The sequence below is a fragment of the Pseudomonas cremoris genome, assembly GCF_014230465.1.
Genome location: NZ_JAAXCY010000005.1, coordinates 342,642 through 396,907, shown reverse-complemented (window position 1 = coordinate 396,907; position 54,266 = coordinate 342,642). Strand labels below are relative to the sequence as shown.

General features: G+C 56.8%; 64 protein-coding genes, 1 tRNA gene and 7 pseudogenes (2 of these 72 cut by a window edge). 27 read left to right on the top strand and 45 right to left on the bottom strand.

The genetic code is table 11. The annotated features are described in order from the left end of the window. Together HF257_RS15030 and HF257_RS15025 are read right to left on the bottom strand one after the other, a co-directional pair. Positions 1–143: the beginning of an NAD(P)/FAD-dependent oxidoreductase gene (locus HF257_RS15030; protein ID WP_185712094.1), read on the bottom strand. 1,267 nt of this gene lie to the left of the window's left edge; only the first 143 of its 1,410 coding nucleotides appear in the window; its start codon is at positions 141–143; its stop codon lies beyond the left edge, outside the window. Positions 144–727: 584 nt separating this feature from the next. Further along, a complete protein-coding gene (locus tag HF257_RS15025; protein ID WP_185706800.1) occupies positions 728–1,786 on the bottom strand; it encodes an NAD(P)/FAD-dependent oxidoreductase in 1,059 nt (352 codons plus the stop codon). A gap of 173 nt (positions 1,787–1,959) precedes the next feature. On the opposite strand from HF257_RS15025, the gene HF257_RS15020 reads away from it, so the two are divergent. Then, positions 1,960–2,427, top strand: a complete 468-nt coding sequence (locus tag HF257_RS15020; protein ID WP_185706798.1) for a hypothetical protein — start codon at positions 1,960–1,962, stop codon at positions 2,425–2,427. Positions 2,428–2,903: 476 nt separating this feature from the next. Continuing rightward, a complete protein-coding gene (locus tag HF257_RS15015; protein WP_185706796.1) occupies positions 2,904–3,377 on the top strand; it encodes a hypothetical protein in 474 nt (157 codons plus the stop codon). A gap of 265 nt (positions 3,378–3,642) precedes the next feature. Here HF257_RS15015 and HF257_RS33310 read toward each other — a convergent pair whose 3' ends face one another. From HF257_RS33310 to HF257_RS15000, 3 genes are all read right to left on the bottom strand, one after another. Next, the gene (locus HF257_RS33310; RefSeq protein ID WP_233081338.1) at positions 3,643–4,149 is read right to left on the bottom strand and encodes a hypothetical protein; all 507 of its coding nucleotides are present in this window, start codon (positions 4,147–4,149) and stop codon (positions 3,643–3,645) included. Positions 4,150–4,397: 248 nt separating this feature from the next. Continuing rightward, the gene (locus HF257_RS15005) at positions 4,398–5,726 is read right to left on the bottom strand and encodes a serine hydrolase domain-containing protein (RefSeq protein ID WP_456300217.1); all 1,329 of its coding nucleotides are present in this window, start codon (positions 5,724–5,726) and stop codon (positions 4,398–4,400) included. A 151-nt stretch (positions 5,727–5,877) separates the two neighbouring features. Continuing rightward, the gene (locus HF257_RS15000) at positions 5,878–6,252 is read right to left on the bottom strand and encodes a hypothetical protein (protein WP_185706794.1); all 375 of its coding nucleotides are present in this window, start codon (positions 6,250–6,252) and stop codon (positions 5,878–5,880) included. Positions 6,253–6,390: 138 nt separating this feature from the next. Here HF257_RS15000 and HF257_RS14995 point away from each other — a divergent pair, with 138 nt between their 5' ends. From HF257_RS14995 to HF257_RS14985, 3 genes and pseudogenes are all read left to right on the top strand, one after another. Beyond that, a complete protein-coding gene (locus tag HF257_RS14995; protein WP_185706792.1) occupies positions 6,391–6,747 on the top strand; it encodes a GNAT family N-acetyltransferase in 357 nt (118 codons plus the stop codon). A gap of 73 nt (positions 6,748–6,820) precedes the next feature. Next, on the top strand, positions 6,821–8,815 hold the full coding sequence (locus HF257_RS14990; RefSeq protein WP_185706790.1) for a flavin monoamine oxidase family protein: 1,995 nt from the start codon (positions 6,821–6,823) through the stop codon (positions 8,813–8,815). After that, positions 8,803–9,420, top strand: a pseudogene (locus tag HF257_RS14985) (hypothetical protein); the annotation flags it as partial. The gene HF257_RS14990 and the pseudogene HF257_RS14985, both read left to right, overlap by 13 nt. Positions 9,421–9,424: 4 nt before the next feature. On the opposite strand, the pseudogene HF257_RS14980 reads toward HF257_RS14985, so the two are convergent. Further along, positions 9,425–9,727 (bottom strand): annotated as a pseudogene (locus tag HF257_RS14980) (ADP-ribosylglycohydrolase family protein); the annotation flags it as partial. A gap of 1 nt (position 9,728) precedes the next feature. On the opposite strand from HF257_RS14980, the pseudogene HF257_RS14975 reads away from it, so the two are divergent. Beyond that, positions 9,729–9,950, top strand: a pseudogene (locus HF257_RS14975) (GNAT family N-acetyltransferase); the annotation flags it as partial. Positions 9,951–10,396: 446 nt separating this feature from the next. Here the strand turns inward: HF257_RS14975 and HF257_RS33580 are convergent. The 3 genes and pseudogenes from HF257_RS33580 to HF257_RS14960 form a co-directional block, all read right to left on the bottom strand. Continuing rightward, a pseudogene (locus HF257_RS33580) lies at positions 10,397–10,765 on the bottom strand (RES family NAD+ phosphorylase); the annotation flags it as partial. Positions 10,766–10,838: 73 nt separating this feature from the next. Then, positions 10,839–11,111, bottom strand: a complete 273-nt coding sequence (locus tag HF257_RS14965) for a hypothetical protein (protein ID WP_185706785.1) — start codon at positions 11,109–11,111, stop codon at positions 10,839–10,841. 690 nt (positions 11,112–11,801) lie between these two features. Further along, positions 11,802–11,969, bottom strand: a pseudogene (locus HF257_RS14960) (LysE family translocator); the annotation flags it as partial. A gap of 134 nt (positions 11,970–12,103) precedes the next feature. Here HF257_RS14960 and HF257_RS33575 point away from each other — a divergent pair. From HF257_RS33575 to HF257_RS14940, 4 genes are all read left to right on the top strand, one after another. After that, the gene (locus tag HF257_RS33575) at positions 12,104–12,505 is read left to right on the top strand and encodes a hypothetical protein (protein WP_185706783.1); all 402 of its coding nucleotides are present in this window, start codon (positions 12,104–12,106) and stop codon (positions 12,503–12,505) included. A gap of 337 nt (positions 12,506–12,842) precedes the next feature. Beyond that, a complete protein-coding gene (locus HF257_RS14950; RefSeq protein WP_185706781.1) occupies positions 12,843–13,052 on the top strand; it encodes a hypothetical protein in 210 nt (69 codons plus the stop codon). A gap of 93 nt (positions 13,053–13,145) precedes the next feature. Then, entirely contained in the window at positions 13,146–13,508 is a 363-nt protein-coding gene (locus HF257_RS14945; RefSeq protein ID WP_185706779.1) for a hypothetical protein, read from the top strand. Between the two features lie 28 nt (positions 13,509–13,536). Beyond that, on the top strand, positions 13,537–14,229 hold the full coding sequence (locus tag HF257_RS14940) for an SOS response-associated peptidase family protein (protein WP_185706777.1): 693 nt from the start codon (positions 13,537–13,539) through the stop codon (positions 14,227–14,229). 640 nt (positions 14,230–14,869) lie between these two features. Here HF257_RS14940 and HF257_RS14935 read toward each other — a convergent pair. The 7 genes and pseudogenes from HF257_RS14935 to HF257_RS14905 all read right to left on the bottom strand — a co-directional run bounded on the left by HF257_RS14935 (position 14,870) and on the right by HF257_RS14905 (position 18,903). Beyond that, positions 14,870–15,418 (bottom strand): ImmA/IrrE family metallo-endopeptidase, encoded by a 549-nt coding sequence (locus HF257_RS14935; RefSeq protein WP_185706775.1) that lies wholly within the window; start codon positions 15,416–15,418, stop codon positions 14,870–14,872. Between the two features lies 1 nt (position 15,419). Continuing rightward, positions 15,420–15,794 (bottom strand): helix-turn-helix domain-containing protein, encoded by a 375-nt coding sequence (locus tag HF257_RS14930; RefSeq protein ID WP_158235477.1) that lies wholly within the window; start codon positions 15,792–15,794, stop codon positions 15,420–15,422. A 193-nt stretch (positions 15,795–15,987) separates the two neighbouring features. Further along, positions 15,988–16,494, bottom strand: a complete 507-nt coding sequence (locus HF257_RS14925; RefSeq protein ID WP_185706773.1) for a lysis system i-spanin subunit Rz — start codon at positions 16,492–16,494, stop codon at positions 15,988–15,990. Then, a complete protein-coding gene (locus HF257_RS14920; RefSeq protein ID WP_185706772.1) occupies positions 16,491–17,000 on the bottom strand; it encodes a glycoside hydrolase family 24 protein in 510 nt (169 codons plus the stop codon). Before HF257_RS14920 ends, HF257_RS14925 begins: the two co-directional genes overlap by 4 nt. A gap of 76 nt (positions 17,001–17,076) precedes the next feature. Further along, positions 17,077–17,442 (bottom strand): annotated as a pseudogene (locus HF257_RS14915) (phage late control D family protein); the annotation flags it as partial. Positions 17,443–18,014: 572 nt separating this feature from the next. Beyond that, positions 18,015–18,203, bottom strand: a pseudogene (locus HF257_RS33300) (phage major tail tube protein); the annotation flags it as partial. 115 nt (positions 18,204–18,318) lie between these two features. Beyond that, the gene (locus tag HF257_RS14905) at positions 18,319–18,903 is read right to left on the bottom strand and encodes a terminase small subunit (protein ID WP_185706769.1); all 585 of its coding nucleotides are present in this window, start codon (positions 18,901–18,903) and stop codon (positions 18,319–18,321) included. 542 nt (positions 18,904–19,445) lie between these two features. Between HF257_RS14905 and HF257_RS14900 the strand changes: the two genes are divergently transcribed. Next, a complete protein-coding gene (locus HF257_RS14900; protein WP_185706767.1) occupies positions 19,446–19,673 on the top strand; it encodes a hypothetical protein in 228 nt (75 codons plus the stop codon). Positions 19,674–19,962: 289 nt separating this feature from the next. Here the strand turns inward: HF257_RS14900 and HF257_RS14895 are convergent, their stop codons facing one another. The 11 genes from HF257_RS14895 to HF257_RS14845 form a co-directional block, all read right to left on the bottom strand. After that, the gene (locus HF257_RS14895; protein WP_185706765.1) at positions 19,963–20,286 is read right to left on the bottom strand and encodes a phage holin, lambda family; all 324 of its coding nucleotides are present in this window, start codon (positions 20,284–20,286) and stop codon (positions 19,963–19,965) included. Positions 20,287–20,442: 156 nt separating this feature from the next. Continuing rightward, entirely contained in the window at positions 20,443–20,925 is a 483-nt protein-coding gene (gene gvpU, locus HF257_RS14890) for a gas vesicle accessory protein GvpU (protein ID WP_185706763.1), read from the bottom strand. A gap of 93 nt (positions 20,926–21,018) precedes the next feature. Continuing rightward, positions 21,019–21,381 carry a hypothetical protein gene (locus HF257_RS14885; RefSeq protein WP_185706761.1) on the bottom strand — a complete coding sequence of 121 codons (363 nt, stop codon included), beginning with the start codon at positions 21,379–21,381 and terminating at the stop codon, positions 21,019–21,021. 214 nt (positions 21,382–21,595) lie between these two features. Then, entirely contained in the window at positions 21,596–22,159 is a 564-nt protein-coding gene (locus HF257_RS14880) for a hypothetical protein (RefSeq protein WP_185706759.1), read from the bottom strand. 3 nt (positions 22,160–22,162) lie between these two features. Further along, positions 22,163–22,483, bottom strand: a complete 321-nt coding sequence (locus HF257_RS14875) for a hypothetical protein (RefSeq protein WP_185706757.1) — start codon at positions 22,481–22,483, stop codon at positions 22,163–22,165. A 5-nt stretch (positions 22,484–22,488) separates the two neighbouring features. Then, on the bottom strand, positions 22,489–23,784 hold the full coding sequence (locus tag HF257_RS14870; RefSeq protein WP_185706755.1) for a tyrosine-type recombinase/integrase: 1,296 nt from the start codon (positions 23,782–23,784) through the stop codon (positions 22,489–22,491). Further along, complete coding sequence (locus tag HF257_RS14865; RefSeq protein WP_021492509.1) at positions 23,781–23,990, bottom strand: hypothetical protein; 210 nt, start codon at positions 23,988–23,990, stop codon at positions 23,781–23,783. The genes HF257_RS14870 and HF257_RS14865 overlap by 4 nt, the downstream gene beginning before the upstream one ends. Next, positions 23,990–25,357: a replicative DNA helicase gene (gene dnaB / locus HF257_RS14860; protein ID WP_185706753.1), complete on the bottom strand. Its 1,368-nt coding sequence runs from the start codon at positions 25,355–25,357 to the stop codon at positions 23,990–23,992. The genes HF257_RS14865 and dnaB overlap by 1 nt, the downstream gene beginning before the upstream one ends. Then, the gene (locus tag HF257_RS14855; protein ID WP_233081334.1) at positions 25,350–26,057 is read right to left on the bottom strand and encodes a helix-turn-helix domain-containing protein; all 708 of its coding nucleotides are present in this window, start codon (positions 26,055–26,057) and stop codon (positions 25,350–25,352) included. Before HF257_RS14855 ends, dnaB begins: the two co-directional genes overlap by 8 nt. Next, entirely contained in the window at positions 26,054–26,278 is a 225-nt protein-coding gene (locus HF257_RS14850) for a hypothetical protein (protein WP_185706751.1), read from the bottom strand. Before HF257_RS14850 ends, HF257_RS14855 begins: the two co-directional genes overlap by 4 nt. A gap of 138 nt (positions 26,279–26,416) precedes the next feature. Continuing rightward, the gene (locus HF257_RS14845; RefSeq protein ID WP_185706749.1) at positions 26,417–26,653 is read right to left on the bottom strand and encodes a helix-turn-helix domain-containing protein; all 237 of its coding nucleotides are present in this window, start codon (positions 26,651–26,653) and stop codon (positions 26,417–26,419) included. Positions 26,654–26,852: 199 nt separating this feature from the next. Here HF257_RS14845 and HF257_RS14840 point away from each other — a divergent pair, with 199 nt between their 5' ends. Beyond that, positions 26,853–27,503, top strand: a complete 651-nt coding sequence (locus HF257_RS14840) for a S24 family peptidase (RefSeq protein WP_185707176.1) — start codon at positions 26,853–26,855, stop codon at positions 27,501–27,503. A gap of 546 nt (positions 27,504–28,049) precedes the next feature. On the opposite strand, the gene HF257_RS14835 is transcribed toward HF257_RS14840, so the two are convergent. Next, positions 28,050–28,280: a hypothetical protein gene (locus tag HF257_RS14835; protein WP_185706747.1), complete on the bottom strand. Its 231-nt coding sequence runs from the start codon at positions 28,278–28,280 to the stop codon at positions 28,050–28,052. 122 nt (positions 28,281–28,402) lie between these two features. Here HF257_RS14835 and HF257_RS14830 point away from each other — a divergent pair, with 122 nt between their 5' ends. Both HF257_RS14830 and HF257_RS14825 read left to right on the top strand, forming a co-directional pair. After that, entirely contained in the window at positions 28,403–28,786 is a 384-nt protein-coding gene (locus tag HF257_RS14830) for a LuxR C-terminal-related transcriptional regulator (protein WP_185706745.1), read from the top strand. 22 nt (positions 28,787–28,808) lie between these two features. After that, complete coding sequence (locus HF257_RS14825) at positions 28,809–29,093, top strand: hypothetical protein (RefSeq protein WP_185706743.1); 285 nt, start codon at positions 28,809–28,811, stop codon at positions 29,091–29,093. A gap of 19 nt (positions 29,094–29,112) precedes the next feature. Here the strand turns inward: HF257_RS14825 and HF257_RS14820 are convergent, their stop codons facing one another. From HF257_RS14820 to HF257_RS14810, 3 genes are all read right to left on the bottom strand, one after another. Next, positions 29,113–29,808, bottom strand: coding sequence for a hypothetical protein (locus tag HF257_RS14820; protein WP_185706741.1), 696 nt, complete (start codon positions 29,806–29,808; stop codon positions 29,113–29,115). Between the two features lie 121 nt (positions 29,809–29,929). Further along, positions 29,930–30,742: a hypothetical protein gene (locus tag HF257_RS14815; RefSeq protein WP_185706739.1), complete on the bottom strand. Its 813-nt coding sequence runs from the start codon at positions 30,740–30,742 to the stop codon at positions 29,930–29,932. Positions 30,743–30,984: 242 nt separating this feature from the next. Continuing rightward, positions 30,985–31,641, bottom strand: a complete 657-nt coding sequence (locus tag HF257_RS14810; RefSeq protein WP_185706737.1) for a hypothetical protein — start codon at positions 31,639–31,641, stop codon at positions 30,985–30,987. Between the two features lie 51 nt (positions 31,642–31,692). Here HF257_RS14810 and dcm point away from each other — a divergent pair, with 51 nt between their 5' ends. From dcm to HF257_RS14790, 4 genes are all read left to right on the top strand, one after another. Further along, positions 31,693–33,084 carry a DNA (cytosine-5-)-methyltransferase gene (gene dcm / locus HF257_RS14805; RefSeq protein WP_185706735.1) on the top strand — a complete coding sequence of 464 codons (1,392 nt, stop codon included), beginning with the start codon at positions 31,693–31,695 and terminating at the stop codon, positions 33,082–33,084. Positions 33,085–33,143: 59 nt separating this feature from the next. Next, positions 33,144–34,085 (top strand): GAF domain-containing protein, encoded by a 942-nt coding sequence (locus HF257_RS14800; protein WP_185706733.1) that lies wholly within the window; start codon positions 33,144–33,146, stop codon positions 34,083–34,085. 371 nt (positions 34,086–34,456) lie between these two features. Then, positions 34,457–34,699 carry a DUF4224 domain-containing protein gene (locus HF257_RS14795; RefSeq protein WP_185706731.1) on the top strand — a complete coding sequence of 81 codons (243 nt, stop codon included), beginning with the start codon at positions 34,457–34,459 and terminating at the stop codon, positions 34,697–34,699. A gap of 1 nt (position 34,700) precedes the next feature. Beyond that, positions 34,701–35,750, top strand: coding sequence for a tyrosine-type recombinase/integrase (locus tag HF257_RS14790; protein WP_185706729.1), 1,050 nt, complete (start codon positions 34,701–34,703; stop codon positions 35,748–35,750). A gap of 116 nt (positions 35,751–35,866) precedes the next feature. Here HF257_RS14790 and HF257_RS14785 read toward each other — a convergent pair. Next, positions 35,867–35,957, bottom strand: a tRNA-Ser gene (locus tag HF257_RS14785). A gap of 152 nt (positions 35,958–36,109) precedes the next feature. Between HF257_RS14785 and HF257_RS14780 the strand changes: the two genes are divergently transcribed. Next, positions 36,110–36,781, top strand: a complete 672-nt coding sequence (locus HF257_RS14780) for a Bax inhibitor-1/YccA family protein (RefSeq protein ID WP_185706727.1) — start codon at positions 36,110–36,112, stop codon at positions 36,779–36,781. A gap of 69 nt (positions 36,782–36,850) precedes the next feature. Here the strand turns inward: HF257_RS14780 and murB are convergent, their stop codons facing one another. The 8 genes from murB to HF257_RS14740 form a co-directional block, all read right to left on the bottom strand. Beyond that, positions 36,851–37,870 (bottom strand): UDP-N-acetylmuramate dehydrogenase, encoded by a 1,020-nt coding sequence (gene murB / locus HF257_RS14775; protein WP_185706725.1) that lies wholly within the window; start codon positions 37,868–37,870, stop codon positions 36,851–36,853. Then, positions 37,867–38,331, bottom strand: a complete 465-nt coding sequence (locus HF257_RS14770) for a low molecular weight protein-tyrosine-phosphatase (RefSeq protein ID WP_185706723.1) — start codon at positions 38,329–38,331, stop codon at positions 37,867–37,869. Before HF257_RS14770 ends, murB begins: the two co-directional genes overlap by 4 nt. After that, positions 38,331–39,095, bottom strand: a complete 765-nt coding sequence (kdsB, locus tag HF257_RS14765; RefSeq protein ID WP_185706721.1) for a 3-deoxy-manno-octulosonate cytidylyltransferase — start codon at positions 39,093–39,095, stop codon at positions 38,331–38,333. The genes HF257_RS14770 and kdsB overlap by 1 nt, the downstream gene beginning before the upstream one ends. Then, positions 39,092–39,277, bottom strand: a complete 186-nt coding sequence (locus HF257_RS14760) for a Trm112 family protein (protein ID WP_105522807.1) — start codon at positions 39,275–39,277, stop codon at positions 39,092–39,094. The genes kdsB and HF257_RS14760 overlap by 4 nt, the downstream gene beginning before the upstream one ends. A gap of 24 nt (positions 39,278–39,301) precedes the next feature. Then, positions 39,302–40,312 carry a tetraacyldisaccharide 4'-kinase gene (gene lpxK, locus HF257_RS14755; protein ID WP_185706719.1) on the bottom strand — a complete coding sequence of 337 codons (1,011 nt, stop codon included), beginning with the start codon at positions 40,310–40,312 and terminating at the stop codon, positions 39,302–39,304. Beyond that, positions 40,312–40,740, bottom strand: coding sequence for an ExbD/TolR family protein (locus tag HF257_RS14750; protein ID WP_185706717.1), 429 nt, complete (start codon positions 40,738–40,740; stop codon positions 40,312–40,314). Before HF257_RS14750 ends, lpxK begins: the two co-directional genes overlap by 1 nt. Then, positions 40,737–41,372 (bottom strand): MotA/TolQ/ExbB proton channel family protein, encoded by a 636-nt coding sequence (locus tag HF257_RS14745; protein WP_185706715.1) that lies wholly within the window; start codon positions 41,370–41,372, stop codon positions 40,737–40,739. Before HF257_RS14745 ends, HF257_RS14750 begins: the two co-directional genes overlap by 4 nt. 98 nt (positions 41,373–41,470) lie before the next feature. Then, positions 41,471–43,696: a DNA internalization-related competence protein ComEC/Rec2 gene (locus tag HF257_RS14740; protein WP_185706713.1), complete on the bottom strand. Its 2,226-nt coding sequence runs from the start codon at positions 43,694–43,696 to the stop codon at positions 41,471–41,473. A 135-nt stretch (positions 43,697–43,831) separates the two neighbouring features. Between HF257_RS14740 and HF257_RS14735 the strand changes: the two genes are divergently transcribed. Then, entirely contained in the window at positions 43,832–44,347 is a 516-nt protein-coding gene (locus HF257_RS14735; RefSeq protein WP_185706711.1) for a DUF2062 domain-containing protein, read from the top strand. Positions 44,348–44,350: 3 nt separating this feature from the next. On the opposite strand, the gene HF257_RS14730 is transcribed toward HF257_RS14735, so the two are convergent. Then, complete coding sequence (locus tag HF257_RS14730; RefSeq protein ID WP_185706709.1) at positions 44,351–45,721, bottom strand: HAMP domain-containing sensor histidine kinase; 1,371 nt, start codon at positions 45,719–45,721, stop codon at positions 44,351–44,353. After that, entirely contained in the window at positions 45,708–46,436 is a 729-nt protein-coding gene (locus tag HF257_RS14725) for a response regulator transcription factor (RefSeq protein ID WP_185706707.1), read from the bottom strand. The genes HF257_RS14730 and HF257_RS14725 overlap by 14 nt, the downstream gene beginning before the upstream one ends. 206 nt (positions 46,437–46,642) lie before the next feature. Here HF257_RS14725 and HF257_RS14720 point away from each other — a divergent pair, with 206 nt between their 5' ends. The 4 genes from HF257_RS14720 to HF257_RS14705 all read left to right on the top strand — a co-directional run bounded on the left by HF257_RS14720 (position 46,643) and on the right by HF257_RS14705 (position 51,324). After that, the gene (locus HF257_RS14720) at positions 46,643–49,396 is read left to right on the top strand and encodes a response regulator (RefSeq protein ID WP_185706705.1); all 2,754 of its coding nucleotides are present in this window, start codon (positions 46,643–46,645) and stop codon (positions 49,394–49,396) included. A gap of 25 nt (positions 49,397–49,421) precedes the next feature. Continuing rightward, a complete protein-coding gene (locus HF257_RS14715; protein WP_185706703.1) occupies positions 49,422–50,411 on the top strand; it encodes a 2-hydroxyacid dehydrogenase in 990 nt (329 codons plus the stop codon). A 71-nt stretch (positions 50,412–50,482) separates the two neighbouring features. Further along, complete coding sequence (locus HF257_RS14710; protein WP_185706701.1) at positions 50,483–50,923, top strand: hypothetical protein; 441 nt, start codon at positions 50,483–50,485, stop codon at positions 50,921–50,923. Beyond that, a complete protein-coding gene (locus HF257_RS14705; protein ID WP_185706699.1) occupies positions 50,920–51,324 on the top strand; it encodes an META domain-containing protein in 405 nt (134 codons plus the stop codon). Before HF257_RS14710 ends, HF257_RS14705 begins: the two co-directional genes overlap by 4 nt. A gap of 143 nt (positions 51,325–51,467) precedes the next feature. Here the strand turns inward: HF257_RS14705 and HF257_RS14700 are convergent, their stop codons facing one another. Beyond that, on the bottom strand, positions 51,468–51,929 hold the full coding sequence (locus HF257_RS14700) for a TlpA family protein disulfide reductase (protein WP_105698572.1): 462 nt from the start codon (positions 51,927–51,929) through the stop codon (positions 51,468–51,470). Between the two features lie 115 nt (positions 51,930–52,044). Between HF257_RS14700 and arsC the strand changes: the two genes are divergently transcribed. Genes arsC through HF257_RS14685 form a run of 3 tightly spaced genes read left to right on the top strand, consistent with a single transcriptional unit; the run spans position 52,045 to position 53,400 of the window. Continuing rightward, positions 52,045–52,398: an arsenate reductase (glutaredoxin) gene (arsC, locus tag HF257_RS14695; RefSeq protein WP_185706697.1), complete on the top strand. Its 354-nt coding sequence runs from the start codon at positions 52,045–52,047 to the stop codon at positions 52,396–52,398. Then, entirely contained in the window at positions 52,395–53,009 is a 615-nt protein-coding gene (gene wrbA, locus HF257_RS14690; protein WP_185706695.1) for an NAD(P)H:quinone oxidoreductase, read from the top strand. The genes arsC and wrbA overlap by 4 nt, the downstream gene beginning before the upstream one ends. Then, positions 52,993–53,400 carry a DUF2069 domain-containing protein gene (locus tag HF257_RS14685; protein ID WP_185706693.1) on the top strand — a complete coding sequence of 136 codons (408 nt, stop codon included), beginning with the start codon at positions 52,993–52,995 and terminating at the stop codon, positions 53,398–53,400. The genes wrbA and HF257_RS14685 overlap by 17 nt, the downstream gene beginning before the upstream one ends. Before the next feature lie 125 nt (positions 53,401–53,525). On the opposite strand, the gene HF257_RS14680 is transcribed toward HF257_RS14685, so the two are convergent. Both HF257_RS14680 and ttcA read right to left on the bottom strand, forming a co-directional pair. Beyond that, complete coding sequence (locus HF257_RS14680) at positions 53,526–54,197, bottom strand: DNA-3-methyladenine glycosylase I (protein ID WP_185706691.1); 672 nt, start codon at positions 54,195–54,197, stop codon at positions 53,526–53,528. A gap of 67 nt (positions 54,198–54,264) precedes the next feature. Then, positions 54,265–54,266 carry a 2-nt sliver of a tRNA 2-thiocytidine(32) synthetase TtcA gene (gene ttcA, locus HF257_RS14675; protein ID WP_185706689.1) on the bottom strand. Its footprint extends 823 nt past the window's final position, so only 2 of the gene's 825 nt are visible here; its start codon lies off the right edge, out of view; only part of the stop codon is in view: it crosses the right edge, with 2 bases visible at positions 54,265–54,266.

Genomic DNA, 54,266 nt, shown 5'->3' with positions numbered 1-54,266 from the left:
GACAAGATATCCGGGCTTTTTTCCAACAAGAGAACGCGCGCGCCTTCGAGCGTAAAGCGCCTCGCCATTGCACAGCCCACCACACCGGCGCCGATGACGACGACGTCATAGGTGTCAGTGTTGTAGGGAGTTGAATTCGTCATGGGTTTGCCTATCCGGATGAAGACTTTATGACCGAATGAGTGTGCAGTGCGTATGCCAGTGACCGATTTGGCGTGGGGATGACCGACTTGGCAAGAGTATCCGGGCAGCTCATCAGAAATACGCATGGACGCGCAGGAGGATGCTGGAAGCAGGATCAATGAAATGGAGACAATCTATATGACCGAATAAAAGGGCGTGCCTTCTACTCGGTCAGTGTCCACGCTTGTGGGCAGGGTGTGGGATCGGTCAAAAATGCCTGAAAGTGCTACATCTCGACACAAAGGTGCACCGCAGGGTTACCGATGCACACTCGTCGGGCACAATCACGCTGTGAGCGTGGGATGAAGCCTAATTCGTTTTAGTCGACTGTGTGAATATCCAGCCAAAGACGACGATCATCACAATCGGCATGATCAGTTTGGAGGCAGGAACGGAGCCCGCGTAAACCTGAAACCCGGTGAAAAGCAACTGCAAAACGTTGCCGATCACACAGACAAGAAACACCCAGCGCAAATACCTTGGAAACATCGGTCCATCCTTAGGAAAAAACGCGATGGTAGTTGGGGCAGAGATTGAAAACCAGCTATTCGCGGTTGAATCGGTCTGGGCGACAGGGGTCAAGGGCGCACGATGCCTTGCCATCAATGATCTCCTCACTGGCAAGACGCCCCACAATCGCTGCCAACGTAACGCCGGGATGCATGACGCACACGTAGACGCCGCTTACTTTTGGCAGGTACCCGATGATAGGAATGCCATCGGCCGGTATGGGCCTGATCCCGACACACGCCAACTCAGGCTCGATGGAAACGACGCCCTGAAGTTCGTTCTGGATTGCCACGGCGGTTCGCAACGCTATTGCCTCTGGCTGGTTCTCCAGAGCGTCGTCCAGGTAGTCTTCTGCCGCCAGTAACGTGCCCTGCGCACTTTGCCGTACTTCCATTTCAGCGTTGGAGATAAGCGTGTGCACCAAGTTGGGTTGCGAGGTGTAACGGATAAAAATGGCGGGCGATGCCTCTATTGGAAGAGCGACCTCAAGCCTATCCGTCAACCTCGTGATGCCTGTTCCGGCAGCCAGTACCACAACATCCGCACCGATCACACCCGTAGCGGTTTCGACTCCGATCACCGCTGTGCCTTGAGTTGCAAAACCCAGGACCGGCATACGGGTGAAGATCTTCGCGCCTTTATCCCGCGCACCTGCGATCAACGCGTGGGTGGCAGCCACGGCATCCAACGCGCCTTGCTCGGCCTCATACACGGCATGTTCTGGCGGATGTTTGAGGTTAGGCTCAAGCTCAAGAATTCGCGATTGAGGCACACGGTTTGTCGAGGCGGACAGCACTGCATCTGAAACCAAGCCGTAGGACAGCGCACCTGTCCACTGGATTTCCAGCCCGGGCAGCTGCGCCTCGAGCCGGCGGTACGCCTCGATTGCAGAGCCGCGCAACTGGGCAATCGGGTCGTGTTGGGGGGGTGAAGTATTGATCCATGCGAACGACGTCCCCGTCACGCCTGACGCTATGTCGTTAGCCTCGACCACAGTGACATTCGCGCCTTTGCTTGCCAGGTGGTAAGCCAGGGACGCGCCCACGATGCCCGCGCCGATCACTACGACTCGTTTGTTCGTTCCATTTCCCATATCAAGCTCCGTTCCGTCGGGTGTTACCCTCTTTGACGCTTGCGACCGTGGCTGACGTCTTACCGGGGCAGTGCCTTGGTGGCTCTGGCTGAGCGGATTCTCATGAACCATTTTGATCTCCGCATGGACTAATCGCAGCCAGGCGACCCACTTTTTAACTGAAAATGGACTTTATGAAAAAAACATTTCTCTCCTTTTTTATGAGCGTGCTTCTCTCTGCTTGCGCAACAGCTCCCGCTGTCCCTGTGCCCAATGGTTTGTGGTACGCAGATAATGAAGACCCTGTCTCGAGATATCACGTTTATGTTTACTTCAAAGACGCTAGTCGCTTCATATGGTGGCGTACTACCGAAGCGCAAGCAGTCGTCTTCAAGCGATGGGGCTATTACACCCATGACCACCCCGGCGTTGACAACCCAGTGATCTTCACGCGTACAGGGGATTCGCTAAAAGGCGAGCAACGCCTTGTGAATAAAAACAGCGAAGGCGTTTTGCAACTCACGACGATACAAACATTTACCGGACACTTCAGCGGCGACAGTCTGGAAATGGAGCAAACAGGCAACTCCGTTTGGGCCGATGGAACGCCAGTGCCTCTAGAGACGGTGCGATGGTCGATGAAGCGGCTCAGTCCTCAATAGCGATGGGTGTGCATGGGGCCACGCGGGCGATCTAAAGCTTGGTAAGCTAGCGCGCTAACTCATTTGGAGTTCGCGCGCAAACACATAAAAAAGGATTTTAAATGCGACTTTCCCCCCTTCTACTCGCGCTTGCTCTTGCGGGTTGCGCCAACAGTTCTCCTCAGTTATCCGAGGGCGCAAGCGCCAGATTAAATGCGCCCATGCCAACGTCTGAAGCGCAGCGTGTTTGGGAATGCGCAGGTTCCAGCAGTGCTATCAAAGGTCTGGCGTTTGTCCTTAAGTTACAGGGCAGGCCAATAGATTCAGGCGGGGAAATTTGGGCGACCCGGGAACGGGCGAAGCGGTTGGCGTGTAGCCAGGCAGAGATGGATGCGCCTGACATGGGAAATTTTTCAAGTCCGCCAGTATCGGCACGTCCGAAGTGAGTTATTTTTCTTCGGGTTACTCGCTCAATTGATCATTTGGACCTCCTGCGAATGCCGCCAATCGTTTACGCCAATGAGTTCGACATCTGCGTATCAATGTCCGATCTAGTTTCATGGACTGAGGACGAGCACTTCCCAAATGCAGATTTAAAAGCTGCATTGAACGGCGCTGGAGTCGAGCTCGACGTTGCAAAACTGCATGACTTTTACTTCGATAGCACGCCGATAGGTGCGGGCGATGTGCATGTCTATTCGTCCGCCGCGAACGAAAGCACTGTGGCGATAGATCTGTATCGGGAGTTGACTGATCAGCTGGATTTGATCGTGGTGTGCTTGAAGATTGACAGGGCCTTGCTCAACATTGCACTTCCATTCCTCAGACGTTTTTTTGATGCCGCAGAGTGCCAAGTGCTCTTTAGCCAAACACATCACTCAACGCGATTGCGCTCACTGACAGACGAAAGCAGGTACCCGCTGCTCGTCGGTGGGAATGGTTACCGGCAGCAGATATTTTTTCACGATTGAAGTCCCCTGCCTTGGGACCATTACCGTTTCAAACGCGGTTTCATCAAAGCAATCAAACCCCTCCGGGGCACCACTTGACCTTTCTAAATCAAGAAGCGCTCGCGGCGGGTCTGCTTGCGTTTGCCAGTATATTCGGCACCGGCAAAGGCAATCTGCTTCTTCAGCGCTTAATCGTTCGATTCGCGTGAGACGGCTATTTCACCAGAGAGGAGAGTCTTTTTCAGAGTTTCCTTAACGGATGAAAAGCCCCCTTAACACGGCATCATTATTTGGCTTGGCGAAGCACGAGTTCCGACAAACGGGTCTTAACTCGGAAGCAGAACTCACGAATTTGAAATTGATAAGCGGGCATAACCATGTAGTTCAAGTCGGCGCCCAACGAGTCTTTAATTTCCATGTACTTAGCAGTCTTGACGGCAATGGCTTGGTATTCCGCCTCGTACTTGGTGTAAGACGCCTTGCTGTAAAGCTTTAAAACATCCAGTTCTTTACGGCATTGCTCAGCACGATTTTCGTTCAGGTTCGTGTCTGATTCTGACTGAGCGACGTCCTGCGAGACAGGAGCTGGGGCATGAGCATTGGCGTTCGCAGGTGCTGCCTCATATCGCACAGTCCAATTTTCGGGTGTCGAAGGGGCGACTTCATGAGGTGCTTCCTGAACGACGGCAGGCGGTGGAGCCACGTTAGGTTTTTCTGGAGTTTTCGTAGCGCATCCCGAAAGGGCCAGTCCTACCACTACAACGATGCCACACATTTTATCCATCGGTTTCACCAGGAGGTCATTAGGGTTGGCTGAGTCGTTAGGTTCTGGGTAAAAGTATTAATTCACTCAAGGGGTGAGTGTAAATTTTCTACCAGACTCAAGGCGCTCAGCCGCTCTTCCTTGAGTGCGCAGGTGAGGGATAATAGTAAAAAAACAAAGAGTTGACGAGGAAAAGCTCGTCAGAAAACACAAAGGCCAACCAGCGGTCTCACAAGCAGAAAAGGCTCAAGATTGTCAGCCGAAAGTAACCCTTTGCGCTACCGACTCATCAAATACCTGGCCACTGCATCATAAGCCGGTAGGGACGTCGCATCATTGGCAGCATTGGCGGCGACCGGGTGACTGGCAAAACGAGCAATCACCACCTCAGCCGTTGGATCAACATACAATGCCTGGCCATGAACACCTCGTGCCATGAACGCGCCGTGTTCGTTATGGGTAACCCACCACATGTCGCGATAGCTCCAGCCTGTCAGGGATGTATAACCCGCCTTGGCAAAGTCCTTTTTACTGGCACCCTTTCGAATATCGGCGACTGCCGCTTTTGGTACGACTTGCTGCCCGTTGTATTGCCCTTGGTTGCGGATCATTTCACCAAAGCGGGCCAGGTCACGCAGCCCCAAATTTAGGCCACCGCCCGCAAATGGCGTGCCGGTGGAGTCAACCGTCATGTACGCATCCTGCTCTGCCCCAAGCTTTTTCCAGATGCGCTCGGACAGCAGTTGTGCGACCGGTTTTCCGCTCACCCGCGCCAACACCCACCCTAAGGCGTCGGTGTTGGCCGTGCGGTAATGGAATGCCTCACCGTGCTTGCCTTCTGGCTGCACGGTTTGCAGGAACTCATAATACGAACGCGGGCCGGTATAGTCTTTCGGCTTGGGCAGCGGGTTACCGGCCGCAGCATGGGCCCAGACCTCGGCATTGGGGTCGGCGTAGTTTTCGCTGAAGCGTATGCCGGTGGTCATGTCCATCAACTGGCGTACAGTCGCACTGCCAAACGCCGCCTTGCCCAACTCGGGAACGTAGTCCACTACTTTGCGTTCAGGATCAAGCGTGCCTTCGGCCACCATCATGGCTGCAAGGGTACCGACGAAGGTTTTGGTGACCGACATTGCCGCATGCTGCCCTTCTGGTTTCAGCGAACCAAAATAGCGCTCGTACACGATGTGTCCTTTGTGCAACACGACGATGCCATCGGTGTAGTTCACCAACAACGAATCGCGCCAGGTCATCTTGCTGTCACCGCCTAGCGGAACAAAACTGACCTGATCAATTCCAGCCTGCAGTGCTATATCAAGTTTCCCAGGAGACCCAAGGCCACGCGACACGTTCGTTGTCGGCATCAACTCCCTGAAGTGAGCAACGCTCCAACGCATCTGCGGAAAGCGGAAGTAACTACCATCGTCGAACCGAATCATGCGCTCGGGCGGCGGCGGAGAGCCGACCATCCAACCCAATTTGGCAGGGTCGCTTTCCAGCGCATCGGGAACGGGTGCGCTACTGAATGCGACGCTGGGCATCACAAACGCGAGCAATGCGTAAATGAGTGGTACACCAACACCGCGTTGTATCCGGCCGGACTTCATAGCTCAACTCCCTTTAGGCTGGTCGCAAAAATACCGATCAAGATCACGGCATTTCGCTTTAGCTTGCCATCATACGGCGTGGTAGCGTTGCAAGAACACTTCATTCGGGTCAACGGAGTTTGGTCTGCACGACTGCAACAGGGTCCAGCGTTTACTCAGCAAATGATTCTGGCTGGACAGCCTTCAAGTACATGAGGCAGCCTCTCTGCATATCCGCCGTGAATTTTTCAGCCACCTCCATTTTCTTTTCCTTCGTGCTTTCTATTGGATAGCCTTCGGCCATTTCAATAAACTTCGCCCTCATCTTTTTGTGGGTATCCGTATAAGCGTCGTACGGATACTCAAGCGGCGTCCCCATTTGCCTGCTGTACATGATGGCAGCAGCATCTGTAGCCCCGGCCTTGCAATAGCTCCATTCCTGAGCATTGAAGCGAACCGTTTCCCCTTTCATGTACCAAGACCATGCATTGGTACACGTTATGAGGGAGGCACCTGCCAGCACTACGGATGCCATCTTGGTCTTCATGGTGTGATCCTTCACGCAAAATCGAGATCCTAACATACCGACCTAGCCAGGCATTCCGCGTGGTTGAAGGGTTTAGGTTCGGGGCATTCGGCCAGAGGCCGCGTCGGAGATTGTCGACATTGGGGACGCGAGCAGGAAATGACCAAGCGCGTTTACTGGATGATGGGGATGTACTTCCGCGCATTTCCCCGCCCCGATGAATTCTGGCCCAGAGAGAGCATCACCATAGCGCGCATAATGTTCAAAGAGCGGCGATCAGGACATGGCCGAGCGCTCATAGAAATGCTTGTGAACCTAGCACCAGAGTTCGGCTACAAATTTTTGACCATCGAAAGTACTAACAAAAACGCGGCGGCATTCGCACGGCGAATGGGGTTTACTCCCTTTGACAAAGAGCGGCATTGGATTGGATCAATACCGGATATTCAGCGGGCCCTAACCACACGCTCAGAAATCTGTGCGGACCGCCACAAAGATTTACCACCCAGCATTTAACTCTCTTGGCTACTTTCACTCGCCATTGCTAACTGCACGCCCGTTCGGTCGTGCAGACTCTGGAGCGTGAACCATGACCATCGGATCCACCTACGACTACCCTGCCCATCTCGCCAAGCAACTACCTACGCATGACCGATTGTCATGGCGAGGCCGCTTTCCCAGTCCTCCAGACTTGTGCTTCAACTACCGAAAACTGGTTGAACAAGCATTTGGCATCGCCAAGGCAACCCGACCCGACTACAAAATCTGCATCATCGGTGCCGGCGTCACCGGATTGACCGCTGCACGAGAGCTGCTGCGCTGCGGGTTCAACAACGTGACCTTGGTGGAACAGTCGCACCGTATCGGCGGACGGCACCTCTCCGTGCTCAATGCCGGCCAATCACTCCTGCTGGGTCAGACCCCCTTCGAAATGGGTGCGATGCGCATGCCCATGTTCAACCGAGCGGACGAGTCGCCCTTGGAAGGCCAGTCGCTGCTCGCTTATTACTGCAAGCTCTTTGACCTGCGCCTGTCGGACTTCCCAAACCCGGGCACACCCCATGTCCGCAGCACGGGCATTTACCTGCGTGAAGGTTTGCTGGAAGGCCAGCCCGAGTCGCAAATGCTGATCTGGAACAACCCGGACGGCCACACCCCGCCCCCAACTGAAGAATTGCAGCAGATGTATAGCAAATGGCGCCAGTTTGCCGATCAGATGAGCCGTCAAGTTGCGCAGGTGTATGGCACACCGCAATGGGAGAGCATGTGGGCCGCCATCGTTGCGCGCTATCACCGCCTTTCCTTTCGTGACCTGGTGACGCTGACGAGCCTGGTGTGGCGCGCGGATACCCCGGGGGACTTTGGTGGGCTCGGGATGAGTCAGGAAGAGTCGACGCTGTTCTATTCAATCGGCATCGGCGATGGCAGTTGGGGTGCGTTTTATGACGTGTGCTGTCTCTACCCGCTGCGCACGGCGATCTTTGGTTTCAGCAGCCAGTTGCAGTTGGTGCATGGTCGCGTCGACAGCAATGGCAGTCCCATGCCATCCCCGTATCTGGGAGAGCCCATCCTGAAAGACTGCAACGGCCTGGCATTCGCCCCTCCGCGTTACCTAGGCCTGGCTGCACTGGATGAGTGCCTGTTATTCATGGAAACCGGGGTTAACGGCCAATCCTTTTATGATCACTGCCGACAGCGTGGCGAAGGGTTTCTCACTGACAGCTCAGTTACCCGCTTGACCAAGCTCGACAACGGCCAGATTCGTGTGACCTACGACTGGAATGTCAGTAGCCCAAGCACTAAATCCGAGCGCCATGACGACTTCGATGCGGTGATCATGACCCTGCCCTCCTGGATCATCGAAACCCACATCCAACTGGAAAATTTCAGTCAGGCGATGCTGCCGTACACCATCACCAATGCCTACAAAACCGCCCATTGGGAAACCAGTTGCAAAGTTTACGCCCCGCTGAAAAAGAGCTTTCTGACCAAAAACAAAAAGATCCCGCAGATCATGGTGACCGACAGCTTTATTCACGACGTGTACACCTACCGCTACCACGACGCCTACCCTTACGACTGCATCCTGCTCAGTTACACCTGTGAAGATGACGCCACCAAGCTGGCTTCCTTTGACGATCAAGCGCTGGTCAAAAAATGCGTCGCCGAAATCGACCGTATACTGCTGCGCTGCGCCAATATCAAGACGCCTATCTCCCCTTACATTGCCGTCCAGAACGCTTTGGTGCAGCGCTGGATGACCGATAAGAACGCACTGGGCTGCGCCAAGCTGTATCGCGCCGGCGCTTACTACGACGCGGTCAGCTTGATGCAATACAACCGCGACTACGCCCATGTATCGGGCCTGTACCTTTCCGGAGAATCCTTTTCCGTGGACGCCGGCTGGACCGAGCCCTGCCTGCGTGGCGCCATCGACGCCGTGATTCATCTGTGCAACACCACACAGGCCACCTTCAACGGCGGTTTTACCCTGGATGACTATCCGCGCTATCAGGGGCCACCGCCCCAGCCAAACCAGCAACAGACTACGGGCCAGCCGGAAACGTACTACTGCCGGTGGTGATTGGCAATGTGCTGGGCATGGCCGTCGGCAGCGTGGTGGCTTTTTTACTGTGCCGTGCGCTGCCAATTCTGGTGAGCGGCGAACCCAAGCCGGAGGTTACCGAACCTTCCCCAACGCCAGTGCAAGCGCCCGACTACGGCTTACGCTGGACCTTACGCCGGGTGCTGGCGGACTTTTCCGAAGCACCGTTTTTCGGCAACGAATGGGCCAGCCTGGGGTTGCTCGCCGGGGTATTGCTGGCCTATGCCTTGAACCCGCTCAGCCCTGCCTATGGCTCGGGCCTGGTGCTGTCACTGGTAGCTGGCCAGGCATTGACCTCGTTGATGGGGGTGTTGCTGTGGCGTCAGCAGTGGCGCAAGCGCGGTTGGTATCCCACGTATGTGCCGCTGGTGTCCGTGGTGCCCGCGGCGGTGCTGACGCACGGCGGCAGTTTGGGTGTGGTGGTAATCAGCGCGTCGTTGGGGGCCCTGATCGCACCACCGCTGGCCTGCGCCATTGCGGGGCAGGTGCCGAAGTCTATGCACCCGTATATTGGCAATGTGTTGTCGATGGCGATCAGTACGGTGTTGATCGTGCCCTTGATGGGTGTATTGATCGCGGATTGATTCATCAAGATGGGCGAGTTTCTCGGCAAGACTCGCCCATCTGCATCAACGCGTCGGCGGTGGCCTGGAGGCGGTCATGCATCCACAGTTTGCTTAACCACCCCAGTGGAATACCCTGCACACCGTAGTACGCACCGGCTACTTGCCCAACGATGGCGGCAGTGGTGTCAGCGTCATCGCCCAGGTTGACAGCGGCCAGCACAGCCTCTGCAAAGCTATCCGTATGATGAAAGCACCACAGCGCGGCTTCCAGCGAGGCGACTGCATAGCCCGTGCCCACAATCTCAGCGCTGACCTTGTGCTGGTAGCTGGTGGTCGTGTCACCGACTCATCGGCGTCTGGGTGTGGCATTGCGTCTACTATCTGCAGCCGAAGCCATGAGCAAAACACCCAAGTTGTTTATTTCAACCAATGCCTCCAACAGTATTTCACAAGCATTGATTGCGAAGGCTGGTTTTATACCGAGCGGACGAATCGAAAACCTTGACGAATATGATCCTGAACTCGTGTACGTCAAGTTCCTTCGCTGATCGGCCGATCGTGTAGGTAATCAGCAAGCGTGTTCAGCCACGACAAAGCAGCAGCCTCATCTCACCAAACAGTCTCAACGCATCGGTATACGCGTGCGTCATCCGCATCAGCCGCTCCGACTTACTCTGGGCCCAAGCATGCGCAACTGCTCAGTGGGCGTCGGATGGTGCCCTGCAACGTCATCTGCGATCACACCCCCCTTCGGCTTTCTGCGCCAACAAAAGGGGCGAGAACCTGCGACTCACGGCAGCCCACCCACCGGTAGGGGTTTTAGTAGGGGGTTTTTCCCAGACATGAAAAAGCCCAACCGGTGAAGATTGGGCCAAGTCATTGAATTATATGGTCGGGACGGAGTGATTCGAACACTCGACCCCAAGCACCCCATGCTGGAGGTCGACCGATCTATAGGTATCAGGCTCATACTCGCAAACTCCCTTCTCGCTTGCTAACGCAGGTATCGCTTATCAAACCAAAACGGCTCAATACTCTCGACCAAGTGTGTCTGTGCCTGTGGGTGAGCTGTGTTAACCAAGTAATTGCTCGCGTGGGGTATCAATGCTGACGGTACTGGCAACAGAAACTCCACCCCCGCATCCAGCCAACGAATGCCCATCGCATGCGAGGTCGGCTCATTGGCCTGCCAACCGACCGGTAACGCCTGCGATGAACCGATCAATGCCCCAGGCGCCACTTCGATTCGGATCAGCTGCAAGGTTGACGGAATGTTCGCCAGACTCAGTCGCATATGCGCCAACACCTCAACCATGGCCAGCGCAGGGTGTTCAGCGGCATAGATAACCGAGCGTGACAAGGTGTGCCAACAGCCATCGGCATGATGTCACCCAACCCACTCAAACCTGGGAAGGCTGAAATGCGCCACAGTTGCATCAGAAGATGCAATGGGCGGTGCGGCGGATATGGGACGCAATCAGCCGGGCACCCGAGTCCATCACCGACAGGCGCACCAGCCAGATCGCCGGTTGGTCAGGAAGGTAGTCGGCCGGGGTATTCGGCCACAACAGCGCCGCGCGCTCATCGCCGCCAAACAGTTCAACTGCCTCGGCATACACCCGTGTCAGACGCACCACCCGCTCGGACTCGGCCTCGCTGAACCGTGCATTGCTGCTCAGGCGGCGTCGGATGGTGCTCTCGAGCGCCACCAAGCACGTCGACAGCCCGCAGGTTTGGCGCTGACAGACTCGTCGAAGTGCCAGCCCTACCACACAGGCCTATTCCGTAGCGGAGCTGCCGGCCTGTCACTTTTGCGCACACCTCCGCCGCCACACCGGCCCACACAGCCCCTGCAAATCCCGTCACAAACGGGGGTACAGACGGGGTAGAAATCCAAATCGCAGGCAAAAAAAATCCCGCTAAGCCTCTGGCGCGCGGGATTTCTTTATCTGTTTGGCGGGAAACCAGGGATTCGAACCCTGGGAACGCTATTAACGTTCGCCGGTTTTCAAGACCGCTATGCAAAATCAAGCGGGCTGGTGCCTTGAAGGTCGCTGGCGTTCCTTTACTTGCAGCTACCAACCAAGCTACAGGCCGCATTCTGCAAGGGGTGCGGTTTTGGTTTGGGAACTGTTTTTGCCCCTCCCCCGGCGTCCTGCCGACCGAACACAACCCACCAATAGCCCGCGACTCGTGAGACAAATCATATGGCCGCGTTCGTCCCAATGCGGACAGTGGGTTTAGAGCTCAAACGCAGGACCGCTCATCCTCTTGATTGGCATCCGTACTCACCCCATTCTAGCTCTGCGTAGGATATTTGGTCTTGTTCGGAGAAGTCTCCGGTCGATGCAACAGATTGGCTAAATCGTTCAGCAGTGTTCGTAAATCTAGTGTTTTTCGAGGGCGATCAACCCGGCGCAAGTCAGCAGGCGACCAGTACCGGCGAGGCACGAGGTGCGGTAGCCGTAGCGCGTGGAGTTGCTCACGGACAACAGGTTGTTCGGGCCGGGTGCCACATTCCGGGTGAAGGAGGCGGGGACGAAAAGGGAGAGGGTGGCGAGGTACATCTGAACTTCGGTATCGATTGGGCAGAGGTGGCCACGAGGATAAGAAATCGGCAAGCGCTTTAACAACTGACGAGTTCAAGTGCGCGGGTCCAGCGTCGATGAAGAGCGGCTGGTCCCGCGTGATTCGGAGATCAATGCTTTATGGCATCACACTCGTTACGCAAGTTGCTGTCTTGAATGTTGCCGCAGCTTTGACCGTTGACTTTGGCATTGCAGTAAGCGCGCTGATCGTTGTCACTGATGTTGCCGCAGCTTTGGCCATTCATTTCCGCCGAGCAACTGGCCCGAAGGTTGTTGTCCCGGATATTGCCGCAGCTTTGACCGTTGACTTTGGCATTGCAGTAAGCGCGCTGATCGTTGTCACTGATGTTGCCGCAGCTTTGGCCATTCATTTCCGCCGAGCAACTGGCCCTAAGGTCGTTGTCCCGGATATTGCCGCAGCTTTGGCCATTGGTTTTGGCCTCGCAATAAGCGCGTTGATCGCTGTCACTGATGTTGCCGCAACCAGCATGAGCGTAGGTACTCAACATCAATAACATCGCAATGATGGCTCTCATCACTCTCTCCATAGGGTGTCAGGAAATAGCCTGACGCTGACTGATCCAAGATGATCTTGTTGCTGTAACGAGCAATCAAATTGACATCATTTTTTTGGGAAGTTCCATGGGGGGATATGACTTTCGGGCGTACAGTTTTTATGTTTTCGGCGACACCTGAATCGCCCCTGGCTTCGTAGGCATGCGGAGTGACCGCTTTTGGCCGATTGCCGCCTTTCGCGAAGGGCGGCTCAGGCTCGAGAGCGGACACTCATGACCTTGGAGTGGGCTCCCAATCGCCGACTGCTACGCTGTTCACTCAACCAGAGGAACACCGATGCCCAACTCAGACCTGCTCCCTTCCCTACTCTCTAAGCTCTACGAAAACCAGTTGGCCCTGGAAGCATCCATCATGGAGATTTCCAACTGGGTTGAGCAGCGCGGCTCCGCTGATGTAGCTGAAAACGTCCGGGGTGCCCTGTCCGCCATCGATAACAATGAAGAGTTCATAAAGCTCACCCTAGCGGTACTTATGGCACCTGACTAATCATCGGAAATGGCGTGCTGCTCGTCGCCTAAAATCGCGTCACGCCCAAACCTCGATTACTGTATACGCATACAGTATTTGAGTTTCTAACCCATGCCCATCGATCAAGACACCTGCGAGTGGCTCGGATGCCCAACGCCCTTAGAAATGTACAAGCACCAGTGCGCCCTTCTCGAGGATGAGCTAACCCAGGCCCTGGCGATGCTCAAGAAAGCACGCGCCAACGTTTCCGGCTTGGTGCAGCTCAGCGACGAACTGTCCACCGGCAAAGCGTCTGCGGAGGCTGAACTCAAGAAAGCGCTGTCCGAAGTGACCAGGCTCAACCTGGCTACTTCGGATTTGGGCGCCAAGAACTACAGCCTTCAACTAGTCGCCGATCAGCGCGACCACCTGTTTAGAGAGAACCAGTGGCTCCTGGGCGAGATTCGTAAGGCTCAAAACCCCAGTGCCAGCTAGGCTCAGCTGACGCTTGGAGGGAAGGATTATGTGCGGAAGACTTTCACAGTATCGGGGCATCCATGATTTCGTTGCGGCGCTGAGCATGCCAAATGCCTTGGCAAACTCCGTGGGTGATCATCCCCTTGAGCGCTATAACGTGGCACCGACAACCCAAGTCGCCCTACTCCACCTAAACGGCGATCTGCTGCACGCCGATCTGGTGCGCTGGGGATGGCGACCACATTGGGCCAAGGACAGAGCAGCACCGATCAACGCACGCGTCGAGAAGGTCGCCCACGGCCCGTTCTTCCGGGCGATCTGGCCGCACCGAGCGATCACGCCCTTGGACAACTGGTTTGAGTGGGTCGACGAAGGCGGCCCGAAGAAACAGCCCTACCTGATCCGCCGACGGGACGGTACGCCCGTACTGTCCGCTGCCATTGGCCAATTGCCAGACGCGGACGAAGGCCCTGGCGAGCATGATGGCTTTGTGATCATTACCGCCGACAGCGCCGGCGGCATGGTGGACATTCACGACCGTCGCCCCGTGGTGCTGACGCCTGAACTGGCCAGGGAATGGCTGGACCCGGCCACGACAAAGGAGCGGGCCGAGCAGATGGTGTTGCACCAGGGTGAGCCGGCTGAGGCCTTCGAGTGGTTCAAGGTCGACACGGCTTTAGGCAATGTGCGGAACAAAGGACCAGAACTGATTGAACCTTTGATACCCGCCAGCAAATGAAGCCCCATCAGGGGCTTCATTTTTATCGCATTTAAAACAAGGTCAACTGACCAGGATGAGAGCGCCAGTGTTGGCATACATTTTCCCACCGACCAAGCCGGTAACGAAAATAGCGATGCACAAAAACGCTCTTCATAGTCGAGTAAGCCATGGCAGGCCCTCCCCTAGAAGGGTTGGAAGGTTTTCGCTTGCCCTGATTTGAGACCACAACTACACTGGTAACGTCTTCCCCAAGACATCTGTGCAGGAATCAGGGTGGTTAGGTAGACCCTCATTCACCTCACCAAGGCTCAAGAAGTGTTAGAAGCACTTCTTGAGCTTTTTTGCTTCTGCATCCTCGCTAGTCTAGGAATTGCAGTGTGCATGGCTTAGCAACGGACCAAGAAGCACCAGGCTTCATGACCGTATTCCCATGCGTCGAGTACGCGCTGCGAGTTCTTCACCCGACGGTATCGGCAGAAAACCCAACGGAACCCTTTAGGGGCTGGTTTTTTAGGCATATTCCATAGTCACCTCCTTAGCAGAAGGAATTTTTTTCTTGCCATCCGCTAGGAAACGACTAACATTCCTTTCGCAGCTACCCTGCAAGGGCGAGCCCCTTCTCTAAAGCTCACCGAATTGATTGGAGCGCCAACTCCAATCAGTTCAAAATTCTCATCTTGCCTTTCTTAGCCAAAACTCTGTTTTGATATGATGCTGCGTCATAGCTAACGCCAAATCTTCGCATCACATCAAACAACGTATTGCACTCCCTCATCAGACTCTCAGGCATCAGTATCGCGCCTGCGAATCTATTTGCCTGCCACTCGCTATCTAGATAGGCAGGCAGCCTACCTTGTTCAGCCCGGTGAAACTTAATCGGTGCATTCCGGTGCATCAGGTAATGACCAAGCTCATGCGCTGCCGTGAACCTGTCCCTGCCTTGGCCCTCACAACAGCGATCGTAAACATCCTCTCTCAATCGAATCACGTTTTCCGAGGGAATCGTGAGGCCATGATTACTCCCCATCTGCGCCATCGTTCCAACCTCAAGGGCAAACCCTTCGAAGAATTGGGGCATACCGAGCTCTAAAAACTCGATGATGGGGAACGCATCGGCGGTAATCTTCAAGTCAGAGCGCACTGTAGCCGCAAGCTTGAAAATTTCCGCCTCACTTCGGGCAGGTACTTCACATGAAGGGCCACTCATCTCATCTACCTTTCTTTTGAGCGGAATTGAGAACCTGAAGAATCCTATCCAGGTCATTCGAATTCATCTCATTGAACTGCCGAGAGAAAGCTAATGCCGTCTCCTGGTGCTTTGCAGACATCCCTTTCGTTCCGATCTCAACCTGCCCACGACTGAGCAGCGCGGCCTTTTCCAGTGTTGCGTATTCTTGTGTACCGACCCTCAATCCGAGAAAGGCTCCCAGCCTGCTCACCAGATCCTGCGTAATCTGGCGCTTACCGGTTTCGATCGTAGAAAGGTGGGCTGCGGAGATTCCGACGCCTTCAGCCATATCTTTCAAAAGCCACCCATGGTCAATGCGTGCTTTTCGAAGGAATTTACCGATTTCAGTCAACATATATGCCTCCAAGCGAACTAACATAGCTCGCTGAAAACTAGATTAGCAGATTTTGCTAATCGAGCAAGCGAGAAATGAAAAATAAATACAGGTGCGAGTATGACAATCTGCACATCCTGATGGTTCGCTATGCGACGCTGCGAACGCTGCACAAGTAACATTCTGTCAAAGCCTTGACTGAAATCCTCGCACCTCAGCGGGCGATAGCCCTCACATACGCTTGGCACGCCCGAAGCGCGATCAATCCTTGGTTGCCGGCATCGGTGATGGCAATAATTCGTTGAGCATGCGCTGGGTCAAGTTGGGCTCGACGGGCTGCATGAACCACGCCGACGGTACCGGGGGCGGCGGACACGTTGCAGCCACTGGCTGAATCCGTGGAGTCGAGAAGGACTGACAGCCGCACATCAGCAGTGGCAAGGCGATCGCGCAGAAGAGCCTGGTTGCGTTGGGCATCGGATAGCTCCTTGGTATGTTGTTGGTCGGAGGCGGCCAGTTGCTGCTCGGTGGCCAGCCGCCTGTCCTGCTCAGTGCGGGCCTGAACTGCAGCGGCATTGCCAATCGCGGCCAAATCTGTCTGGAACTGGGCGCCCTGCTCCGCTAACGTCTTGCCGAGGCGCCAGTCCTGGACCTGCCAGGTGCCGGCGGCACTGATCATCATCGCCAGCAGGATCGCTGCCAGGATCTGCCCAGGCTTCACGACATCACCCCGCCTGCCAGCCGGTACTGCTTCAGCAGATCCTCCAGCCGGTGCTCGCGCTGGCCATACCCGGCCCCCGGTAGACTGGCCCAGATGTTCCGGCACTTCGCGATAGCCGTCTCGATCCGTCCGACAAGCACGTCAGGCAATGCCCTGCACTCGCGAATGTGCTGCAGCGCCAACAGGTCCTGGCTGATCGGACTGAAGTCCGGCAGCTTTAGCAAGGCCTTGTAGTGCGGCCAGTCCCTCAGCATCTGCTGATAGCGGCCAGATGCATTGGAGGTCAGCCCCTTACTATTGATGACCTTCGATGCGCGCCCCTTGGCGAAAGGGTGATCAGTGAAGTCCTTAAACACTTCGGGTTTGCGGTCGATGCCGGTCACGATCACATCGTAACCGTCCATAGCCGTGGCCGGTGAGATGCTCGTGCCCTCACTCCATCCGAGCATATCGAGGAAGGCCAGCACGTTACGGCTGCCGGCGAGTGATTCGGAAAGTCGCGCCATTAGTTTTCTCCAGGCATAAAAAAGCCGCCAAGCGGCGGCGGTCAAAGTGGTTAAGCGGGCGTTTCAGGGGGTGACGTCAAAGCTCTAAAACCTTGACCTCCTTGGATTTCTTCGTCTTCTTGCTTTTGGCCTTGGCCTTACCTTTCTTGCCGCCGTTGCACTCAACGGTGGTCGACCAGCCCGCCTGAGTGAATACCTGCTCCACCGAGTCGACCAGGTACTCACCGTCAATGCCGGCCTTAAAGCCACTGGCGTTAACTGATCGCTCGGTAAACAAATCAGTACGCCCAGGCATTTCAAGGCGAACACTTGCCGAGGACCGATTGAAGGCTGTCAGGCGAGCCTTGGCGGCTTGTTCCGCAGCGGTCTTGTTGGGGTAGATATGCCGGTCGGTGTGAACCGCCGGCAGCCCGTCGGGCGCATCGGTGTTGTCCAGGCTGATGAGCTTCAGCTCGTGGCGTTGTCGTAGGTGTCTTTGATCTTAAAGCCGGCCTCAACCACTGCCAGCGCAGCGACGCCCTTTAACATCGAGCCACCTTTGCCGTTCAACTTGCCGCCCCTACCACCCTTGCCGCTCTTGCCGCCACCGTCCACACCGCCATCCAGCCCACCCAGGCCACCGGCGGGAAGGTTGGTCACGATCACTTTTTGCGGAATATTCGGATTGCCCATCAGCGAGCCACGCCCAACGTTGAGCAAACCCTTGCCGAGCTTGAGCGTGCTCATGGCCGCGCCCAGGGCTATGGCACCGGCGGCTACCCCGGCGATCACTGCCGTAACTGGCTGGTACTTGTTGGCCAGGTCCGCCAGCGCATAACCCACTTTGCCCATGCCATCCGCGACCTTGTCGGTCAGCGGCCGCAGCCCATCGCCGAAGCTGATCATGGAAGCCTCCATGCCCGCCGTGGCCGTCTTCCATTTGGCGTTCGACGTTTCCCGGGCCGCCGCCGCGTCGGCCTCGATCTTGGCCTTGCCGTCCGTGTCCTTGATCGTGACCATGTCGGCCTTGATCTTGTCGCGGCGAACGCCGGCGAGTTGGTCAACGCCATTGATGACGCGCACCGTGTTAACCGGGTCGATTTCGTACATACGCACGCCACCGACTTCCAGCTTGTAATAGCTGACGCTGATCGCGTACTTGAACTCCGCTGCGTCGCCGGGCTTCCAGTCGCCCGGATCCAGCTCCGAAAGCATGCCGCGAATACGCATGAACTCATCAGCCCACTCATCCACCCACACGTCCGGGTCCGGGCGCAAGCCACGGAAATACGCCTCGCGATACAGTTCTGTACCGTCAGGGTGTTCCGCTAGCATAAGGTCAACTCGGAGTCAGGGCGTGTTCTCGGTCCGCTGAAGAAATTCGTTCGGCGTCTTCTAGTGAGCGGCGGATGGCCGCCGTCAAGTGTCTTTCAATTTTCCATGGGTCGGTCATAACGGCCAACTCCGGCGCTAGTTGCGCGACGATACCAAGCAGCTGATCGCGTACCAGACGTCCCGCGCCATATGCGCCGTCCTCCACAGCCTTACGTAAAACAAGCGAACCCTGCTGCTGGTGAAAGTTAGCCTGTTCTTGCAGAGCCAAATAATGCTCACGCATAGCGCGAGACTTCTGAAAGTCAGGCTCATCACCAACTTGCAGCATTGCGGAGCCATCGAGGCTCGGCAATGTAACGACTGCTGTACTGCCCGTAGGCGCGTCCTTGGGAGAGCGCTCGCGCTTGTGACGCGCAACAACACCTGCCTTGCTTGGATCACTGGTCATAGACAGCAGCTTTTCGCTCGCGCCAACGTCCACTAATCCGGATTCGTTCAAGACCAGTCGCCTGGACTGAATCAGTTTCCCGACATACTGCCTGGACCATCCCTTCATCTCGCCATACTGCTTGCGAGTCATAAAAGTCATGTGGCCTCCCTTTTGAAACCAGGTCGACCTCGTCAGCCAATCCTGTCAACTAACTCTGTCAACTAACCCGGCAAGGTTGACAGCGATTTTCGGTGGTTTCCTGTCGTTTTTTTCGACGCTCGCTGTCAAATCCTCTTGCACAAAAAAAGGACGCTAACACCAGTGTTTAAGGGGGATGAGCGTGGAAAATACCGCCCTCCGGATTACTGATAGTGTTCCCGATGTGGAGAATTTTTTACACGCAAATCCTGTCAACCTGTCAACCGCTGTCAACTAACTTTCAAACCCTGTGGCTAACGCTTTCCCGCGGGTTCTATGCCCCGTGTCCCTCGAAAATCCCCAGGGTCCCCGGACGCCCGCGGCGCGCCATTTCGGTGCATGACTTGCATCAGTCCCCGCTCTTTGTGTAGATGCGCTGACCGCTGATAGCTCTGCTTGTAGTGAAGCGGCTACAAATGCCTGGTGTATCTGGCACTTGGTGGCAGATGCCGCCGCTAGTGGTTAAGATCGATCTGAGTTCATCCAAACCATCAAGGACGTATATGAAAAGCTTGAACACAGAAGCATTTGCAACCCAACTCGCGCTTATTTCTCTAATCAGAGCGCTCAATGAAAACGGTCAACAGAACGTTGTTCGTCAAGCACACACGTTCCTCGATATGGAACTGAAACACTTTCCTGAGGGTTTCCGAGATGACCTGGAAGAGGTCAGAAAGTCGACGGCCAATATCTTCGCCGTCAACGCCCCATCCTTAGCGCCGAAACAATAAACTGCTCATTACGCGCATGAGCACCAGCAGCGTCGCTCAACACAGCGGAGTGACTATCCACCACGGCCTGGGAAGCCTCACCCCGAGCCTGACAAAGCGCTGACTCAAGCGCAGTAATGATCTTCTCCAGTGTCCCATCCCGGCGGTATGAGAGGCTTGCTACACCGCCGGTCTCAGTCTTCACCCACAAAACCTCTTTTGCTTCACCCACTACAAGTACCTGCATCGCTCGACCCTCCCTTGCTGATTTGCGCGCCACGATTTGGCGCATTCGAAAACGTGGCGCTGATCAGCCCTCAACCTTCCGGGCAGCGGCACGGTCGTAATAACCGCGTACCTTCTCTACACCGAGGAAACCAACAGCACCGCCGGCGAATGTGGCCATGCTCTGCGGTAAGCCCATCCATTCAAGGAGTGGCACCAACGACAGCGTAACCAAGCCACACAACGCTCCCTCCAGATACATCTGGCGACGAGTACCGCCGCCATACATCACTCGCAGCACAGCAATGCCGACGGAGAGGCCTGCTGCATAGATCTGCGGCTGGTGCATCACCAACCAGGCGATTACTGCGGCCCACAGGCCAGGATCCTTTTCAGGCATGTTCGGCATCTCGATTTCTCCCTTAAGGGGGAGCGCGTTTGATCCGGCCCATCAGCACTCCCAGCTCAGCGCGATGGGTGTGGTGGAGCCGAAAACGAAAAAGCCCCGGCAAATGCCGAGGCTTGGTATTGGTAATTCCCCCGCGCTTGCGGGAAGTTTTAGCTGTTAATTTTGACTGGCTACGCTAAGTGAGCCGAGACTGAAACCTTCAACGCTGGATATTTTTCCTCGCCAGAGGGTGCCAATCGAAGGAACTGGCTGCGAAGCACCTGTAAACACTTGAGCATTTTTCAGATGCACAAATTGACAGGCTAACCGATCATCTTCATCAGCAGTGAGTTTGGGCTGGAGTGCCATAATCAGTTCTTTGCCGGCATCCTTAGCTACGTCAGGAAGCGCCATAGCAAAGTTAGATGCCAAATTCTCAAAGTAAGCTGCCTCAGATATTAAATTTCCACTGACCAGATTTCCACCAATCGTGAATGTCACAGGAATTGATACTTCTGCTTCTGCGTCATTAACAAATGCCGCAAACCACTGAACAAGCCAGTCAGTTTGACGCCCCTCCCATTTGGTCTTGGTGTAAATATCATCACTTAGCTGCTCTCGCAGTGCGTCGATTCGGGATTTCACTTGTTCGTCTGACACTGATAGCTCCTTGCCACTTGGTTGATGAGCAATCTATACACCAACTCAAAGCAAACAAAAAGCTCGACGCAACGGCCGGGCTTTCGACAAACGTCACATAGCCGAGCGCTTGCTGTTACGGAAGAACAAATAGGTTAGCCCAATAGGAGCGACGAATATCGCAAACATGAAGCACAAAAGGATCGTGCAGCACTTGGCCCAAAGGAACGCTCTTGTTTCCCAGTAAAACTGATTGTTGCCAACGATGTAGCCTACCACGCTCTCATAAACGAACCTTGCGTATGGGTACAGCGCGGTGTTGATCAGAGCGAAAACGATGAACCCGTAATTTGGCTTGTGGTTGCCGCTGAGCGCCAATGCGACCAGTAGTGCCCCTAATACAGCACCGAACAAAAAGTGACGTAGGTACACCGGGCCACTCAACCCGCCAAAAGTTTTTGCAAATAACGACCGCATTGGATTCCTTTCTAGGCGATGACTGTGAGGCCATCATATAGACATCATCCAAATCTCAAAAGACGGCTAGCAACAAAAAGCCCCGGCAAATGCCGAGGCTCAATGATCTTCTGAAAGCAAAAAGCCCAGCGCGGTGGCTGGGCTTTATTTGTCGTCGCTCATAACGCGTAAAATCGACATGATGGGCTTAATTTACGGCCAGTCGGCCAACAGGTCAAGCGGCATCTACAAAGATTTGCTCGCTGTCGAATATCTCGGTCGCATGAATCACGGCCTGCTCTTCAAGTTGCTCCAAACGCTTGTAGATACCGCCTCGCCAGTTACGGCGAGTTCGCTCGGGAGTACCCGCAAGATCCCATGTGTTCATGTCGTAGAACTCTGCAGGCAACACGATCATGTCGGTAGAACGCTTTCCTACCTGCAAACCTTTGAGCTTCGGGATCGCCCATGCAGTGAGGGCTTTGTAGATGAACAACTGAGGGGCCGGAGAGACCATGCGGGAGACCAGCCTGCCGATGGCACCGACCTTGTTTGCCTTGTGCGTAGAGTACTTGGCCACCAGCACATCCCACTGCGCAGGATCGAGTTGACGATGCAGCAGCGCGTACAGGCAGCAGTCGTAATCGAACTTGTCGCGCACGGACAACGTGCTCCCGCTGCCGCCCTGGCGAAGGTCGGCGTCTATCAGCTTCTGCCAAGACTGCTTGGTGCTGTTGTCGATGTTGTCCGCTGCCAGCACTCGCACAAGGGTGCCCATCACGTCTTTGTACATAGTCATGGCTCAATCCCCCGTGTAGTTGGTGCCGCCGGCGCCGAAGCGGTTGTTCTCGTCGTATTGGGTTGCCGGTCCGCCCAACAACGCCGGCCGTTTCAATTGTTCGATCTGATGGTCAGCCGCCTGGAGCCGAATGCTCAGCTGCGTCACCAGCACCTCTAGCGGCAACGCCTCACCAGATTCAGCGGCGACCCAGCCCGATGCGTTGCATTGCACGCAGGCCAACTTATGAAAGACGCCACTGATCACCGCGCGTCCACCGCATGCAGGGCACTTGGCAAGGTCGAGCTGTGCGGTGCGGAATGCTGGGCCACTACTCTTTTTCATCATTTTCAAACCTCGCCCTTAACAAATTGTGGTTCTGGCTCGCAGGCCCCGCCGTTCAAGGCGTCTACGAGGTTTTGAGAATCTTCATATCTAACGCCTGTCTGCGCGTGAATCGCCTTGAAGCCACGCGCATCTAACCAGTCGTGCCACTTCACCAACGCCAGGCGGCGCTGCTCTTTGGCCTGGGTGTTGATGTAGGTGGAAGCGATCTTGCCCAGCGAGTGGTTGAGCAACATCTCGCCGATGTGGCCGTCGACGCCGAGGTCAGTCCAGGCGGTGCGGGCGACCTTGCGCAGATCGTGACTTGTCCAGGCGCCCTGCCCCAACCGAGTGAACACGGCACTGGCTTGGTTATCACTCAGCGGCTTGCCACGGCGCGATGGGAACAGAAAAGCCCCTGTGTAGCCCTGGGCGGTCTGGCGGTCACGGTAACGGCGCAGCAGTGCGCACACTTGATCAGTCAGCGGTACGCGCAACTCGGTTTTGCTTTTGGTGTGTTCCGCCGGCAGGAACCACTCACACTCAGGCAATGCAACGTCAGCCCACCGCGCCTGGCGGGTTTCACCGATCCGGGTGCCGTGGCACAGCATCATCAAGGCCAGCATGGCGTCACCTGGCGCGCTGTCGAAGCACTCAGCCAGCACCGTCACCAACTCGGGCACCTGCACATCACGCAGCCGGGCGGGCTTGGGCTGAATGCGCGCCGACGTGAAGTTGCTGAACTTCAGCTCGGCCATCGGGTTGGCGGGGATCAGGTCCAGCTTGCGCGCCTGACGAAAGGCCATCGCAAGCAGACGAAACAGCTGCTGAACATACGACAGCGACAGCTCAGCCTGCACCGGCCACATCAGCAACCGGTCGAGGGCCTGGGCGTTGACATCGCTAAGCAGCAAATCATTCAGCCGCGGCTTTAGCTGGCAGCTGATCGCAGACTTGATGGCCGCGCGGCGCTTGTCGGACAGCGCCCGTGACTTGGCCATGCGCTCGCCGAACCAGTCGAGCAGCTCGCCGACGGTAAGCCAGCCCGACACGCTGGCCGCCCCATCCGCCGCCACACGCAGGCGCACTGCCGGCAACGCCGCGATCACCTGCTTGGTGTTCAGATCGGGAAAGGCGCCGATACGGTGCCACTGCCGCTTGTGGAGCAGATACCAAGCGCCGCGCGCACGGTTCTTGGCGAAACGAAAGTGCAATGCAGGGTGGCCGGCATCGCGCAGGTCACGCACATGCTCGAGCTTGGCGTTGCGCACAATCTCGGCATCCGACAGTTTTACTGTCAGGGTTTTGATTTGGGTATTCAAACGTTGCCCTCCTTTCGGGCAAGTAGGTCAACGACCTCAAAAGTCGATGGCCACATCCAATCGCCGTAGCGCTTGGCCATGGCCTCATCAGCGAACAAAGCCACGGCATGGTCAGGCAGGACGTCCATGTCCAACTTGAAGCCGCAGCAATGCACCGCATAGCGGTAATTGGCCGGGACCGGAACGGCCAGGCGAATCGGTGCCATCAGTTTTTTTCCTTTCTGTAACGACCGGCCAGGCTGCTGACCTTTTCGGGTTTGGTCGGCTCAACCCAACCAGCCGCAAGCTGTTCGAATCGGCTGTACTGACCGTGAAAAGCAGCACGCACGGTGCCGCCGGCAATATCTCGGCCCTTGCCGATAATGATTTCGGCAATGCCTTTGGCTTCGGAGTGTTCGTGGTAGACCTCGTCGCGGTACACGAACAGGATGATGTCCGCGTCCTGCTCAATGGCGCCGGATTCACGCAGGTCAGAACACAGCGGACGCTTGTTCGGGCGCTCCTCGCATTTACGGGAGAGCTGGCTGATCAGGATCACCGGAACGCCCAGCTCACGGGCCATCAACTTCGCAGTGCGTGTCATGTGGCTGACTTCCTGCTCGCGACTGGAAGTGCGCGAGTCGGACTCCACCAATTGCAAGTAGTCGATGACAATGAGGTCCAAGCCATACCGACGCTTATGGCGGCGAGCGGCCGAGCGCAGTCGATTCATTGACATCGACGCGCGATCCGACAGGAACAGGTTCGACTTCTTGAGCTTGCCGGCGGCGCTCATCAGCTCGGTGCCGTGGGTATTAGGGGCTTTGCCATTTTTGATCAGCTGTAACGGCACTCGCCCTTCGGACGCCATGAAGCGATCCATCAGGCCCGTGTTATCCATTTCCAGGCTGAAAGCCATCACGCTTTTCCCATCACGGATAGCGGCGTGAGATGCGATGTTCATGGCGAGCGTGGTTTTGCCCATGGCCGGGCGGCCAGCGATGATGATCAGTTGGCCAGGCTTGAGGCCTTGCAGCTTCTCGTCCAAATCAGGAATACCCGTGGACAAGCCGTCTATCTCATCACCGCGATCCGCCCGGGCTTGTAGAACCTCGATGTAGTCGTTGAGAAAGTCCTCCGCCTTGACCACTTCGGATGTTGCCGACTGACTGTCGATGGCGTGTGACTCAGCCTGTACCGCTGCGACCTTGTCCGCCGCCGGCTGGTCACCGTAGGCAATGTCGTTGATCCGCACGCTCAGTTCGATGATCGACCTATCCAGGCTGCGCTCACGAACCGTTCCGGCGTAGGAAGCGGCGTTTGCAACACTCGGTGTATTGCGGGCAATTTCTGCAGCGTAGGCAAACGAACTCGCGCCACCGGGCAGATCACCCACATAAACCCCTACCGTCACGATGTCGACGGGATGACCATCACCGTGCAAGGCCAAAATTCCGCGATAAAGCTCGGCGTTGTCCTCGTAGTAAAAGTCCTCGGGCACCAGGTCGGCGGCCAGGATATCGATCAGCTCAGGGCGCAGGAACATCGCTCCCAGTACACCGTGTTCGGCTTCCAGGCTGTAAGGATCACGCATTGTAATTACCCTCAACGACCTTCACGAAGTTGCTCGGGGCAATCAACCAATCGAAGTTGCAGCGGAAAGGATTTCCGCCAGAAGCCGAAATCTTACCCATCAGAAACTCGCTGGAGCGCACCAGGGCGAAGTACTCAGCCCAGAAACTGAGATCCTGATGAACATCGCTTTCGTTCCAACGTGCGTTGACCTTGGCGATCCGATCCTTCGTCAACAACATGACCCGGGGAAACTCCGGGATCGTTGCGTTGAACAAATCGACGATTGCCTGAGTTGGGCATTTCGGCTTCGAAATTTTCGTTGGTTGCTCGGCGCCAACAAGAGGTGACGGTTCACTTGACGGTTCTATTACGGTTCTGGGTGCGGCTGCTGCGGGGGTTTGTGTCGTGAGCTGCGGGGGTGATGGTGCATCTGCTGCGGGGCGCGCCTCCTGCGGGGGTGCATAAGATGCGGGGGTTAGGGTGTAAATTGTCGACCGCCCCATGCGTTCCCGGACAGACAGAATGCCCACCTGACCAAGCCACTTTATGGAGGCCTGAACAGTCCTTTCAGCGAGGCAAGTGCGCTCAGAGATGCGGGCAATAGAAGGCCAGCAAACACCCTCGTCGTTTGCATTGTCAGCCAGCGAAATTAGGACTGCTTTTTGCGGGCCACTCATGCCTTGCAACGGCCAGCACAGGCTCATGATGATGGTACTCATGCAGGAACATCCTGGGCAGGAGCCAGGGATGCCTTCAAGTAATCGAGGCATTCCCGGCGCAGTTGGGACTTGGAAGCGCGCGAATACTGGCCGCTGATCATCAAGGCGGCATTCATCGCTGCGAATTGGTTGGTGACGGTGTGTCGTGACACCTTTTCGGGCTCGCCGGGAAGTGTCGTGACATCGCCAGAACTATTGACTGGGGGGTTGTTTTTGATCATTATCGACCTCGGAATAAAGTTGTACTAAGCCGCCCTGCCAGGCGGTTTTTTTATGTCTACACACTGGGTACTGGATGCCTGAACAGCTAATGCAAAGCACTGATGTCGCGGCGTGTTCGGCTGGATAATTGCCAGTAATCAGTGCGCGCCGAGTAGCACTTTTCGAGCAATTGGAATCAGGTCAGGCCGAAGCCCGGCGATTGTTATTTCTCCCGATGAGGCGTCCTGAAGGCGCTCAGCAAGATCAGCTGAAGCTTGCCGGTGCCCGCCCGCCAATTGCCGAAGATGCCCAACTGTGGTTCCAGCCTTCTTGGCTGTGGCTTCACGCTCCTCGGCGGTCTTGCGGGCGAGCCATCCCCGTAGATGGTCATTCATAGGTACCTCTCCGTTTAATACGGCGAGAAATTTAGCTTAGGGCTACATTTTCAGCAAGGATAATTTAGCTGTGAGCATATTTAGCAATGCGCTAAATGGTGGCAACCTTTGGCACATGGATATCTACGAAATCAGAAAGCGAAATCTGCGAACCCTTATTGGTAAGCAGAAAAAAGCCTCGTGCGCGGCGCGCTGGGAAATGAGTCCTGCTCACTTGAGCCAGGTCCTTTCGGACAAAACTTCCAAGAACATCGGCGATGAAGTCGCTCGACGCATTGAGCGCTTGGAAGGATTGGATCCTGGCTGGTTCGACTCGCTCCAGGGTTACGCCCCAGGGAAAGCGCTGACTGGAGATCCTGGTCATTCAGGATTGCAGGAGATACGTCTGTGGGATGACGGTACCCCACTAGAGAATGATGAAATTTCAGTTCCATATCTGCGCGAGGTAGAGCTTGCAGCCGGATCAGGCCGCTTTGTTATTGAAGAAGGCGAGAAATCAAGCCTTCGATTCGACAAGCGCAGCCTTCGCCAGAATGGTGTGCAGTTCGACAAAGCGAGATGTGTCACCGTCAGAGGCAATAGCATGCTGCCAGTGCTCAGGGACGGTGCCATTGTGGGAGTGAATATTGGCAGCACAGCTCTCGCCGAGGTCGTAGACGGCGATCTATATGCAATCAATCACAACGGTCAGTTGCGTGTGAAACAACTCTACCGGCTTCCCACGGGCATGCGAATGCGCAGCTTCAATCGAGATGAACATCCCGATGAAGACTACAGCTACCAGCAATTGCACGATGAGCAGATAAGCATTCTCGGCCACGTTTTTTGGTGGGGAATGTACGCGCGATAATACCCGTCAGCTAAATTAAGAAGCCCGCCATGTGCGGGCTTTTTTGCACATAGCTAATTTTATTTAGCTCTGAGCTATTGACTAGAATTTAGCTTATAGCTAAATTTGCCTCATCGCCGGATAGAAACCGGCCAGATGGTAGGCAGCGATGAACCGGCCTTAACGGTTCAGAGGGTTGGCAACTGACCCGGGTGTGCAGCGTAAATCACCAAGACAGTTATCCAGCGGGGCAAGCCGCGGTTGGAAGAACAATTTGATTGTGCCTGTGACCGACGCCAGTAGCGGGTGCAGGCGAAGCGCATCACTGAAGCACCTTCTTGCGAGGGTGCTTTGGGATGACTAAGAGGAGTGTCGAAATGCAACAGCCAGAAGGCACAAACATTACCGAACCTCGGGTTTCAACTCCGTCGTTACAAAGGAAAATTGAGGCGGCCCTCATGACCTTGGCGTGTCAGGGAGATCCAGGCTTGAAGACGAAACTCCACTTAATGCACCCAACCCGCGACATCGAAAAACAGAACTGCCTTTAGTTCGCAACTGTAGTTCTCAGTCGGACAATAACTGCATCATTACAAGCTTTGCCTCCTCAGCATCTTGAGACGATTTCGAAAGAATTAGCTGAATATCTCGCTTCAGAATTCGAATCTCCATAACGCCATACCAGAACCCGTCCTCAAGCTCCACGGCGTCCCCTACCTTGATCGACCGGTCGGTCTCAAGAGTCTTCGGATTCATGTCGTCCGCGTCGTATTTGAACTTCAACTTGAACTTGCGCATGCGCAATTCGCCCTCCTTTGCAGGTTGTGATGTGTCAGAGCGCTCAGCCTAGCGCAAAGCCCGTCACCTGGGCAGTGGTGAGCTGGCCGCTGGCCATCCATTGATCACACCGAGAATTCCAAATGGACAGAGAAATTACCTGCGGCGCATGGAAGGGTCACCTCGGTAGAGGCCTTGCGCCCAAAGAGCTTCAGTACCTATTGGCCGCCGCCCAGGGCATGACGGCCAAAGAGATTGCCCGCCAGTTCGACGTGAAAGCCTGCACTGTAGCGAAGCGCCTTTCCTGTGCCATGTTCAAGCTCGGCGTTACCCGCCAGACCGCCATGATTGCCGAGGCTATGCGTCGCCAGATCATCTCGCCCATGTGCTTCGTGTTGGCGGCGCTGATCGCCATGCAAGCAATGATCGGTGACGAGTCAATGCGTCGTGACCGCCGGGTACCAGAACGCCGTACGGCAGAAGTCAGGATGGTACGCCGCGCCGAACAACCGATGCTGCTCGCTTAACTCAAACACCGAGGAAAATGATATGCCCCAATCAATTCAAGAGCGTGCCGAAGGGCTCGCGGCTCTCCGTGTGCGCGCAACCATTGCCACCAGCGAGATGTACGCCTTGATCGGTATAGAGCAGCCCGCTCAAGGGGTTCGCTTCCAAGTAGTCAATAAGGGCCGCGGGGCCTATTACGTAGTGGAGCGCTCCACGGGCAAGGTTATGGGCATGTGCTTCACCTGGAAGGCAGCGATCAACCGCGCCCAGCTGCTGGAGGCCCGCGCCGATGGTAAAAAGGTCAACATCGAAGGGTGGTCTTCATGAGCGGCGTACTTCGGACGAACTAATCATCTACCAACTCAATCCTTCTCTCTATAAACACGAAAGGATTATCTGTAGGTATTGAGTATGTAAATTCCTCGGAAACCCTTCTCCCATCCGACCTTAGATAGTTAATCAAGCATTGCCCAACCCTGTCTTCGGAGGAAGTTGGGAATATGAAATCTATAATGTTACTCCTAGAGCCTTTTGTGAGCTTCCCTAAGCTAACGGAGCTAATGCTACCAATGGGAGGCTCAAATACAACATTAATTTCTCTAGCCTCAAAACCGGTATTCTGAAAGTAGACACTAGTTTTTATTCCTTCAGGCACTCCTTGTCTGGATCCGGTCGAAGCAGAAAATATAGCTGACAAAGATCGTTCGATCTCTTGTTCCTGCAACTGCAGTGCCGCCTTTTGAGACGCTATTTGCTGAACAGCCGCAGTTGCCATAATAGATTGCTGCTCCACAGAACGCTTAAGCTCCTCTGCTTGCAACCTCAATGCATCAGTACTCAGTTTAAGTTCTCGACCTTGCTGCAGAAACCCCAATACCAGCCAAAGAAATGCGACAGGTCCGAAAACTCCTGCAAGAAAATCACCAAGCTCATTCAGCTTTAGTTGTTGAAAATCTTCGAACTTTAGGGCTACCGCCACTACGATTAATAGTAAATAACCTACGGTACCCAAGGCTCCCCAAAACTCCAATTTCTTTGCCATCTTAAGCTCCGTATCCGGCTCCATAAAGGTCGCCCGTAAGACCGTAACTCTAACAAAATTGCCATCATCGAATGACAAAGTATTCTGAACACTAATTCAACTAAAATTAAAATTCGGCGGATCATTTCTCCAGCTGAGAGTTAGACCACAATAAGCTGCAAGTCAGCATATCGTTCCGAAAAGGCTTTATCGGATCATTAAGAGAACCATCTTGATCATCAATAAAGCCTGACCGAAGCAGTGGCTCCAAGTAGCCAACACGTCTAGCCGTGAACATTGCCGAATACCATAAAAGTAGCCGTTCACTCTCAGATAATTGAACTCGCAGCGCCTCCAAAGCAAACTCTTGAAATTTTTTATTTGCTTCTTCTTTTAAAATAAATTCAAGAACCAAAAAAATGGAGTCTATGTAAAAACCCACTATAGGCCAATAGTGTACTCTCCACTCCTTATATTTTTTCTCTAGCGCTTCAAATGTCTCTATGTGAGATCGCGCAGGAATGAACTCCCAGGTTGCACGTGCAGCAAGTGACTCTGATAGTCTACCGAAAGCGTGGTGCTGTGCTTGATGCCCAGTAAAATCACCAAAACCACCAATATTCAAAATTTTGGTATTGACTCCAGTCTGACTCATCAACCCAATAAGCTGAAACAACCGCTGCTCTCTCAGTTGTTCTTCATATCTTTGCTCCCCTTCTTCATTAGCTGCAACCTGAATTCGCAGAGTATAAAGAATCGCTACAAAAGCAAAAAAAGATAATATCGGATTTAAAACACCACCAAAGTAATCGCCAAACTGACCCCACTTTTCTTGATCAGTTAAAACATTAGCGGAAAACTCTGAAATGTATATAATGGTAACACTGGCGATTGCTAATAGTGCAAAAAATGCTAGTAAAAGCAAACCTTTATCAAGCCCTTTCATCTGTGCCATTTACGTTCCCTTGCTAAAACCTAAGACCCTACCCTACTCATTTCTGAAACGCCACCTATACGCTTATGAAACTCTTTTGACCAAGCTGACGCTAGCTCGCAAGCAATAAGCGCCCGGGGTCAGATCAGGCAAACATCGGGCTTTGCGTTCATAGCTGCCACCGTTCGGTTTTTTGCTGAGTGGAAATCAATAGCCCAAATTAACGAATCATGCCAGCCGGCGGGCGTTGCACCTCTAAGTTTCTACTCATCGGATGAGGGCATTTCTAAATCCAGAATGCTAGGCAGTTTCTGAGCAAGAAGCCCCTTGATTTTTACTACATCGGTAAACTGCGTTACTGAAATTTCAAGCGCCAAAACTAGCAGAGCATTTGCCGCGTTATTCGCCTTAATCTTCATTTGTTGAAGATTCTTCAATGCAGCACTCTTTTGATCGTAAGGCAACGCAGCCACTTTAGTTGAAGATATTTGCACTTCTAAGTTATCAGCTATTCGACGCTGGTGCTCCATAAACATCTCGACTAAATTAATCTGAGATGTCTGATAGGCCTGAATTTCCGACTGCTGAGACTCTGACTTTGCCAGGGCTAACTGCTCCGACTGGGAAGCAAGGGTCTTAGCTTGAATGCTATTAATAAAGCGAAACTCTTCTTTCTGCGCACTAAGCAGCTCTCTCTGCAAGTAAACCGTTTTTAGAACGGCGAGAAGAGTGCAAAAGGATATTAGCGGACCGAATACGCCACCAAAGTAACTACCAAATGCGGACCAATCTGACGAGTTTGAAGAGCGTTGGCTGCCGAATGTTTCCCAATAATAATAAGAAGCAAAAAAAGCGCTTACAAACACTATGCAAACCAATAAAAACCAAAAGCTAAAAATTGATCTTTTCAAGCGTTCCATGCAGATCACCAACTATTAATAATCGGCGAAATATACCAGCGGAGTTTGAGTATGCCTATCACTTACGGAAGCGTGTGCAGCGGCATCGAAGCCGCGACACAGGCCTGGAACCCGCTGGGCATGCGCGCCGCCTGGTTCGCCGAGATTGAGCCGTTCCCCTCGGCGGTCCTGGCCCACCACTACCCCGACGTTCTAAACCATGGCGACATGACAAAGCTGGCCGCCCTAGTACTGGCCGGCAAGATCCCTGCGCCGGACGTGCTGGTCGGCGGCACCCCGTGCCAGGCCTTCTCGGTCGCCGGTATGCGCGAAGGCCTCACCGACCCGCGCGGCGCCCTCACCATCAAATACGTGGAGCTTGCAGATGCAGTTGACTATGTTCGAGCCGGCCAGCGAAGGCCCGCCAGCGTCATCGTCTGGGAAAATGTCCCCGGCGTCCTCAGCGACAAAGGGAACGCCTTCGGATGCTTTCTTGGCGCGCTTGCTGGGGAAGACTGCGAGTTGCAGCCTCCAAGGAAAAAATGGCAGGACGCTGGTTGTGTGTATGGACCCAAAAGAACAATCGCATGGCGGGTCCTGGACGCCCAATATTTCGGCTTGGCCCAACGACGCCGCCGTGTGTTCGTTGTCGCAAGTGCTCGAGACGGGTTCGATCCCACCGAGGTACTTTTTGAGCGCGAAGGCGTGCGCCGGGATACTGCGCCGCGCCGAATCCAGGTGCAGGACGTTACCGGAACAGCTTCTTTCGGCTCTCAATTTCATGGCGAACCAGTCGCAGCCTTAACCGCAAGAGGTGTTGGAACATGCGGTGCAGATGACAACCAGGCACAGGCCGGACATCTGCTTGTCTTCGGCGGGAACGATACCCGCGGACCAATTGATGTAGCACCGGCTCGAAACGCATGCGCCAGCGCCAGCGGAAGGATGGACTTCGAAAGCGAAGCCTTTGTAGTACACGGTACGCAAGATCCTTACGTTCAGTCCGACCAGGCGCACACCCACGGTCGTAACAATGGCCAAGAGAACGTCCTGTACTGCCGCGAGGTCGCGCAAACGGGGACCAGCAACTACGGCGAACAATTGGACAACACAAACTCAGCTTTAGGGCCGAATGTCGAAACGCATGCGATCCAGGCCGGCACGATGCGCGCGAACCCAGCTAGTGAACCAGATGGTGTTGGCGTGCAGGCCGATTACTCTTACACGCTTGAGGCCCGCGCGGAGGTGCAGGCCATTCAGGCTGGCTCAGCGGTGCGCCGCCTCACTCCCGTCGAATGCGAACGCCTCCAGGGCATGGCCGACGACTACACCCTGATCCCATGGCGCGGCAAGCCAGCGAGCGAATGCCCGGACGGCCCCCGCTACAAGGCGATCGGCAACAGCAAAGCCGTCACCGTGGTTCGCTGGCTCGGCCGAAGAATCCAGCGACAAATGGAACCCTAGTGGGATACGCTCATTGAATGTATCCTAAGGTATAGCGATGTGCCACTTAGAGAAATTAGATGGATCTTATAGACGTCAACCTTGAAAACCGAAAGATAGAGAGCACAATTATATCTTTTACAATCTATAGTGCTAATGCGTGGATGACACTCATTGCACCATTGATAATTGGCCTGCTGGCTAGCAAGCTATACGCCAAAGGAGATTTCACCACCGGCGAGATAGCTCTTTATATAATTTTCGGATTAATACATCTCGCCTTCGCAGCTGCAATGTTTTATGCAGCAACTAAAAAATCGGTATCTATCGCCGTAGATGAGATAGTAGAGGAAAATAAAAACCTAAAGCGGGTGCGAATTCCAAAAGCCACTAGAATGTATGACACTTCGATTGCTCAGCAAAGCGTTATTTACCTTATGACTTTAGAGTTAGAGTCATTGATTGATGAAATGAATTCACGACCTGCCAATCGCCCAATGAATAAAAGGTTGAAAGACTGGACTGAAGGAACTGAACGAATACTCTCGCATCTAGTGAAGAGACGCACTCAGCTTTTCGGTTACAGCAACGATAGCCTCTATAACTTCGCACTATATATGTACGACGCTAGCAGCGAAGATCTTTACATAAACTGGCGAAGTCATGACGATAGACTGACACCCTCTGGCAGAAGATGGAAACCTGGCCACGGGCATGTGGGCCTAGCTTTCATACAAGACCAAGCAAAGATTTGTGCCGACATCACTAAAAGTTCTGAACTTGCTGACAACAACAGTAGACACAATGACAACCATAACTACCGATCATTCATCTCCATTCCAATTAAGGACTCTTGCAAAGCTACAGGTGGCAAGAAACCTTTAGGTGTGCTAGTATTTACCAGTAGTGCGCCAAACCAGTTCAGTTGGCAGCGAGACAAATTTTTCACGCTAACTATCGCGAAACTTTTGTCCATTCACATCGAACGAAACATCATCGAGTGTACAGGGGCCCCACTATGAGCAGACTAGAGAGAAAATTCCAATTAGAGGAAATTTACTCAGAGGACGCCGCCCATACTACATTATCCGTCGATATGGATTTCGAAGAGAGTTTAATCTTAAGTTCGATTGAAAGAGGCTCGTTTGCCGACGAATGGGTTAGCAAGGAAATAGAAATGAGCAGTGACTATTTCGAGAAAGAACTCTGGAGTGATTAGACGTAAGTCTTTTCGATAAAGCCTGGCTAGCCAGGCTTTTTTTTGTCTTGCTTTCTCCACCCCTGACTAACCCCTCAAAAATCAAAGTTAACCACTCTAATACACAAGTGTTAGAGCGCAGTCGCGCGCGCGATAAGAAAACGTGCGACTGAAGAACTGCACGGAGCGAAGAAGATGGAAACAGAAATTCTCTCGGATGATGAGCTCGCACACCTGACTGGTTATAAACAGCGCGCGCATCAAAGGAAATGGCTGAAGAACCATAATTGGGTTTTTATCGAAAGTCGTGGCGGACGTCCCTTGGTTGGTCGGATGTTCGCCCGTATGAAGCTGGGTATGGCAAGCCCTACCATCCTGGAACAACACCCAACGCATGCGCGATCCGCATGGACGCCTGACTTCTCCAGAGTGAACTGATATGCGCCCCCGGAATACGGAAAACAGGGACTTGCCGCCAGGAATAGTGCGCCGCAAGCGCCCAAGGAAAAATGGCAAGGTCTGGATCGGCTACTACTACCGTGACTCAGCAGGAAAAGAAATTCCGCTTGGAACAGACCTGAGCAAAGCCCGTCTGAAGTGGGCCGAACTGGAGGCCAAAGAAAAGCCTGCTGATCTGACAACGATGAAGGGCATCTTCGATCGGTACGTCCGTGACGTCATCCCAAAAAAGGGGGAGCGGACACAGAAGGACAACATGGCCGAACTAAAACAGCTTCGCCCAACCTTTGATGAGGCACCCATCGATTCAATTACGCCTTTCAATATCGCGGGTTACCGAGATGCCCGTTCAGCAAAGGTTCGTGCCAACCGTGAGATCGCCCTTCTCTCCCACGTTTTCAACATGGCCAGGGAATGGGGCCTGACCGAGCGGGAGAACCCATGCCAGGGCATAAGGAAGAACAAGGAGGCGCCGCGCGACTATTACGCCAATGCGGCTGTCTGGGATGCCGTCTACGCCGTTGCCGAACAAGAACTGAAGGAAGCCATGGACCTGGGCTATCTGACCGGGCAGCGGCCTGCTGACGTGCTGATCATGCGCAGCGACGATACCGAGGGTGATTACTTCCTAGTAACGCAGGGCAAGACCGGGCAGAAGCTCAGAATCCTGATGCGTACGGATGCAGGGGAGAACAGCTTGGGGAGGCTAGTCAGGGAAATTGGTGAAAGGAATGCCGGGCACCCGTCCAAATACCTGTTGATCAACAAGCATGGAAAGCGGATGACGAAGGGGATGTTGCGCTTGCGCTGGGACAAGGCGCGTGAAAAAGCTCAGCATAACGCCATCGAACAAGGCGACCCGCTGCTCGCGGCCAAAATTGGAGGGTTTCAGTTCCGCGACATCCGGCCGAAGGCCGCCTCGGAAATCATCGATATCGGTGATGCAAGCCTGCTGCTGGGACACAGCAAACAGGAGATCACAAAGAGGGTTTACAGAAGAATCGGGGCGGCCGCGAAACCCTCCAAATAGGCAAAGTTTCGGAACTCATACCCGAAAGTTTCGGAACTCCCGCCAAAAGCAGCAGAAAACCTTCCAAACCCCAGATACGAAAAAGCCCCGACTAATCGAGGCCTTATCGTTTAATTTGGCGGGAAACCAGGGATTCGAACCCTGGGAACGCTATTAACGTTCGCCGGTTTTCAAGACCGGTGCATTCAACCACTCTGCCAATTTCCCTTGTGCATCACAGGATTAGAATAGCGCATCCTGTCTCAGCGGGCGCCATAATACCCGAATGAAACACACTGTCAAACTCTCGGCATAGCTTGTTACAGAGCGTCTGTTATGATCTTTGCGACTGAACGTTTCAAAACCGAAGGAGTGTCGCCATGCGCGAACAGAATTACGCAGTGAATGGTAACGCGCAGGCTGAGCAGCTTGAAGTCAGCCGCGTGTTGCGCAACACCTATGGCTTGCTCGCCCTTACCCTCGCTTTCAGCGGCGTGATGGCGTTCGTAGCGCAACAGATGCGCGTCGGCTACCCGAATATCTTTGTCGTGCTGATCGGCTTCTATGGCTTGTTCTTCCTGACCAACAAGCTGCGTGACTCGGCCTGGGGCCTGGTGTCTGCATTTGCCTTGACTGGTTTCATGGGCTTCATCCTTGGCCCGATCCTTAACCGTTACCTCGGCATGGCCGGCGGTGCAGAAGTGGTCAGCTCGGCGTTTGCCATGACGGCCCTGGTGTTCGGTGGTCTGTCGGCCTATGTGCTGATCACTCGCAAGGACATGAGCTTCCTGGGTGGTTTCATCACCGCAGGCTTCTTCGTGCTGCTGGCAGCCGTTGTAGCGGGCATGTTCTTCCAGATCAGTGGCCTGCAACTGGCGATCAGCGCAGGTTTCGTGCTGTTCTCCTCCGTGTGCATCCTGTTCCAGACCAGCGCTATTATCCACGGTGGTGAGCGCAACTACATCATGGCGACCATCAGCCTGTATGTATCGATCTACAACCTGTTTATCAGCCTGTTGCAGATCTTCGGCATCATGGGTCGCGACGACTGATCCTGCTACCGCGATAAAAAATGCCCCGTATCGAAAGATACGGGGCATTTTTGTTTTCAAGGGTTGGGCTTAGTACTGGTTAGGCTCCATTTCCAGGTCCACCTTGAAGCGCTCGGCGATATCCCGCTGTATGCGCTGGGCCAGATTCGCAATGTCGTGCCCTGTGGCACCGCCGTAGTTCACCAGCACCAGCGCCTGCAGTTTGTGTACGCCCGCATCACCCTCGCGGAAGCCCTTCCAGCCGGCCTTGTCGATCAGCCAGCCAGCGGCGAGCTTCATCTGCCCGTCAGCCTGTGGGTAGGCCACCAAGTCCGGGTACAGCGCCTGTAGCTCAGCCGCCAGCACCTGGGATACCAATGGGTTCTTGAAGAAACTACCGGCATTGCCGAGCACCGCAGGATCAGGCAGTTTTTCGCTGCGGATGCTGCAGATGGTACGACTGACATCGCTGGGCGTCGCCTCGGTGATCCCCTGCCCCGCCAGGCGCTGTTGCACCGGGCCGTAATCAAGCTTGAGATGGCTGGAGCGACTCAGGGCGAAGCGCACCCGCAGGATCAGCCAGCGTCCGGTCTCATGCTTGAACAGGCTGTCACGGTAGGCGAAGTTGCACTCCTCCAGGCTGAAATCCCGCAACTCGCCGGTGTGGCGGTCCAGGGCAGTCAGGCCGGCGAATACATCCTTGATCTCCACGCCGTAGGCGCCGATGTTTTGCATCGGCGCAGCACCGACGGTGCCTGGGATCAGACTGAGGTTTTCCAGGCCACAAAAGCCTTGGGCCAACGTCCACAACACAAAGGGGTGCCAGGTTTCGCCTGCTTCGGCTTCGACGACCACGCTCGTGCCATCATCCTGCAACACCCGGATACCCTGGGTGGCCATGCGCAAGACCAACGCCGGAATGTCCTGAGTCAGCAGCAAGTTGCTGCCACCGCCGATTACCAGCAGCGGCAGGTCCTGATTGACTGCGTAGGCCAGGGCTTCGCGAACATCACTGTCGCTGTGCGCCTCGGCGAACAACTGCGCACGCACGTCGATGCCAAAGCTGTTGAATGGCTTGAGCGATACCTGCGCAAGCACTTGCAAGGTCATAACCGCCCCTTCAATTCAATCACCAATAAATCACAGGCGCGCTCGATCAGGTCCAGGACCTTTTCGAAGCCTTGTTCGCCTTCATAGTACGGGTCTGGTACTTCGTCCACTTCCGCATCGTAGCGGCGCAGGAACAGGTCCAGCTCCGCCTTGCCCTGCCCCGGCTGCATGGCCTTGAGGTTACGCAGATTGCTGTGGTCCATGGCCAGGATCAGGTCATAGCGTGCAAAGTCGGCGCGGGAGACCTGTTGGGCACGTTGCGCCGACAAATCGTAGCCGCGTACCAGCGCGGCACGTTGGCTGCGCTGGTCCGGTGGATTGCCGACATGCCACTCACCCGTACCGGCGGACGCGACGTCCACCTGCCCTGCCAGCCCGGCTGCGCGCAATTTATGGCGTAGCACGCCTTCAGCGGTAGGCGAGCGGCAGATATTGCCCAGGCAGACGAACAGAACTTCCATCAGGCCCCCAGCAGGCGACGGACGCGCTCAAGGTCTTCCGGGGTGTCGACACCGGCCGGCGGCGCTTCCAGCGCATCGTCAACATGGATACGCACGCCGTGCCACAAGGCACGCAGTTGTTCCAGGGATTCGGTATTTTCCAGCCAGCACGGGCCCCAACTGACGAAGTCATGCAGGAAGCCCGCACGATAGGCGTAAATGCCGATATGGCGACGGTACGGCACGCCCTCTGGCAGTACGTCACGACTCTTGGCAAAGGCGTCGCGCGCCCAAGGCAGCGTCGAACGGCTGAAGGTCAGCGCCAGGCCATTGATGTCACTGACCACTTTCACCACGTTCGGGTTGAACAGGGTGTCGATGTCTTCGATGGGCTCGGCCAGGGTGGCCATGCGGGCTTCGCTGTGGGCTGCCAGGTTGGCTGCCACCTGGTCGATCACGCTGGGCGGGATCAACGGTTCGTCACCTTGCACGTTGACCACAATGGCATCTGGCGCCAGGCCCAACTGCGTGGCTACTTCGGCCAGGCGGTCGGTACCGGAGTTGTGGTCTTCGCGCGTCAGCACCGCTTCGGCGCCAAAGCCCTTGCAGGCCTCAATGATACGCGGGTCATCAGTGGCGATCACAACGCGTTCGGCGCTGCTTTTGCAGGCCTGCTCCCACACCAGCTGGACCATCGGCTTGTTGCCGATCAGTTGCAGCGGCTTGCCCGGCAGGCGTGTCGAAGCGTAGCGGGATGGAATGACAACGGTAAAGACAGTGGTCATTTATCCAGACGCTCATCGTTGGTCAGGGTGCGGGCTTCGCTCTCCAGCATCACCGGGATGCCATCACGGATCGGATACGCCAGGCCTGCGCCTTTGCTGATCAGCTCGGTTTTATCGGCGCTGAGCTTGAGCGGGCCTTTGCAGATCGGGCAAGCGAGGATGTCGAGCAGTTTGGTGTCCATGAGTGTTTCCTGGAAAGAAGCGTTTTAAGGCAAGAGTCGGGCGGGCAACAGACGCATCAGTTGCGTGTCGAACCAGGCGACGAACGCTGGCGACGGCACCGCATCCACCGCAAGGTACCACCAGTCGGGCTGGGCGAAGGCGCGGCACTTCACCGCGTCCTTCTCGGTCATGACCAGCGGCAATGACGGCGAAAAATTCAAGACCTCGGCGCTGTAGGGCGCGTGGTCGGCAAACGCATGGGGTACAGGCTGCCAGTGTAGCGTTTGCAGGGTATTGAAGAAACGTTGCGGATTGCCAATACCGGCGACCGCATGGACCTGCTGGCCCTTGGGGAAATGATCGACCGGCCGGCGCTCAGAGGTTTTCAAGTTGACCAGCGCCGTCGGCAACAGACGAAACGCAAAGCCGTCGTCGCGATCAGATTCAGCGCCGTTATAAAGCAGCGCATCGACGCTTTGCAGGCGTTCCACCGGCTCGCGCAATGGCCCGGCTGGTAAGCAACGACGGTTTCCCAAGCCACGGGCGGCGTCGATCAACACCAATTCGAGGTCGCGAGCCAGTCGATAATGCTGCAGGCCGTCGTCGGAGAAGATCAGGTCTAGGGTTTCACTGGCCAGTAGAGCCTTGACCGCGCGACTGCGGTTGGGATCGATCATCAATGGTACGCCGCAGCGCTGCACGATCAGCAATGGCTCGTCACCGGCCACCTCGGCGCTTTGGCTGGCCTCGACCCGCCACGGCAATTGCGGTGGCTTGGCGCCATAGCCACGGCTGACCACGCCCACGCGCAAACCACTGCGCCGGCAATGCTCGATCAGCCACAGGATCAACGGCGTCTTGCCGGTGCCGCCCACGGTGATGTTGCCAACCACCACCACTGGCACCGGCGATTGATAAATCTCGCCTTCGCCTGCAACAAACCGCGCACGCTTGCGCTGCACTACGTGGCGATAGAGCGACTCCAGCGGCCGCAGCAGCGCCAGCGCAGGATGGCCTTCATACCAGGCCTTGAGCAAACGATCAGACATGGCCATCAGGGTTGGCTCGCCGCCTCGATGGTGGTCATGCGCAGATGGCTGAAACCGAGCTTGCCGGCAGCATCCATCGCGGTAATGACAGCCTGGTGCTGGGTCTTGCCATCGGCACTGATGGACAGCGGCATCTTGGTATCACCGCCGGATTCCTTTTCCAGGGCGGCCATCAGGCTGGTCAGGTCGTTTTTCTCGAGCAACTGGTTATTGACCGAAAACACCCCGTCGGCGCTGATGGCGATATCCAACTGCTTGACTTCCTGGTCTTCCGCAGGCGATCCGCTGACGGCTTCCGGCAGGTCGACACGTAGCTCGGTCTGGCGAGTAAAGGTGGTGGTCACGACAAAAAACAGCAGCAGGATAAACACCACGTCAATCAGCGACGCGAGGTTGATATCGACATTTTCCCGTTGCTTGCGGCGAAATTTCACGCTCTGCCCTCAACCAGGTCCACATCACGGTCGCCCTGTACCACCTCCACCAGTTTGATGGCTTCCTGCTCCATGCCCACCACCAGTTCATCGATGCGGCGTTGCAGGAAACGATGGAAGAACACCGAAGGAATACCCACCATCAGACCCGCAGCGGTAGTGATCAATGCCTTGGAAATCCCCCCCGCCAGCACAGCAGCGTTGGTGGTCATGCCCGAGCCCATGAACGAGCTGAAAATGTCGATCATGCCCAGCACCGTGCCAAGCAAACCCAGCAGGGGCGCCATGGCGGCGATAGTGCCGAGGGCGTTGATATAGCGCTCCAGCTCATGAATGACCCGGGCGGCAGCCTCTTCGATGCACTCCTTCATGATCTCGCGACCGTGCTTGGAGTTGGCGAGGCCTGCGGCGAGGATCTCACCCAAGGGCGAATTGGCGCGCAGCTCCTTGAGTTTCTCTTTGTCCAATTGCTTGTTCTTGATCCAACCCCAGACCTGCCCCAACAAATGCTCAGGGGTGACGCGGCTGGCGCGCAGGGTCCACAGGCGTTCGGCAACGATGCCGAGTGCGGCGATAGAGCTCATGATGATCGGCAACATCATCCAGCCGCCGGATTTGACCAATTCCCACACAGTGAATGTCCCCTCGAAAAAGTGCGCCACTTTACCATATAGGTTCGGCAGCGGGGCTCGTCGACCCAAGCCCCGCACTGGCCGTTTGTAACTCAGGATTAAGGTAACCGTTCACGCCAGAACCGACGTTGACTGCGCGCAACAACCGGTGGAGCAAAGGCTCCCAGTTGCACACGCACAGCCCCTTGCTCAGCGCTGTCGTACACCTGGCTTCCCAACGCGTGGTAGCGCGCCATAACCTGAGGATGAGGATGGCCGAACGCGTTGCCGCGCCCACGGGAAACCAGCACGGACTTGGGCGCCAGCCTCTGCAAAAAAGCGCGCGAGGATGAACTGCGACTGCCGTGGTGCGGTGCTTGCAGCCAATCGGTGGGCGCTGCGAGTGGTGACACCAGGAAGGCTTGTTCCGCAGCGCGATCTATATCACCTGTCAGCAACAGGTGCTCGCCGTTGGCCTCGACCTGCAAGACACAGGATTTTGCATTACCGTTAGTAGCATCCGGCCACTGCCAGAGTTCAAATGACACGCCATCCCACATCCATCGCTCACCACTCTGGCAAGGCTGAGCGCCGAGAACCGCGGGCAACCCCTCGGTTTCCCCGCCTACTACGCGCTTGATGGGTATCCCCCTGGCAATCGCCCCCGCGCCACCGGCATGATCGGCGTCCGCGTGGCTCAACAGCATCATGTCCAATGCCCCTACGCCGAGCTTTTGCAACGACGGCAACACCACCCGTGCGCCCAGATCGAACGTTCCTGAGCGCGGGCCAGCATCGTAGAGCAAGGTGTGATGGCGAGTGCGCAGAATCAGGGATTGCCCCTGCCCAACATCCAACTGCACCACCTCCAGCTGTCCATGGGCCACCGGCTCCCGCGGGGGAAACACCGCCAGCATCAACATCGGCCAGCCCAACACGCGAAAAGGCACGCCTTTGGGCAGCAGAACCACCACGGCACCTATCAGGCTTATCAGCCAATAGCCCAGCGGCACCTCGGCCGGTACCCAGGCGGGCACCCGCCCGGCAAGCCACGCCAAGCCGCTGAATAACCCGTCCAGCGCACCGCCTGCCAACCACAGCAATCCCTCACCTATAAAAGGTAGCGGCAACAAGGCAGTCCCCAGCAGCGCCAACGGCAATACCACCAGGCTGATCCACGGTACGGCGACCAGATTGGCCAGCGGCGCACTGAGGCTGATCGGCAGCCCCAACACCAGCAAGACCGGGAACAAACCGATGGCGATCAGCCCTTGCGGGCGGGTCCATGCTTGCCACACGCTCCACGGCCCCAGCCGTCCGCCGAACGCCAATACCAACACCGCGACCGCCGCAAACGACAGCCAGAAACCCGGTTGCAGGCTGGCCAAGGGTTCAAGAATCAGCACCCCGTTGAGCGCCAATAACAAGGGCCACCAGAGCCCCAGATGACGAAAACGCAAGCGCCACACCAGCACCAACCCAACCATCACGCAGGCACGCTGCACCGGTACGCCGAACCCTGCCAGCAGGCCGTACCCCAGGGCAGCAGCGAATGCCAAGCCGCACGCCCAAGGCAGCCACGGCCAACGACTAGGCCAGCAACCGTAGCGCGCCAGTCCGGCGATCAGTGCGTAGATCAGGCCTGCCAGCATCCCAATGTGCTGGCCGGAAATCACCATCAGGTGAACGGTGCCAGTGTCCTGCAATACCCGCCAATCCTCACGGGTCAAGCCGGAACCGTCGCCAAGCACCAGCGCGGCCAGGCCCGCCTCGCGGCCTTGGGCATCCACAGCAAGCAGGCGCTGGCGAACCGTGTCGCGCCAGGCATTCCGCGCAGGTGTCAGGCGTTCACCGTCCTTTACCGAGCCCGTCGCCCCGATGCGCTGGGCCAATAACCAGGCTTCCTGGTCGAACCCATGAAAATTCAGCAGCCCGGATGGCCGCTTGAGGGTCACAGCCAAACGCCAACGTTCGCCGCTGCGCACCGCTGGCCCGCCCCGCCACGACACCCGAATGCGCTTGGGTAACAGGACATTGCGCGCCCGGCTGTCGGCTAACTCGAAGCGTACGCCCTCGCCGGTCTGTTGCGGCAACCCGATTACCCGCCCTTCGATCCAGCGAGTCTGGCCGTCCAACGCTGGCCGCAGGCGATCATCCAGCGCCCATTGCGCACTGATACACGCCCAACTCAGGCCCAGTAGGAAAAATGCCAAGGGATAGGTGCGAAACGGCAACAGCATCAACACGAGCACCAGCATGGCCAGCAGCCACCCGACAGACGGCAACGCGGGCAGCCAACGCAAGGCCAACAGGCCCAGTGCCAATGCAAACATCCCTGTCTTCATGAATCATCCCTTTGAAGTGATCCATTCAGTCTTAGTTGGGTGCCTGGCGCAGCCTATGATGTTTTGTCACAAAGTCTGAATTTTCTGTTTATAGAATGCGGGCATACTTGCCCCTCGATTTGACCTGGACCCCTTATGCCCCGGCGCTTATTCAAACGGTACATGCCCGATCCCAGCAGTATCCGGGAACACAAGTCATTACAGTTTCTCGGCACATTGCTGCATGACCCGAACCTCTGGCACCTGAACCGGCACTCAGTGGCGCGAGCCATGGCGGTGGGATTATTCGCGGCGTTTATTCCGATTCCATTGCAGATGTTGCTGGCGGCGATCCTCGCGATCGTAGTGCGCGGCAACATGCCGATCGCCGTCAGCCTGGTGTGGCTGACCAACCCGATCACCATGCCGGTAGTATTTATCTGCACTTATATGACCGGGGCCTGGCTGATGAACGTGCCGCCCCGCAGCCTGCCCGACGACCTGACCTGGGAGTGGATCAGCGGCCAACTGAGCACTTTGTGGCAGCCGTTCCTGCTGGGCTCAGTAGTACTCGGACTGGTGCTGGGTGCGCTGGCCTATTGCCTGACGATGGGCTATTGGCGCTGGTGGGTCGCGCATCAATGGAAGAAGCGCAAACAGCGTCGCGGTTGAAGCCTAGCGAGCCGGCAGTCGCAGATGAACCCGCAGGCCGCGCCCCGTGTTCTCCGCCCAGAGATTGCCGTCCTGACGTTGCACCGCATTTCGGGCGATGCTCAAGCCCAGGCCAAACCCGCCATCGCCAGGGCGGGAACCCTCCAAACGGGTGAACGGCGCAAAAATGCGCTCCAGGTCCTGCTCGGCAATCCCCCCGCCCTGATCTTCCAGCCACAGGTGCCAGTGATCTCCTTCGCGCTGACCGTCCAGGCTCACCACGCCATTGGGTGGTGAATGGCGTATGGCGTTACGCAGAATATTTTCCAGGGCCTGGGCCAGCGTATTCAGGTCGCCCCGCACCCAACAATCGGCTTCCAGCAGGCACGGCAAGCGCGATGCCGGCCAATCGCTTTCAAAACACGCGTTCTCACGCAGCATGTCCCAGAGGGCCTGCAGTTGAATGTCTTCCTTGGGCAACGGTGCACGCTCAGTGTCCAACCAGGCCAGTTGCAGGCTGCCTTCCACCAGGCGCTGCATGGCGTCGATCTCGCGGCCGAGGCGCTCACGCAGTTGGGCCAGGTCTTGCTCACTGTCACAGGCCACCCGCAAGCGGCTCAACGGCGTACGCAATTCATGGGACATGTCCCGCAGCAATTGCTGCTGCAACACCACAGTGCCCTGCAAACGTTCGGACATATGGTCAAAAGCCCGACCCAACTCGCCCAACTCATCCTGGCGACTGGTGGCGTCATGGGACAGCCGCGTGTGCAATTGATCAGCGCGCCAGGCATTGGCCTGCTCGCGCAGTTGATTGAGCGGCATGATCAGCAGCCGATACAGGCCGACACACAGCAACAGGGTGAACAATCCGGGGATCACGCCGTTAGTTACCACTCGCCAGAACAACTGGTAGCGCCCCGGCAGGAAACGCTGGGGCAGTTCGATGACCAGCGAGCCCACATTTGGGTCCACCGGAAACGGAATCTTCAGCCACGGCAAGCCCTTCGCGTGCCGACTCACCGGCCAATCGAGGCCGCGCAGGAAGGTCAGGCGCTGGCTTTCCCTATCGGTCAGCGGAATGTTGCTCAACGATTGCAGATCATTGCCAATCACACCGATCCACGTGCTCTCCCGCGCACGCATTGCCTGCAACCACGCATCAACGCCTTCGGCACCGCCTCGGCTCCAAGCCTGCTCGGCGCTGACGGCGTAGCCACTCAAGGTGGCCCTCGCCTCCTTGTCCAGATACGCGTTTTGCTCTTCCATGTACCGGCCCCAGGACCAGCTCAGCCAGATCATCAGCAAGCAGAACGCGATCAACAGGCAGGCCAGCTTCCAGAATAACGAGTGTTTCCCCGGTAACCGCTTCAAGGGACGCTTAAATGCCGTCATCGAGACCGCTCAGGACATAGCCCTTGCCCCATACGGTGCGCACTTCGCGTTCGCTATAACCGATGGCCTTGAGCTTGCGGCGGATTTGGCTGATATGCATGTCGAGGCTGCGGTCATGGGGGGCATAACCACGTTGCAACACATGCTGATAAAGGAAAGCCTTGCTGAGGACTTCATCACTGTTGCGATGCAGGGTTTCGAGCAGGCGATATTCGCTGCGGGTCAGGTTGGCCCAGTGTTCCTGGTGGAAGACGTCGCACAGCTCATCATCGAAGCGCAGGGTGCGCGTGTCATCGCGTACAGGCGCCAGGGTCGGCAGCGGGCGCCGGTCCAGGGCCACACGACGCAAGATGGCCTCGATGCGTACCCGCAGCTCAATCATGCTGAACGGCTTGGGCAGGTAGTCATCGGCGCCGAGGCGGAAGCCACTGACGCGATCCGCCTCGGCGCCCAGGGCCGACATGAGGATAACGGGGATCGAATGGCTCTGGCGCAGGTGAGTGAGGATCGACAGGCCATCCATTCCCGGCAGCAGGATGTCCATCAACACCACGTCGAACGCCTGGTCGCGCGCCATCTGCAGCCCTTGCTGGCCGTTCTGGCACCACGTCACGTCGAAGCCACAGCGACCAAGGTGCTCATGGACATAAGCGCCGAGTACAGGGTCATCTTCGATCGTCAGGATACTGGGTTGGCCAACTGCTGCGGGATTCATTAGCGTCTGCAAGTCATTCTCAGTGGCCGATTATTCAAGATTACCCCGCTACAGGCAATCGCCATCGCCTCCCCCAATGACGTGAAGATTGTTGTATGTCATTAATTTGCAAGATTCCACATCGCGCAAATGGCTACACTGCGCAGGTGGCGCGGGCCGGATGCCCGGGCGAATCATCGATAACAATGTGGTAGCAGGAGAGTGGCGTGCTTAGAAGAATGGGGATAAAAGGCCGCGTACTGTTGCTGACCTTATTACCGACCAGCCTGATGGCGTTGTTGTTGGGGGGCTATTTCACCAGGATGCAACTCTCGGAATTGCAGGCTCAACTCCTCCAACGCGGCGAAATGATCTCCGAGCAACTGGCTCCCCTGGTGGCCCCCGCCCTGAGCGCGCGCAATACCGATCTGCTTGAGCGCATCGCCACCCAATCCCTGGAACAACAGGACGTACGGGCGGTGTCATTCCTCGGTCCGGACCGAGGCGCCCTCGCCCACGCGGGCCCGACCATGCTCAACCAGCCGCCCGTCGGCAACAGTTCCCACCTGCTGCAACGCACCGGCAACGACGCCACGCGCTACCTCTTGCCGGTGTTCGGCCGCCACCGCAACCTTGCCGGTGACCTGATCCCGGATGAAGCCGACCGGCTGCTGGGCTGGGTTGAAGTGGAACTGTCCCACAACGGCATGCTGTTGCGCGGCTATCGCAGCCTGTTCGCCAGCCTGCTGCTGATTGCCATCGGCCTGGTTTGCACCGCGGCCCTGGCACTGCGCATCAGCCGCACCATCAATTCGCCGATTGGCCAGATCAAGCAAGCCGTGGCCCAACTCAAGGACGGTAACCTGGAAACCCGCCTGCCACCCTTGGGCAGCCAGGAACTGGACCAACTCGCCTCGGGCATCAACCGCATGGCCGAGACCCTGCAGAACGCCCAGGAAGAATTGCAGCACAGCATCGACCAGGCCACTGAAGATGTGCGCCAGAACCTGGAAACCATCGAGATCCAGAACATCGAGCTGGACCTGGCCCGCAAAGAGGCCCTGGAAGCCAGCCGCATCAAGTCGGAGTTCCTGGCCAACATGAGCCACGAAATCCGCACCCCGCTCAACGGCATCCTGGGTTTTACCCACCTGCTGCAAAAAAGCGAACTCACACCGCGCCAGCTCGACTACTTGGGCACCATCGAAAAATCCGCCGACAACCTGCTGGGCATCATCAATGAAATCCTCGATTTCTCGAAGATCGAGGCCGGCAAACTGGTGCTCGACAGTATTCCCTTCAACCTGCGCGACTTGCTGCAAGACACCCTGACCATTCTGGCCCCCGCCGCCCATGCCAAGCAGCTGGAACTGGTGAGCCTGGTCTATCGCGACACGCCGCTGGCGCTGGTGGGCGACCCGCTGCGCCTCAAGCAGATTCTCACCAACCTGATCAGCAATGCGATCAAGTTCACCCGCGAAGGCACCATCGTGGCGCGCGCGATGATCGAGGACGAACAAGAAGACAGCGTGCAACTGCGCATCAGCGTGCAGGACACCGGCATCGGCCTGTCCAGCCAGGATGTGCGCGCGTTGTTCCAGGCGTTCAGCCAAGCCGACAACTCGCTGTCACGCCAACCCGGCGGTACGGGCCTGGGCCTGGTGATCTCCAAGCGTTTGATCGAGCAGATGGGCGGTGAGATCGGCGTCGACAGCACGCCGGGCGAAGGCTCGGAGTTCTGGATCAGCCTGAACCTGCCCAAGACCCGCGATGACGTCGAGGACCTGCCCTCCGCGCCGCTACTGGGTCATCGCGTGGCGGTGCTGGAAAACCACGAACTGGCACGCCAGGCCCTGCAGCATCAGTTGGAAGACTGTGGCCTGGAAGTCACACCGTTCAACACCCTGGAAAGCCTGACCAACGGCATCACCAGCGCCCACCAGACCGACCAGGCCATCGACCTGGCGGTGCTCGGCGTCACCGCCAATGACATTCCGCCCGAGCGCCTCAATCAACACCTGTGGGACCTCGAACACCTGGGCTGCAAGGTGCTGGTGCTGTGCCCCACCACCGAACAGATGCTGTTCAACCAGTCTGTGCCCAACCCCAACAGCCAGTTGCAGGCAAAGCCGGCGTGCACCCGCAAATTGCGCCGAGCCTTGTCCGACCTGATCAGCCCGCGCCCGTCGCGCGGCGATCCCGGCGAGCCGCTGTCCAGCCGTGCGCCGCGTGTGCTGTGCGTGGATGACAACCCGGCAAACCTGCTGCTGGTACAGACGCTCCTGGAGGACATGGGCGCCAGGGTACGTGCGGTGGAAAGCGGTTACGCAGCAGTTGACGCGGTCAAGCAAGACGCCTTCGACCTGGTGCTGATGGATGTGCAGATGCCCGGCATGGACGGTCGCCAGAGCACCGAAGCGATACGCCTGTGGGAAAGCGAGCGCGACGGCACCCCGCTGCCAGTGGTTGCCCTGACCGCGCACGCCATGGCCAACGAAAAACGCGCCTTGCTGCAAAGTGGCATGGACGATTACCTGACCAAGCCCATCAGCGAACGGCAACTGGCCCAAGTGGTGCTGAAGTGGACCGGCCTGGCCCTGCGCAATCAAGGCCCGGAACGAGCAGCCGACGGCGTGGGCCCTGGCGTGCAATTGCCGGTGCTGGACCACGAGGAAGGCCTGCGCCTGGCTGCCGGCAAGACCGACTTGGCCGCCGACATGCTGGCCATGTTATTGGCCTCGCTGGAAGCCGACCGCTTGGCCATCGCCATCGCCCGTGACGCGAATGACAACAACGCCTTGATCGAACGCGTGCACCGCCTGCACGGCGCCACGCGCTACTGTGGCGTGCCACAACTGCGCGCCGCCTGCCAACGAGCCGAAACCCTGCTCAAGCAGGACGACGCCAAGGCCCTGAGTGCGCTGGACGAACTGGACATTGCCATCACCCGGTTGGCCAGTGAAGCGCGGGTCAGCGCTTGAACTCATCAAAAAAAGGAAGCCTTTGATGCGCGTAATTCTATTCAGCAGCCAAACCTACGACCGCGACAGCTTCCTCGGCGAGGCACTGCCACCTGGCGTAGAGCTGCAATTCCAGCCGGCCCGGCTCAACCTCGACACCGTGGCCCTGGCCGAAAACCACGAGGTAGTCTGCCCCTTTATCAATGACGACCTCAGCGCCCCAGTGCTGGAACACCTGGCCAACGGCGGCACACGGCTGATCGCCCTGCGCTCGGCGGGCTACAACCATGTCGACCTGGCCGCCGCCAAGCGCCTGGGCCTGACCATCGTGCGCGTCCCGGCCTACTCGCCCCACGCCGTAGCCGAGCACGCGGTGGCGCTGATCCTGGCGCTCAACCGCCGCCTGCATCGCGCTTACAACCGAACCCGCGACGGTGATTTCAGCCTGCACGGCCTCACCGGTTTCGATCTGGTGGGCAAGACTGTCGGCGTAGTCGGCACCGGGCAGATCGGCGCCACATTTGCCAAGATCATGGCCGGTTTCGGCTGCCAGTTGCTGGCCTACGACCCCTTCCCCAACCCGCAGGTATTGGCCCTCGGCGCACGCTACGTAAGCCTGCCGGAACTGCTGGCCGAGGCGCAGATCATCAGCCTGCACTGCCCGCTCACCGCCGACAGCAAGCACTTGGTCAACGCCCGCTCCCTGGCCCACATGCAACCTGGCGCAATGCTGATCAACACCGGGCGCGGCGGCCTGGTGGATACACCCGCACTGATCGAAGCGCTCAAGGACGGCCAGCTCGGCTACCTGGGGTTGGATGTGTATGAGGAAGAAGCCCAACTGTTCTTCGAAGACCGCTCCGACCTGCCCTTGCAGGACGATGTGCTCGCGCGCCTGCTGACGTTCCCCAACGTGATCATCACCGCCCACCAGGCGTTCCTCACCCGCGAGGCCCTGGGAGCAATCGCCGGCACCACGCTGGCGAACATTGCCGCATGGGCTGATGGCCGGGCGCAGAACCTGGTCGAAGGATGATCAGCGGTCACATACCAGGCTCATGATGGGCGGGCACCCGTGATAGGATGCCGCGCCTATTTGGAGGATCCATGGCCGAACACGATTTCCGCTTCAGCTTGCTGAGCCCGCAACACACCCTGATCGAATGCCGCGCCTTGGTGCCGGGCCGTTACCAGGTCACCGGCAACGGTGGTTCGATCAAGCATGGCGACGTCTTGATCGTCACCCTGCGTGGCAGTAAAACCCTGTCGATGCGCCTTACCGTCGAAGGTGACGCGCGCTACTCCATCCGCCCGGTGGGCCAGTGGGTCGCCATGGCCCAAGGGCCGAAATTCGGCGAGTTGGAAATTCACACCTGGAAAGTCAATTGCGACAGCTGCGACAGCGTGCTGGAGTTTGAATTCGCGGTGGAAACCAAACTGACTAAGGAACCGCTGCAACCGGCGGCCAACGCACGTATCAAAGAGTTGGGCTGGGCCAGCGAAGGCGACAAACACCGTTGCCCGAAATGCCAGAAGGCCGCCCAATGAAAGGCCTGCTTCTGCTCGCCGCCCTAGGTGCCGGCCTCACCGGTTGCGCCGGCGATGCGGTCAAGCTCAAGCAGGATCACAGCTACGTGGTGGAATGGATTGGTGAACGCCCACTGATGGATTACGCGCACCTCACCGTTACCCTCGGTGCTGATGGCCGCGCCTACGGCAATGGCGGCTGCAACCATTGGTTCGCGCCGTACACCGTCGACGGCGACAAGCTCAGCTTCGGCAAGATCGGCAGCACCCGCAAGCTTTGCGCCGAGGCGTTGATGGAGCAGGAACATCGCTTCTTCCAGGCGCTGCAAGGCGTTGAGCGCTGGGATATTTCGCCGATCGAGCAGACGCGTTTCTGGCCGGCCGAAGGCAAGCCGATTCGCTTGTGGCTTGAAGAAGGCTGACAGCACCCATCTCACGATTGAGTGAGGTCAAAAAATGTGGGAGCGGGCTTGCTCGCGAATGCGGTGTGTCAGTCAACTCATTCATGGACTGATCCACCGCATTCGCGAGCAAGCCCGCTCCCACATTGGTTTGTGTTGTCGCCTTAACCGCGCAGTGCCTTGAGCTTAGCGATCACGCCTTCCGCCGTCTGCTCGCCCATCAACTGCTCGCGCACCTTGCCCTTGTCATCAATGATGTAGGTCACCGGCAGCGCTTCGCTGCGGGGAATATCAAAAATCTCTTCCGGGTTCTGCGCCAGCACGGTGAACTTGATGCCCAGTTTCTCACTGGCTGCCTTCAGCTCTTCACCCTGCACATTGTCGAAGTTGACGCCAAACACACCTACGTTCTGCCCTTTCAACTGTTCCGCCAACGCGTTGAGCTCAGGGATTTCCGTGCGGCACGGGCCACACCACTCGGCCCAGTAATTGACCACCACCCACTGTTTATCCAGGCGTTCGGCCGCTACTTTCTTGCCGTATTGGTCAACACCGTAGTCGTTGCCGCAGCCGCTGAGCAGCAGGGTTGTGATGATCGCCAATGCACCGATCAGTCGCCTAGTCATGGGGTAATCCTTCGTAAAAATGAACGTTGGCTGCGACCTATCGCCTCTTACGGTTTAAGGACGGGCCGCAGCGCGGGTAGAATACCCGCCACCTTACGCAAGATGCGACCCGCACATGACCGATCTGACGCTTTATCACAACCCGCGCTGCTCGAAATCCCGCGGTGCGCTGGAACTGCTCGAAGCCCGCGGCCTCACGCCAACCGTGGTGCGCTACCTGGAAACCCCGCTGGATGCCACGCAATTAAAGGCCTTGCTCGCCAAACTGGGCATCAGCGCCCGCCAATTGCTGCGCACCGGTGAAGACGAATACAAGACGCTCAACCTGGCCGACGCCAGCCTCAGCGAAGCGCAATTGATCGCCGCCATCGCCGAGCATCCCAAGTTGATGGAACGTCCGATCCTTGAAACCGCCGATAAAGCGATCATTGGCCGTCCGCCGGAAAACGTGCTGGAGATCCTGCCGTGACTACGCCGTATGTATTGGTGCTGTATTACAGCCGCAATGGCTCGGTAAGCGAAATGGCCCGGCAGATTGCCCGGGGCATCGAGCAAGGCGGGATGGAAGCACGCCTGCGCACTGTGCCGGCGATTTCCACCGAGTGCGAAGCCGTGGCGCCGAGTATCCCGGACGAAGGCGCTCTGTATGCCAGCCTGGACGACTTGAAACATTGCTCGGGCCTGGCCCTGGGCAGCCCGACCCGCTTCGGCAACATGGCCGCACCGCTCAAGTACTTTCTTGATGGCACCAGCAACCTGTGGCTGACCGGCGCCCTCGTCGGCAAACCCGCCGGTGTGTTCACTTCAACCGCCAGCCTGCACGGTGGCCAGGAAACCACGCTGATGTCGATGCTGCTGCCGTTGCTGCACCACGGCATGCTGATCACCGGCCTGCCCTACAGCGAACAAGCCCTGCTCGACACCAAGGGCGGCGGCACGCCTTACGGCGCCAGTCACCACTCCGGGCCGGACGGTAAGCGCATGCTCGACCAACACGAAATCGCCCTGTGTCGCGCCCTTGGCTTGCGCCTGGCGAACACCGCTACCCTGCTGGAGGGTGGTCGTGGCCAGGAAGCCTAAGGTCCTGCCACCCCAAGCGTGGCTGGAGCCACGGGTCAAGGTGGCGCGCGCGTTAAGCCTGCTGGCGTTTCTGGGCCTGGTGGGTTTGTTGTGCGTGTATTACCTGTTCGTCGCCGACCTGCACGGCGCGCGTCCGTGGGTGATCCTGCTGATCGAACTGGTGCCGCTGCTGGTGCTGGCGCCGGGCATGCTGCTGGGCAGTGCACGTGGGCACTCGTGGATGTGCTTTGTGGTGAACCTGTACTTCATCAAGGGCGCGCTGGCGGCGTATGACCCGAACCGGCAGTGGTTCGGGGTGCTGGAGATGCTGGCGAGTCTGGCGGTGTTTTGTACGGCGCTGTTGTATGTGCGTTGGCGGCATCAGCTCAATCGGCGGTTGGCCGAGGCCTGATAGGACTGTAGCGCCTGCCAGGCAGCCTTCGCGAGCAAGCCCGCTCCCACATTTGATTGCATTTCAACTGAAGGAGCTCGGTCGAATGTGGGAGCGGGCTTGCTCGCGAAGGCATCACCACGGTCTCAATGATTCACGGTGTAAGCCAGCATCATCGACAACTGGCACATCGGCCGTCCACTCTCGGCGTGCCATTGGTTGAATGCGCCCTGCACCGTCGCCAAATCCCGCAAGCTGGTAGGCGCCTTGTCGACGATCTTCTGCGCGTTCAACGCCGCCACCACGTCATAGCTCGGCACAAAAGTGTCCTTGCCCACCATGCGCAAAAAGCGCGGCGCCGACAGCCCTCCCAGTTGGTGGCCGTGTTTGCTCAGGTACTTCCACAACCCGACGATGTCGGTCACCGGCCAGTCGGCAATGAAGGCACCGAAGCTGCCCTTCTCCTGGGCGATATCCAGGATCATCTGCGCATTGCGCGGCACGCTCTTGAGTTTGCCCAAATGGCGGATGATGCGCGTGTCCTGCATCAATCGCTCCAGGTGCTCGGCGCCCATCAGCACGACTTTCTCCGGGTCGAAGCCGAAAAATACCTGCTCGAACGCCGGCCACTTGGCGTCGACCACGCTGTGTTTGAGCCCCGCGCGAAACACCCGCAGAGCCAAGGTCGACAAATAGCGGTCATCACTGATCTTGCGCAATTGCGCCGGGGTGTTCGGCACAGGCAGGTGGGCTTCCAACTCGGCCGCCGAACCGAAGCGGTTCAGACAATATTCGTGCAGCCACTTGTAATCGCGCATGCCCTCTCCTGGGGATTCAAATGAAAACGGCGCCCATGAGCGCCGTCTTTCAGAGCGTTGAAGAACCTT

Coding starts and splice junctions, on each gene's coding strand:
- HF257_RS14810 (WP_185706737.1), bottom strand. CDS start 31,641: ATGGAACGCTTGAAAAGATCAATTTTTAGCTTTTGGTTTTTATTGGTT.
- murB (WP_185706725.1), bottom strand. CDS start 37,870: ATGACCTTGCAAGTGCTTGCGCAGGTATCGCTCAAGCCATTCAACAGC.
- HF257_RS14770 (WP_185706723.1), bottom strand. CDS start 38,331: ATGGAAGTTCTGTTCGTCTGCCTGGGCAATATCTGCCGCTCGCCTACC.
- HF257_RS15000 (WP_185706794.1), bottom strand. CDS start 6,252: ATGAAGACCAAGATGGCATCCGTAGTGCTGGCAGGTGCCTCCCTCATA.
- HF257_RS14855 (WP_233081334.1), bottom strand. CDS start 26,057: ATGAGTACCATCATCATGAGCCTGTGCTGGCCGTTGCAAGGCATGAGT.
- arsC (WP_185706697.1), top strand. CDS start 52,045: ATGACCGATCTGACGCTTTATCACAACCCGCGCTGCTCGAAATCCCGC.
- HF257_RS14885 (WP_185706761.1), bottom strand. CDS start 21,381: ATGCGGTCGTTATTTGCAAAAACTTTTGGCGGGTTGAGTGGCCCGGTG.
- dcm (WP_185706735.1), top strand. CDS start 31,693: ATGCCTATCACTTACGGAAGCGTGTGCAGCGGCATCGAAGCCGCGACA.
- HF257_RS14760 (WP_105522807.1), bottom strand. CDS start 39,277: ATGGACACCAAACTGCTCGACATCCTCGCTTGCCCGATCTGCAAAGGC.
- HF257_RS14680 (WP_185706691.1), bottom strand. CDS start 54,197: ATGCGCGATTACAAGTGGCTGCACGAATATTGTCTGAACCGCTTCGGT.
- HF257_RS14820 (WP_185706741.1), bottom strand. CDS start 29,808: ATGGCAAAGAAATTGGAGTTTTGGGGAGCCTTGGGTACCGTAGGTTAT.
- HF257_RS14895 (WP_185706765.1), bottom strand. CDS start 20,286: ATGCCGAACATGCCTGAAAAGGATCCTGGCCTGTGGGCCGCAGTAATC.
- HF257_RS14875 (WP_185706757.1), bottom strand. CDS start 22,483: ATGAAAAAGAGTAGTGGCCCAGCATTCCGCACCGCACAGCTCGACCTT.
- HF257_RS14780 (WP_185706727.1), top strand. CDS start 36,110: ATGCGCGAACAGAATTACGCAGTGAATGGTAACGCGCAGGCTGAGCAG.
- kdsB (WP_185706721.1), bottom strand. CDS start 39,095: ATGACCACTGTCTTTACCGTTGTCATTCCATCCCGCTACGCTTCGACA.
- HF257_RS14790 (WP_185706729.1), top strand. CDS start 34,701: ATGCGCCCCCGGAATACGGAAAACAGGGACTTGCCGCCAGGAATAGTG.
- HF257_RS14825 (WP_185706743.1), top strand. CDS start 28,809: ATGCCCCAATCAATTCAAGAGCGTGCCGAAGGGCTCGCGGCTCTCCGT.
- HF257_RS14795 (WP_185706731.1), top strand. CDS start 34,457: ATGGAAACAGAAATTCTCTCGGATGATGAGCTCGCACACCTGACTGGT.
- HF257_RS15015 (WP_185706796.1), top strand. CDS start 2,904: ATGCCGCCAATCGTTTACGCCAATGAGTTCGACATCTGCGTATCAATG.
- HF257_RS33575 (WP_185706783.1), top strand. CDS start 12,104: ATGCTTTATGGCATCACACTCGTTACGCAAGTTGCTGTCTTGAATGTT.
- HF257_RS14850 (WP_185706751.1), bottom strand. CDS start 26,278: ATGATCAAAAACAACCCCCCAGTCAATAGTTCTGGCGATGTCACGACA.
- HF257_RS14800 (WP_185706733.1), top strand. CDS start 33,144: ATGGATCTTATAGACGTCAACCTTGAAAACCGAAAGATAGAGAGCACA.
- HF257_RS15005 (WP_456300217.1), bottom strand. CDS start 5,726: ATGAAGTCCGGCCGGATACAACGCGGTGTTGGTGTACCACTCATTTAC.
- HF257_RS14900 (WP_185706767.1), top strand. CDS start 19,446: ATGAAAAGCTTGAACACAGAAGCATTTGCAACCCAACTCGCGCTTATT.
- HF257_RS14995 (WP_185706792.1), top strand. CDS start 6,391: ATGACCAAGCGCGTTTACTGGATGATGGGGATGTACTTCCGCGCATTT.
- HF257_RS15020 (WP_185706798.1), top strand. CDS start 1,960: ATGAAAAAAACATTTCTCTCCTTTTTTATGAGCGTGCTTCTCTCTGCT.
- HF257_RS14730 (WP_185706709.1), bottom strand. CDS start 45,721: ATGACGGCATTTAAGCGTCCCTTGAAGCGGTTACCGGGGAAACACTCG.
- HF257_RS14840 (WP_185707176.1), top strand. CDS start 26,853: ATGAGTCCTGCTCACTTGAGCCAGGTCCTTTCGGACAAAACTTCCAAG.
- HF257_RS14945 (WP_185706779.1), top strand. CDS start 13,146: ATGCCCATCGATCAAGACACCTGCGAGTGGCTCGGATGCCCAACGCCC.
- HF257_RS14835 (WP_185706747.1), bottom strand. CDS start 28,280: ATGCGCAAGTTCAAGTTGAAGTTCAAATACGACGCGGACGACATGAAT.
- lpxK (WP_185706719.1), bottom strand. CDS start 40,312: ATGGCCATGTCTGATCGTTTGCTCAAGGCCTGGTATGAAGGCCATCCT.
- HF257_RS14715 (WP_185706703.1), top strand. CDS start 49,422: ATGCGCGTAATTCTATTCAGCAGCCAAACCTACGACCGCGACAGCTTC.
- HF257_RS14700 (WP_105698572.1), bottom strand. CDS start 51,929: ATGACTAGGCGACTGATCGGTGCATTGGCGATCATCACAACCCTGCTG.
- HF257_RS14845 (WP_185706749.1), bottom strand. CDS start 26,653: ATGAATGACCATCTACGGGGATGGCTCGCCCGCAAGACCGCCGAGGAG.
- HF257_RS14740 (WP_185706713.1), bottom strand. CDS start 43,696: ATGAAGACAGGGATGTTTGCATTGGCACTGGGCCTGTTGGCCTTGCGT.
- HF257_RS14830 (WP_185706745.1), top strand. CDS start 28,403: ATGGACAGAGAAATTACCTGCGGCGCATGGAAGGGTCACCTCGGTAGA.
- HF257_RS14905 (WP_185706769.1), bottom strand. CDS start 18,903: ATGACTTTTATGACTCGCAAGCAGTATGGCGAGATGAAGGGATGGTCC.
- dnaB (WP_185706753.1), bottom strand. CDS start 25,357: ATGCGTGATCCTTACAGCCTGGAAGCCGAACACGGTGTACTGGGAGCG.
- HF257_RS14935 (WP_185706775.1), bottom strand. CDS start 15,418: ATGAGTGGCCCTTCATGTGAAGTACCTGCCCGAAGTGAGGCGGAAATT.
- HF257_RS14990 (WP_185706790.1), top strand. CDS start 6,821: ATGACCATCGGATCCACCTACGACTACCCTGCCCATCTCGCCAAGCAA.
- HF257_RS15025 (WP_185706800.1), bottom strand. CDS start 1,786: ATGGGAAATGGAACGAACAAACGAGTCGTAGTGATCGGCGCGGGCATC.
- HF257_RS14865 (WP_021492509.1), bottom strand. CDS start 23,990: ATGGCACCGATTCGCCTGGCCGTTCCGGTCCCGGCCAATTACCGCTAT.
- HF257_RS14920 (WP_185706772.1), bottom strand. CDS start 17,000: ATGGCGCGACTTTCCGAATCACTCGCCGGCAGCCGTAACGTGCTGGCC.
- HF257_RS14710 (WP_185706701.1), top strand. CDS start 50,483: ATGGCCGAACACGATTTCCGCTTCAGCTTGCTGAGCCCGCAACACACC.
- HF257_RS14880 (WP_185706759.1), bottom strand. CDS start 22,159: ATGACTATGTACAAAGACGTGATGGGCACCCTTGTGCGAGTGCTGGCA.
- HF257_RS14725 (WP_185706707.1), bottom strand. CDS start 46,436: ATGAATCCCGCAGCAGTTGGCCAACCCAGTATCCTGACGATCGAAGAT.
- HF257_RS14930 (WP_158235477.1), bottom strand. CDS start 15,794: ATGTTGACTGAAATCGGTAAATTCCTTCGAAAAGCACGCATTGACCAT.
- HF257_RS14705 (WP_185706699.1), top strand. CDS start 50,920: ATGAAAGGCCTGCTTCTGCTCGCCGCCCTAGGTGCCGGCCTCACCGGT.
- HF257_RS14735 (WP_185706711.1), top strand. CDS start 43,832: ATGCCCCGGCGCTTATTCAAACGGTACATGCCCGATCCCAGCAGTATC.
- HF257_RS14815 (WP_185706739.1), bottom strand. CDS start 30,742: ATGGCACAGATGAAAGGGCTTGATAAAGGTTTGCTTTTACTAGCATTT.
- HF257_RS14950 (WP_185706781.1), top strand. CDS start 12,843: ATGCCCAACTCAGACCTGCTCCCTTCCCTACTCTCTAAGCTCTACGAA.
- HF257_RS14940 (WP_185706777.1), top strand. CDS start 13,537: ATGTGCGGAAGACTTTCACAGTATCGGGGCATCCATGATTTCGTTGCG.